This is a genomic window from Desulfuromonadales bacterium (genome assembly GCA_035620395.1).
Lineage (GTDB): Bacteria > Desulfobacterota > Desulfuromonadia > Desulfuromonadales > DASPGW01 > DASPGW01.
Window position 1 is genome coordinate 1 of sequence record DASPGW010000044.1, and the last position, 42,437, is coordinate 42,437.

Below are 42,437 nucleotides of genomic sequence, written 5' to 3' on the forward strand. Positions count from 1 at the left end.
CCGCCCTGGCGAGCGGCTATGAGGCGGGCGGCGACAAGTTTCGCGGCGTTCATCCCGACATCGACTGGGAGACGACTCTCACCCACGCCGAAAAGCTCGGCATGGGGAGTCGCCGGTACGAACTGGTGAGACTGGAGCCGCAGAATCCTAAGGGGTGGTGAGGGGATTACCCAGAGCTAACCATGAGGAGGGAGATATTTTGAAGCCAGGAAAGCTAAAACGGGACCTTGCGCTGTTCTCCGCGGTATCGGCATTTGTCGCCTTCACCTGGACGCCAGGTGTCCATGCGCAAGAGGCCACCTACGCCGATCTCGAACCTGTTTTGCGGGCCCGTTGCGTCATGTGCCATTCCGGGCCCGGAGCTCCGCTGGGTCTGCACCTCGACGGCCTGGAAGGACTGCTCAAGGGGAGCCGGAACGGGCCGGTGGTGAAGGCAGGGGATCCAGCGGGCAGTGAGCTGATTCGGCGCCTGAAGGGCAGCAGTCAACCGCGCATGCCGATGACGGGACCGCCCTTTCTCTCGGATGAGGAGATTGCCCTGTTCGAACGCTGGATCTACGCAGGTCTGCCGCCGGCGCTGGCGGCGGCCGAAGCAAAGACTCCCGAGTCGCCGGCGCCGCCCGAACCGGGGACAGTGGCGACCTATGCCGATGTTGCCACCCTGTTCGCCTTGCGCTGCGTGAAGTGCCATGCGGAAAATGGACTCATGGGACCGGCGCCGGAGGGATATCGGTTGACCTCGTATGAGGCTGCGATTTCGGCCATCGATCGCGCTCGCATCGTGCCCGGCAACCCTGCGGCCAGCGAGATCGTCCGCCGCGTCCGTGGGCAGTCGCTGCCGCGCATGCCCTTCGACGGCCCGCCGTTCCTGAGCGACGAGGAGATCGGAAGGATCACGGAATGGATAAAGCAGGGCGCGCGCAGCGCCGAGGGGACCCAAGCCTCCGTCCCAACCGGTGCCCGTATCCGACTGCAGGGCAGGCTTGCCAGTCAGTGGCAGCTTGACGACCTGCCCCTGGTCATTACGGACTCCACACGGTTTGACAAGTCTCCGCGCACCGGCGATTTCGTAGAAGTGCGTGGTATCCTTGATGGGGCTGGCGCCGTTGTGGCGGAGCGCATCAGACCGCGCCACTGATCCCGTTCCCTCTTGCCGTTCAGGATACATGGTGAAGACGATCGCCGGCGAACTGGCCTACTTCCTGCGCGGCAGGGCGCGTCAGAACCTCAAGGTTCTGGTCCTCTACTGCGCTTTTCTGCTGGCCATGATCCTGCTCTATGCCGTCCTCTTCCAGCACCTGATGCTGCGGCTGGAGGGCCGGGAGTACTCCTTTATCGCCGGAATCTACTGGGTGATCACCGTGATGACCACCCTGGGCTTCGGCGATATCACCTTCCATTCCGACCCCGGCTACATCTTCGCCGGCATCGTCACTCTCTCGGGGGTGTTGTTCCTGCTGATCCTCCTCCCCTTCGGCATGGTCAGCCTGTTCCTGGCTCCCTGGATCGAAAACCGGCTGCGCTACCGGCCGGCCAAGGGCGTTCCCGAAGGGACCAGCGGCCACGTGGTGATCTGCGGTCACGATCCGGTCACCCGCGCCCTGATCCGCAAACTGCAGGCCCACGGCATCCCTTTCGTCATCGCCACCGCCCACTACGAGGAAGCGCTGCGACTGGAGGAGGAGGAAGGGATGCAGGTGGTCTTCGGCGACCCCTCCGAGGCCGAGGTGCTGCAGAAGCTGCGAGTAGAGACGGCACGCTGCGTCATCGCCAACCTGGGCGACACGGAAAACACCAACATCATCCTGACGGTCCGCTCTCTCTGCCGTACGCAAATCGTCACCCTGGTCGACGAGCCCGAGCATGCCCAATTCCTTCGAATGGCAGGGGCGAATCAGGTCATTCCCCTGAAGAAGATCCTCGGCCGCTACCTCGCCACCCGCGCCACCACCCAGGGGGCGCTCGCCCATGTCCTCGATTCCTTCGGCAAGCTGGTGATCGCCGAATTGCCGGTCCACGGCACTCCGTTCGTCGGCATGCGCCTGGCCGAGGCCCGCATCCGGGAGCAGACCGGACTGGCGGTGGTCGGCGTTTGGGGGCGGGGGAGCTTCGCCATCCCGAACCGGGACACCGTTCTTGCCGACGGGACGGTGATGGTCGTGGTCGGGACCCGGGATCATCTGGAGGCACTGGAGAGGTTGACCGGCGAGAAGGCCGAGGAGGACCTGGTGCTGATCCTCGGCCACGGCCGAATCGGCTGCTCGGCAGCAGCCTTCCTTGACAGCCGGCCGGTCCCCTTCATCCTCATCGATCGAACGGCCAATCCGGACTGCACTGAGCACATCGCCGTCCTCGGCGACGCCACCAGCCGCACCATCCTCAAGGAGGCGGCCATCGACCAGGCCAAGGGGCTGATCGTCACCACCAACGACGACGGGGCGAACATCTTCTTGACCCTCGCCTGCCGCCACCTCAACCCGCACATTCGCATCGTCGCCCGCGCCAACCGGGAGGCGAACGTCGACGAGCTCTATGCCGCCGGCGCCGACTTCGTCGTTTCGAACGCCTCGGTCGGGGCGAACATCCTGATGAACATTCTGGAGAACAAGGAGTCGATCTTCCTCTCCGAGGGGATGCAGGTCTTCCGTTACACCGTCCCGGCTTCGCTGGATGGTAAAACCATTGCAACGGCCCGCATCCGCTCCCTCACCGGCAGTACCGTCATCGCCCTGGAGCGGGGCGGACAGGAAGAGCCGACAATTCTCCCTGCTCCGGACGCCGTCCTGAGCCAGGGCATGACTCTGATTCTCATCGGCAGTCCGGAACAGGAAGCCCGCTGCCGGGAGACACTGCACTAGGTGCCTGTTACAGGGATGGGAATTGACCGACTGGAGGCCAGGGCGACTCGCTCATGGCGCACTCGTCGACGAGAGCGGCCAGGAGTGATTCGGCATCTTCGCGGCAACTGGCAGGGTAGGCGACTTCCACCAGCGCCGCGCGGGGATCGAGGGTGCGCAGGAAGACCAGACCATCGTACCCTTCGAGGATGAAGCGAAGGTAGGCGATGTTGGCCCGATCGAGGCGGAAGCAACGCTTGACGAGAGAATCGTTCATGACACTCCGGCGATGGCGTCGGCACTGTCGATCGCGGCAAGAGGGAACGCAACGGCCGGTTCCAGCAGGCGGAAGCTGTTCGCGCTTTTCGCTTGACGCCTCAGCCCGCAGTCGTTATTTTTACTAAACATTTTTTAGCGTAAATGAAAATGATAATTGCCGTCCCCAGAGAAATCAAAACACGGGAATATCGCATCGGGATGACCCCGGCCGGGGCGCGCACCCTCGTCGAGGACGGCCACCGCGTCCTGGTCGAAACCGGCGCCGGCCTCGGCAGCGGCATCGACGACGCGGCGTACTTGACGGCCGGCGCCGAAATGGTCGGCTCGGCAGCCGAAGTCTATGGCAGAGGCGAACTGGTCGTCAAGGTCAAGGAGCCGCTGCCCGACGAATTCGCCCTGCTGCGGCCCGGACAGATCCTCTTCACCTATCTGCACCTCGCCCCGGCCCGGGAACTGACCCGCGCCCTTCTGCAGCGGCAGGTCACCGGCATCGCCTACGAAACGGTGGAACGGGCCGACGGCACCCTCCCCCTGCTCAACCCGATGAGCGAAATCGCCGGACGGATGGCGGTGCAGGTCGGCGCCCACTACCTGCAGAAGGAGAACGGCGGCAAGGGGGTTCTGCTGGCGGGAGCCCCGGGGGTGCGGCCCGGCCGGGTGGTGATCCTCGGGGCGGGAACCGTCGGCAGCAATGCCGTGCGCATTGCCGTCGGCATGGGGGCGGATGTCACGGTACTCGACATCGACCCGGGCCGGCTGACCTTTCTCGACGACCATTACGGCAACCGCGTCCACACGGTCATGTCGAACTCGCAGAACATCGAGGATGAGGCGCGGGACGCCGACCTGCTGATCGGTGCCGTGCTGGTGGCCGGAGCGCGGGCGCCGCTGCTGGTGAGCCGGGAGACGGTGGCCGCCATGACTGCGGGCAGCGTCATCGTCGACGTCGCCGTCGACCAGGGGGGGTGCGTGGCGACGACCCGGCCGACGACCCACGACGACCCGGTCTACGTGGTGGACGGCGTCACCCATTACGGCGTCGCCAACATGCCGGGAGCGGTGAGCCGGACCAGCACCTTCGCCCTGACCAACAGCACCCTCCCCTACGTGCGCAAAATCGCCGGCCTGGGTCTGGAAAAAGCGACGGCGGCCGACGAAGCGCTGCGCCGCGGGGTCAGCACCCACGCCGGCCGGCTGACCAGCGAGCCGGTGGCCAAGGCCCTCGGCATCCCATGGGAGCCGTATCCCCATGAGCCGGAACCTCCAGGGTAAACCAAAGTTTTTTCGCGAATATCTCTTTTGCAGCCATCAAGCCTCCTCCAGAGCCGGCTGATTCCCCGACAAGGAGATATTACCTGCGCGACCCCCGGGCTTCCCCCCCGGGGTTTTTTTTGCGTTTTCAGAACAGGACAGGCTGTCGGTCATCTCAATCCAGAAGGTCGAGCCGCCCCCGGGGGTCTCCTCCACCCAGGCCCGCCCATCATAAAGGCGGCCAATTTTCTGCACCGTTGCCAGACCGACCCCCGTCCCCGAAACATCCCTGCCGGTGGAACCCCGGTAAAAGACATCGAAAATACTCCGGCGCTCCTCTTCGGGAATTCCCGGCCCCCGGTCGCGCACGAAGAACCGTACCTTTTCCCCTTCCCGCTCGCCCCCCACCCCGATGGGGCCACCGTCCCTGCCGGCATAATGGATGGCATTGCCGATCAGGTTGGAAAATACCTGCGTCAACAAGGTTCTCGGCACCCTGGCCGGAGGCAGCGCTTCCCGGGTGACGACAAGTCCGGCGCAGGCAAGCTTGCTCCCCAACTCCCGGAGAACCTCCTGCACCACCGCATCGACATCGACGGGTTCTTTGGGCATGGGCAACGCCCCGACTTGTGCCAGAGCCAGCAAGTCCTCCATCATCGCCGTCATTCTTTCGCCCTGTTTTTCGATCTCAGACAGGGCCAGGCGCGCATTGCCGTCCAGCTGCTCGGCATGATTCCCCTTTAGAAACTCGGCAAAACCGATGATGGCGGCCAAGGGGGAGCGCAGGTCATGGGAAACGGTATAGACGAAGGCATCCAGCTCCCGCAGGGCCTCCTTCATTCTGGCTGCCGCCTGCTTGCGCTCGGTGATGTCGAGAAAGGTCACCACCGCACCGATCGTCTCCGGGCCCCGACGGATCGGGTAAGACCAGTATTCCACCGGGAAGCAGGTTCCGTCCGCCCGCCAGAGCAGCTCATCATCCACATGCAGACCCTCCTTCTGGCGAAAGGCTTGCAGGATGCGGCACTCCTCGGCGGGATAGGGTCCCCCGTCCGGGCGGTTGGGATGAATCAGGGCGTGGAGATTTTTCCCGAGCAGCTCCTTTTCGTCCCGATAGCCGAGAAGCCGCAGGGTCGCCGGATTGCAGAAGGTACATCTCCCCTCCGGATCGACACCGTAAATCGCTTCGGCGGTTGAGTTGAGAAGGAGATCGACCCGCTCCTTTTCCGCGCGCAGGGTCCGCTGGGCTCGGATGCGCAGGAGAACATCGACCAGCAGGAAAGCAACTAGCCCGGTCAGGAGCCCCAGCACGGTCCACAGCTGTCCTCGGCTCAACGCGTAGAAGGGGGGAGGCTCGTTGATGACCAGGCTCCCTTCCGGAAGCCGCTGCATGGAGATGCCGAACCGCTTCAGCTCCTGATAGTCAAACATGAACCTGTTGGCATCGGCGCCGGCCACCGGAATATCGTTGGGGTCTTCTCCCTGAAGGATGCGCAGTGCCTGCCGGGCGGCGAGCCGCCCCTGTTCCCGGCCGCCGATCAGCTTGCCACCGACGATGCCTTTTCCGAGAAAGAAATCCCAGAGGCTGTAGAGCGGGTCCGGGCAGGCATCTCTTATGATCTTGATGGCATCCGAATTGGGCAGGATTTCCCCGACCCGGTCGGAGACGGTGCCGTTGATAAAGACCAGTCGGCCTTCGGTGGAGTCTTCCAGGCGGCTGGTCAGTTCTTCCGCCGGCAGGTCATCCCAGAAGCTGAACCGGAGGCGCTCCTGGAAGGAGTGGACCATGCCGGCCAGCAGATTCCGGTTTTCCAGGTCGATCGCAGTGCGGGTGCCGCCAATGACCACGATTTCTTTGGTACCGGGGTGCAACCGCAGGGCCGCCTCGATCGTCTCCCGGAACGACGGGTGTTCGACAACGCCGGTAATATCCTGGTATCCCGAGACCATCGAAAGACTTTCAGCGTGCACGCCACAAAAGACGATAGGGGTGCCGGCAAAAAGGTCGTCGCGGTGTTTGAGCGCCACCTTCAGGGCGTCGCTGTCAGAAAGCAGGACGAGGTCGAAAGGCCGATTCTCCAGCTTGTAATGCAGGAGGATATCGAGAATATCGGAAAAATAGGCGGGGTTCGGATTACGCTGGGTATCCAGATACTCTACATGCAGATGGATCTGTCCGGATTGCCTGTCCAGGACCTCGCGCATGCCGGCCATGACGTTGTCGGTCCAGGCATCGCCGGGGTGGTAGGAGTGCAGAATGAGGACATGCCGGATGGTTTTCTGCTCGGGCGTCCGGTCATTGCCAAAAAGCAGCAGGGGGTGGGTGGAGGCGAGGAGAAGTGCCAGACAGAGAAGGAAAAAGGCTTTAGGAAAATCTCCGGGGATGAAAGAAAGAATTGGGCGCATGGACTTCCCGGCAATCCATTGAAAGAAGACCGCTCTTATAAAAAGTCGAAATACAACCTGCTGGTTCTTGCCTTCCTGGAGACTTTGATTGCCTCCGTCACCTGTCCGGCAGTGACATCGGTCAAAACGCACAAATCGTTAAAGACAAGCAAAACTACGGTCTGATTATAAGCTATCACCCGGATAGCATCCCTTAAATCATTCGCAGTTTTATAATCTTCAAGGTGATTAAGAATCTCCCGGTTTATCTTCAAAAGCTCTTCACTGTGACCAATGTAAGCCTCTGATCGATCTCTAACCTTACAAAAAACATCTGATTTCAGATTGTTTCTGAAAACATTAAGCGCCTTGTTCGTATTGATTTCAATCAATTTATGCTTGGCCACAAGTTCATCATTCAACTTAAGGCACTTCATCAGAGTTTTCACCAACTGAAGCTGATATGCTATTTCGTTTTCTTCCTCCTGATAGTTTCCATTCTCTGCAGACACAGGAACACCGAGAAGAAAAAGGAACAAAACAACAAAAAAAATCTCTTTCCTGCCGGCGTGCTCCATAGAGGTCATTTCCTGGAATATGCGTTCCGTGCAATCAGTAAAAACCCTCAAGGTCAGCCAGGGCCAGGAGGGATATGATTTTTTATCTCTGCTGGAAAGATTTTCGCCGGAGTGCGCCACAAAGCATGATTTTTTTGGGTGGCTGAAGCCTCTCCGGTGGGGCGATACCTGTGAGCCCCATGCCTTCCTCTCTTTCGGTGCCTGGGGGATTCAATCGGGCTGCAAGGCTCGGCCCCAAGGCGAATGCTGCGTCCCCTAAATACTAGTACCAAACTTTCGAATATCCAGTACCCCGGATGGCTCATCAAGTGAATTTATAAAACATTTTCACAAGAAAACGCAAGAAATCCTTTTACTGTGAAAGGGTATTTTCTGATTCGGAGACATCAAAAGACTCGATTCCCTCTTTAACAATGAATTCCCGGGACCGGGCACCCCGCACAGGCCGCCGCAAAGCGCTTCAACAGGGCAGAAAATTGTCCAGCAAAAACCGCGCGATACTGCGCTTCGGCGGCAGCAGGGGGAGCGCCGTCACCGGAAACCAGCGGGCATCCTCCAGCTCCTTCTCCTCGACCTGCACCTCGCCGCCGGCGTAGTCGGCGAGAAAACCCGCCATCAACTGGCTGGGGAAGGGCCAGCTCTGGCTGCCGATGTAGCGGACATTGTTCACCTGCACCCCCGTCTCTTCAAGCACCTCCCGCACGACCGCCTCCTCCAGGCATTCGCCGAAATCGAGAAAGCCGGCTACCAGGCTGTAGCGCCCAGGCGGCCAGACCGCCTTGCGGGTGAGGAGCACTTCGCCGCCGCGCCGCACCAGGACGATGACGCAGGGATGGATGTGCGGATAATGATCGTAGCCGCAGCTGCGGCACTTCTTGCCCCATTCACTGCCGAGACGCTCCATTCCGCCGCCGCAGCGGGAGCAAAGGCAGCTGCCACGCTCCCAGTGCAGAACCTGCCCCGCCACCCCGCCCAGGGTGAGCAGCTCGATGGAAAGGACCGGCTCCGTCGCCAGCAGGCTCTCCGCCGTGAACCCTGCCGGGAGGGGGTAGTCCTTCGGCAGGGTCAGCACCCGGCAGGGCCTCCCTTCCCAGGTGCCGATGAAAAGCGGGTCGGACAGAGGGCCAGAAAACCCTGCCGGCAGCTCGCCCTCAGGTAGATGCAGGGCCTCCGTTACCACCAACTCAGACCCACGCAGTGGCAGCCAGAATCCTGCCTCACCGGGGTCCCGGTCGGGCGCGGCCAGGGAAAATTTCCCCTGCAGGCAGGCGCCGTTGAAAGGGAGGTACAGGGGGGAGGGAAAAGAATCGGGCAGGGGTGTCATGGGGGGGTTCTTCCTTCGGACAGGGCGTTGACCAATGCCGCCCGCAACGGCGGCAGCGATGAGCTCAGAGGTCCTGGCGTAGTGGCAGACGAAGTCCCTTAGCGCCGGCGGCCGGCGAAGAGCAGCAGCGCCAGCTGGGTCTTGCCGTCGGGAATCCGCCCCTGCCGCACCATCTGCAGCGCCTCGGCCAGCGGCAGGGTGAGCACCTCGATATACTCGTCCGGCTCGGGCGCCATCGCCACCGGCAGCAGCTCCGTCGCCACGTAAAGATGCACAACCTCGTCGCAGAAGCCGACGGCGGTGAGCATCTCGCCCAGTTTTTCCAGCCGTCCGGCGCAGTAGCCAACCTCTTCCTGCAACTCGCGGTGGACGCACGCGTCGGGCGCCTCGCCCGGTTCCAGCCGGCCGGCGGGGATCTCCAGGACCATGTCGCCGGCGGCGGGACGAAACTGGTTGATCAGCACCACGCGGCCATCGGCGAGCACCGGCAGAACCGCCGCCCCGCCGGGATGCCGGACGATCTCGAAGTCGGCGAGGCGGCCATCGGGCAGCCGGTGCGCCTCGACCGCCAGGGAAACGATGCGACCGCTGAATATCTCTCTTTTCTTCTCCTCCATGCTTGCTCCCAATAATCGCAGTACGGCGTGGTGAATACTTCGGAACTCAGGGGTGCCTGACCCCGGCGGGCGGCAGGACCAGCACCAGCTCGCCGGAGAGGGCGCGGAAGGTCATGGGAAGCCGGCCGAGATGATCGCCATCAATCTGCACCGCCACCCCCTCGCCGCGCACGGAGACGCTTCGGGCCTTGAAGGTTTCGGCATCGGGCCTCGCCAAACGGCGGCCGGCGGCGATCTTCGCCGCGCAGCGCAGCAGCGGCAGGCGCCCCTTCTTGAGAAACACACAGACATCCAGCGCCTCTTCCGCCAGTGAGGCATCGGGAGTCACGGAAAAACGCCCGCCGTAAAGACGGCCATTGCCGAGGATCACGTGGTAGCCACGCACGGTCGAACCGTCCTCGCGCACCACTTCGATCGGCGCCGGCGGCGGTCCGGCCAGGCGCCGCAGCCCGCTCGCCAGGTAGGCGAACTTGCCGGTCCAGCGCTTGAGGCGGCCGCTGACACGGTAGACGACATCGGCGTCGAAGCCCGCCCCGGCCATCAGCAGAAAGCGGGTCTCCCCCGCCAGGCCGAGACAGACCGGCTGTGGCGCCCCGTCGAGGGCAATGGCGCAGGCCTGTTCGACGTCGAAGGGGATGCCCGCCTCCAGGGCGAACACGTTGGTGGTGCCGAGGGGCAGAAAGGCCAGAGGGATCGCCGAAGGGACGAGGCCGTTGACCACCTCGTTGAGGGTACCGTCGCCGCCGGCGGCGATGATCCGGTCGAAGCCTTCGTTTTTCGCTTCAGCAGCCGCTTTTCTGGCATCCCCCCGGGCGCCGGTCAGGGCCAAGGCGACGGTGCAGCCCTGGCGCTCCAGGTACTCCTGCGCCCGGCGGATGCTCGCCAGGGCGTTGCCGCCAGCGACCGGATTGGCGATCAGCTTGATTTTCATGGTCTGCACTTTCCAAGCTAGGCTGGGGCGCACGGCATCGGCTGCCTGCGACGAAAAACGATGGTAGCGCATTTGGGCAGATTTGGTGAAAAATTTCGCAACTGCAACCAACCAGGGTTTTCGCCACCGCCCCGAAGCTAGCGATGGACCTGGACCGAAGAGGCGGTAGACTGAAAGAGAAGAGAGCCTCCAACACCCCCTGGTGGACACAAACAGACCATGGCAGCGACGGTACAGACACGGCAAGAAGGCCGCCTGCTGGCGGTAGGCGACATCCACGGCTGCCTCGACCACCTGGAGCGGCTGCTGGCCCGGGTCGAGCCGACCGCCGCCGACCGCGTGGTCTTCCTCGGCGATTACATCGACCGGGGACCGGACGGCAAGGGGGTGATCGACTACCTGATCGGCTTCGGCCGGCGCTTTCCGCGCAGCGTCTTTCTCAAGGGGAACCATGAGGCGATGTTCCTCGATTTTCTGGCCGGCCGTGAGCAGTTGCTCTACCTCTACAACGGCGGCGGCACCACCCTGGAGAGCTACCAGGAAGAGGCGGGCATCCGCATCCCCAAGGCGCATCTCGATTTCCTCGAGGGGCTGCCGGCCTATTTCGCGACGGAGGATTTCATCTTCGTCCACGCCGGCCTGCGCCAGGGACTCCCCCTGGAAGAACAGTCGGAACACGACCTGATCTGGATCCGGAACGAGTTCATCGTGTCCGGTTACGACTGGGGCAAGACCGTGGTCTTCGGCCATACGCCCGTGCGCGAGCCCTTCTTTGCCGCCAACAAGATCGGCATCGACACCGGCGCCGTCTACGGCCGCGTGCTCAGCTGCTGCGACGTGCGGCGGCGGGTCTGCTGGAACTCGGAACCGCTGCTGCCGGCGTAAAAAGCGGTCCCTGGTCCAAGATTCCCGGTCCCGACCTTGGAATTTGGACTCGGGACCCGGGACTCAATCCCCGATTTTCTTCTCCCGCCGCAGCAGATCCCCCGCCTGCGCTCCGTCCGGCAAGGCCATCACCACCCGGGCGTTGGGCTGGACGACGGAGAGTGGGAGGCCCTCTTCGCCCTGCAACTCCCCGACCGGAAAAATCGCCTGGCGCATGGACGGGCCGATCAGCTCCAGAGTCTCTCCCGAAAAGAAGCGGTTGCGCCCGCCGATCAGGCAGCGCCCGTCTCCGTACGTCTCCAGAACCACGCCGACGAAATCGAAGCTGCGCCGATATCGGGAGTCGTCGCGGTGGACCAGGGGGTCACTGCCGCCAAAGAGAAATCCCCGGTCGTAGGGGCGGTGGCTCACCTTCTCCAGCTCTTCCCGCCAGAGCGGGTCGAAGACGTAGCCGTCCGGATCGGCCAGGTAGCGGTCGAGGGCGGCCCGGTAGACCCGGGTCACGGCCGCCACGTAGTAGCGGCTCTTCATCCGCCCCTCGATCTTCAGGCTGCTCACCCCGGCCCTGAGCAGTTCCGGCAGATATTCCACCAGGCAGAGATCGCGGCTGTTCATGATGTAGGTGCCGCGCCCGTCCTCCTCGACGGCAAAGTGCTCTCCGGGGCGGGTCTCCTCGGTCAGGGAGTAGCGCCAGCGGCAGGGATGGGTGCAGGCCCCCTGGTTGGCGCTGCGGCCGGTTAGGGCCGCCGAAAGCAGGCAGCGTCCGGAGTAGGCGACGCACAGTGCACCGTGGACGAAAACCTCCAGGTCGACATCAGTTTCGGCACGGATCGTGCGAATCTCCTCCAGAGTGAGTTCGCGGGCCAGGTTGACGCGGCAAACGCCGCCGGTCTGCCAGAAACGCACAGCCTCGGCGTTGGTGGTATTGGCCTGGGTCGAAAGATGGATGGGCCGCTGCGGATCGAGACGCCGCACCAGGGCGAGGACTCCCGGGTCGGCAACGATGTAGGCGTCCAGCTCGAGGGGCCGCAGCGCCTCCAGATAGGCGGCGAGTTCCGGCATCTCCCGCGGGCGCAGATAGGCGTTGAGGGTCAGGTAGAGCCGCCTGCCGCGAGCGCGTGTCATTTCCCTGGCCTGGCCGAGACCGGCCAGGGTAAAGTTGCCGGCCTGGGCGCGCAGGCCGAACTTTTCGCCGCCGACATAAACGGCATCGGCCCCATAGGCCAGGGCGGTTTCAAGTTTTTCCAGGTCGCCGGCGGGGACCAGCAGTTCCGGTTGCGGCATGTTTCGATACCTCCGAGAATTGTTGCGCGAGGATAGCACAGAACCTGCCCCGCAGCCCAGCACCAAGGCGCCGCCCGGGAGCCTTTCCCGCTTGACAGGGGCCTAAAAACTCTATAATTTTTAGGAAATTTGCGCCCGGGATGGTGGCACAAAAAGTCACCCCGCCCGGGGAAATGACGGCGACCGGCCCGGCGGCAGAAAAATGAAGCCGGCCAGACCGTCCCAACATCCCTGCAAGCCGATTGAGCGCTGCCAACCTGCAAGATGCACAGGGGGATTCAATGACGATCAGACGGACGATTCTGTTTTTTTGCCTGCTGCTGCTGCCGCTCTCCGCGCCGGCGCAGGAGGGTGCGCGGACTTACGTGATCAAGAAAGGGGACACGCTCTGGGGCGTCTCCGAGCGCTTCATCAAGGATCCCGACTACTGGCCCGGCCTCTGGGCGAACAACCCGGACATCCGCAACCCCCACTTCATCTACCCCGGACAGCAGCTGCGCATCTACGACGGACGCATCGAGCTCGTTCCGGTTGCACCGGCGGCTCCAGTCGTCACGGCAACAGAAACGGAAGCAGCGGTCGCCGCCCCCGCCCCCGAGCCTTCCCTCCCCCAACCGTCGCCGGCCATCACCATCAACACCCTGGGCGGGGCAAGAGGCTTTGTCGGGACGGATGCGCTTGCCTACGACGGCATTCTGGTCGATACGGTAGACAACCGCATCCTGATGGCCAGCGGCGACCGGGTTTTCGTCAAATTGCAGGACCCAGCTGCCGTACGCCCTGCCGATCGATTTTCCCTCTTCGAAACCGGCAAGGAAGTCCTGCATCCGGTGACTGGCCAACCGGTCGGCTACCAGGTGACCGAACTGGGAGCACTGCAGATCACCGAAACCGGACCCAATGTCGCCACGGCTGTCATCACCGACTCCTTCCGCGAAATCCAGCGGGGATCCCTGCTGCTCCCCTGGCAGCCACAGGTCAGGGAAATCGCGCTGAAAAAAGCCGCGCAGGAGCTTTCGGGTTACGTAATCGCCGGCGGTGATGGCAAAACCGCTCTCAGTCAGTTCGATGTCATTTTCGTTGATTTCGGCGCCGCCGAAGGACTGGAGGTCGGCAACCTCCTCTACATCTCCCGGCAGCGCATGGCTACGGAACTCGCCTATGGGGCAGAGGAACTGCAGCTGCCCGACGTCCTGCTGGGGAGTGCGGTGGTGCTGGAGACCCGGCCCCACACGGCCGCAGCCCTGGTGCTCAAAGCTGCCGACAGCATGCACCATGGCGACCGGGTGACCATCGTTACGGAATAGCGGAAAGATCGCCGCCGATTAAGTTTCGCCGGAAAAGGGATTGAGCTCGTTCAATCCTTTTTCTTTTTATGCGCGGGGGGGAGCATGACGGAGGAAGAACGGGGCTGGATGCGGCTGCATCTCACCCGCGGGCTGGGACGGACGGGACTGATCCGGCTGATGGAAGCCTTCGGCTCGCTGGAGGCAATTCTCTCCGCTCCTCCCGCCATGTGGTGCGCGCGGGCAGGCCTCCGGGAAGCGGTTGCCGCAGACTTTCCCGCCGCCAATGACCCACGAATGGCGGCGGCGGTCAAGACTCTGGAAAAAACCGGTGCCCGGATAATCGCGCTATGGGACGAAGAGCGCTATCCTGCCCTGCTGCGCGCCATTCACGATCCGCCCGCTCTGCTCTATGTGCGCGGCACTCTGCCGGCGGGCGAGGCACTCGCCGTGGTCGGGGCCCGGCAGGCTTCGTCGGCGGGCCGGCAACTGACCCTGGAAACCTGCCGCGAACTGGCCTCCCGCGGGATCATCATCGTCAGCGGCCTGGCCCGGGGCATCGACACCGCTGCCCACCAGGGCGCCCTCGAAGGTCAGGGCCAGACCGTCGCCGTTCTCGGTTGCGGCATCGACCGGATTTACCCGCCGGAAAACCACCGCCTCTTCCAGCGCATTCTCGAACAGGGGGCCATCCTCTCCGAGTACCCCCCTGCCACTCCGCCCCTGCCCGGACATTTCCCGGGCCGCAATCGCATCATCAGCGGGCTGAGTCGGGGGGTGCTGATCGTCGAAGCCGCCGAGGGAAGCGGTTCGCTGATCACCGCCGACTTCGCCCTGGAGCAGGGGCGCGAGGTTTTCGCCGTTCCCGGGGCGGTCTTTGCCCCCACCAGTCAAGGGGTCAACCGCCTCCTCAAGGACGGTGCCCGCCTGGTGACCGAAGCCCGCGACATCCTCGAAGTCCTCTGGCCGCAATTCCCCTCCCGAGCCGCCCGTCGACGGGAGAATGCCATTGCCGAGGGCCTGTCCGGCGACGCCCTGAACGTATACCGTTTGCTCGGCAACGACCCGTTGCACGTGGATGAACTGGCCCGGACAAGCGGCTTGACACCCATGGAAGTTTCCGCTATTTTACTCAACCTGGAGCTGCAGGGGGGAGCGCAGCAGCTTCCCGGCATGCGTTACGTGCGCAGCCGCAACCCCTGAAGTCATGGAGGTTCATGTCAGCGGATACCCTCAGAGAACGGGTTCTGGCCATCGTCAGTCTCATTGCCCAGTATGTCATGGAGGAACGCGACCTGCTGACCGAGAACGAACTCGTGGCGGAGCTGCTGGCGGTCGGTTTCGAAGAGGAAGAGATCGAAGCAGCCTTCCGCTGGATGGAAACCCTTTCCCTGCAGAGCCGGCAGAAACCGCCGCATCTGCTGGTGTCCGGCACCCACCGGGTTTTCACCGCCGCGGAAAACCGGGCACTCTCCAAGGAGGCCCGCGGTTTCCTGATCCGGCTGCGGGCCCTTGGCATTCTCGACGACGAGCTGGAAGAAGAGGTCATCGAGCGGGCGACACAAGCGGAAGAGGAACTGACCCTGCCGGAAATCAAGACGCTGGTGGTCCTCACCCTCTTCACCCGCTCCCACGACGACTGGCGGCGAGAAGTCGACTGCATCATGGAAGACGACTGGTCGCGTTTGTATCATTGACGCGACAAGCGGGCTGCGGAGGATTCCGCAGCCTTTTTTGATTTAAACCGGGCACCAGGCACCAGGCACGAGGCACGAGAGGAAACCCTCTTGCCGCATGCCGGAAGCCTCCCGCCTGTTTCCGAACGGAACGGACATGGCCAGATCACTGGTGATCGTCGAATCACCCGCAAAAGCAAAAACCATCGAGAAGTTTCTCGGCAAGGGTTACAAGGTCCTCGCCTCCTACGGCCACGTCCGGGCCCTGCCCAGCAAGCAGGGGATGGTGGACGTCGCCAACGACTTCGAACCGAAGTACCAGATCCTGCCGGAGAGCAAAAAACAGATCGATCTGCTCCGGAAGGAAGCCCAGCAGAGCGACGAACTGATCCTTGCCACGGACCTCGACCGCGAGGGGGAGGCGATTGCCTGGCACCTGCTGCAGGCTCTGGGCATTCGCGAAGAGGGGGATTCGCCCCGGGTCAAGCGGGTCACTTTTCACGAGATCACCAAAAAGGCGATCACCAGGGCAATGGAGGAGCCGCGGCAAATCGCCAAGGACCTGGTCGACGCCCAGCAGGCTCGCGCCATCCTCGATTACCTGGTCGGCTTCAATCTCTCCCCTTTCCTCTGGAAGAAGATCCGCTACGGACTCTCCGCCGGCCGCGTCCAGTCGGTGGCCCTGCGCCTGATCTGCGACCGGGAGAAGGAAATCCAGGCCTTCCTCCCCAGGGAATACTGGACCATCGACGCCCTGCTGAAGACCGCCAAAGGCGAGGCCTTCCAGGCGCGCCTCTTCGCCATGGAGGGGAAGAAGCTCGACAAGTTCGCCATCGAGACCGAGGCACAGGCCAGTGCGCTTGTCAGCGCCATCGGCCGGGAGTCCTTCCGCGTCGCCGCCGTCACCCGCAGCGAAAAGAAGCGCAATCCCGCCGCCCCCTTCACCACCAGCACCCTGCAGCAGGAAGCGAGCCGCAAACTCGGCTTCTCGGCGCGCAAGACCATGACCGTGGCGCAGAAGCTCTACGAGGGGATCGACATCGGCGAAGGGATGGTCGGCCTGATCACCTACATGCGTACCGACTCGGTCGCGCTCTCCGAGGAAGCGACCGGCGAGGCGCGCGAGATCATCACCCGGGCCTTCGGCCCCGAGTATGCCCTGGCCCAGCCGCGCATCTACAAGAGCAAGGCGAAAAACGCCCAGGAAGCCCATGAGGCGATCCGTCCCACCGCCATCGCCAACACCCCCGAGAAGATCAAGGCGTACCTTTCTTCCGATCAGTTCCGGCTCTACAGCTTGATCTGGACCCGCACGGTCGCCTCGCAGATGGCCGCCGCCGTCCTCGATGCCACCACGGTCGACCTCGCCGCCGGCGACCGCTTCACCTTCCGCGCCAGCGGCCAGGTGATCCGCTTCCCCGGTTTCATGAAGCTCTACATCGAGGGGACCGACGAGGCCGAGGAGGACAAGGAGGGGACCCTGCCCCTGCTAACAGAGGGTGAGGCGCTGAATCGGGAGAAGCTGCTGCCCGAGCAGCACTTCACCCAGCCGCCGCCCCGCTACACTGAGGCGAGCCTGGTCAAGACCCTCGAAGAGAACGGCATCGGCCGCCCGTCGACCTACGCCTCGATCATGAACACCCTGGTGACCCGCAAGTACGTGCGCCTGGAAAAGCGGACCTTCTTCCCCGAAGACGTCGGCATGGTGGTCAGCGACCTGCTGGTCAACCACTTTCAGAAATACGTCGACTACGACTTCACCGCCACCCTCGAGGAGGAACTCGACGCCATCTCCCGCGGCGAGGAAAAGTGGCGGCCGGTGCTGCGCGCGTTCTGGGAGCCGTTCATCGCCCTGCTCAAGCAGAAGGAGCAGGAGGTCACCAAGGAAGACGTGACCACCGAGAAAACCGGCCGCAGCTGCCCCGAATGCGGCAAGGAACTGGTCATCAAGCTCGGCAAGTCCGGCAAGTTTCTCGCCTGCACGGGCTTTCCCGAGTGCCGCCACACCGAGCCCCTCGCCGCCGAAGAGCGGGAGGAACCGGTCCTCTCCGAGGAGAAATGCGACAAGTGCGGCGCCCCGATGCTGATCAAGGACGGCCGTTACGGCAAATTCCTTGCCTGCTCGGCCTACCCGGCCTGCAAGAACATCCAGCCGCTGGTCAAGCCGAAGTCCCTCGACATCACCTGCCCCGACTGCAAGCAAGGGGTGCTGATGGAGAAGAAGAGCCGCTACGGCAAGATTTTCTATTCCTGCAACCGCTATCCCCAGTGCAAATACGCCCTGTGGGACCAGCCGGTGGACGAAGCCTGCCCCAAGTGCGGCTACCCGGTGATCGTCGAGAAGGTCACCAAGCGTTACGGCACCTACCGCAAATGTCCGACGGAGAGCTGCGACTGGAAGCTGGAGATCGTGCCGCCGGAGAAAAAGGAAACCCCGGCGAAGGCGCCGGCCAAGAAGCCCGCGGCGAAAAAGGCGCCGGCCAGGAGTACCAAGCCGAAAGCCTGAGGGTTGCCCCCCGGCCGACTTGTCTGACCGGTCAGACGGGTCCGACTCGCCCCTGCTCCCTGAATTCTGGAACCTGAATCCTTGGAAAAAATCACCATCATCGGCGGCGGCCTCGCCGGCTGCGAGGCTGCCTGGCAGGCCGCCCGCGCCGGGGCCGCCGTCACCCTCTACGAGATGAAGCCGCAGCGCTTCTCCCCCGCCCACCACTCGCCGAACCTCGGTGAACTGGTCTGCTCCAACAGCCTGCGCGGGGCCGGGATGAACAACGCCGTCGGCTGCCTGAAGGAGGAGTTGCGCCGCTGCGGCTCGCTCTTCATGGCCGCCGCCGATGCCACGGCGGTACCCGCCGGCGGAGCGCTCGCCGTCGACCGGGAGGCATTTGCCGCCTGGCTGACCGGCCGGATCGAGAGCCACCCCCGCATCACCCTGGTGCGCGAGGAGGTCACCACCATTCCCGAAGGGGGGACGGTCATCGTCGCTTCCGGGCCGCTGACCTCGGAGGCACTTTCAAGAGAAATCGCCCGCCGCACGGGCGCCGAGCAGCTCTACTTCTACGACGCCATCGCGCCGATCATCGAAGCCGACTCCATCGATTTCACCAGGGCCTGGCGGGCTTCCCGCTACGGCAAGGGAGGCGACGACTACGTCAACTGCCCCCTCACCCGGGAGGAATATCTCGCCTTCGTCGCCGGACTGCGGCAGGCCGAAAAAGTCCCGGCCCGGGATTTCGAAAAGATGATCCACTTCGAGGGGTGCATGCCGATCGAGGAGATGGCCGCCCGCGGCGAGATGACACTCGCCTTCGGTCCGATGAAACCGGTGGGACTGCCCGATCCGCACACGGGCAAGGAACCGTTCGCTGTGGTGCAGCTGCGCCAGGACAACCGCCATGCCTCCCTGTTCAACATGGTCGGCTTCCAGACCAAACTGACCTACCCCGAGCAGCGCCGGCTGCTGCGCACCATCCCCGGCCTGGAGAACGCCCGCTTCGCCCGGATGGGGAGCGTGCACCGCAACACCTTCGTCAACGCTCCCGCCTGCCTCGAGCGAACCCTGCAGCTGCGCGGCGAACCGCGGCTTTTCTTCGCCGGCCAGATCACCGGCGTCGAGGGGTACGTCGAATCGGCGGCCGCCGGCTTTCTCGCCGGACTCTTTGCCGCCCGCTGGCAGCACAGCGAGGCGATCCCCCTGCCCCCCGCCACCACCGCCTTCGGCGCCCTGCTGGCTCACCTGGCCGAATCGTCCGTCGAAAACTTCCAGCCGATGAACGTCAACTATGGCCTCTTCCCCCCCCTCGACGGACGCCATCGCAAGCGGACTGACCGCCGTCTGGCCATGGCGGAACGCGCCCTGACCGACCTGGAACCCTGGCGGCAGGGACTTGATCCATACGTCCCATAGGTCCCATTGGTCCTATAAGTCCCATTCAGTCAACCGAAAGACCGTCATGAACTCCTCTCCCCCCGACATCGTCCTCGCCTCCGCCTCGCCTCGCCGGAGCGAACTGCTCGCCCGCATCGGCATCCGCTTCACCGTACAACCAAGCCGCGCCAGCGAAGAGGTTCTGGCCGGCGAGACGCCGGAAGAGCACGTGGTGCGCCTGAGCCGGGACAAAGCCCGAGAGGTCGCGCAGAGACCGGATGTGCCGGGGCGCTGGTTTATCGGCAGCGACACCATCGTCCTGCGCGACGACGCCATCCTCGGCAAGCCGAAGGACGCGCAGGAGGCGGCCGCCATGCTGCGCTCCCTCTCCGGCCGCCGCCACCGGGTCCTCTCCGGCTACGCCGTCTTCGACCGTCGAAGCGGCACCGCCGTCAGCGGCGCCGTCGCCACGGCGGTGCGGTTCAAGGAGTTGACAGAGGAGGAGATCGCGGGGTACATTGCCACCGACGAGCCCTTCGACAAGGCGGGCGCCTACGCCATCCAGGGGATTGGCGTCTTCATGGTCCTCGGCATCGAGGGAAGCTACACCAACGTGGTGGGCCTCCCCCTGTGCGAAGTGGTCGAAGTGCTCGAACGGCTGGGGGCGGTCAAATTATTCGAAAATCCGCTGTAGGGGCGGACGCAATGCGCCCCTGCCAACATCACCGTTATTCCAATGTCCATCCAAGATAATCTCGCACATATCCGCAGCCAGATCGCCGCCGCCTGTGCCCGCAGCGGCCGCGATCCCGCCGCCGTGCGCCTGGTGGCGGTCTCCAAGACGCATCCGGCGACGCTGGTCGAAGAGGCGGCGGCCGCCGGCCAGCGGCTCTTCGGCGAGAGCTACGTTCAGGAGTTCGTGGCCAAGGCGGAAGCGGTGCAAGCCCCTGTGGAATGGCATTTCATCGGCGCCCTGCAGAGCAACAAGATCAAGTACCTGCGCGGCCGCGTCGGCCTCATCCACTCGGTCGACCGCTTCTCCCTGGCCGAGGAGATCGACCGCCAGTGGGCCAAAATCAAGCGGACGGCCGATGTGCTGCTGCAGGTCAATCTCGGTGGCGAAGAGAGCAAGTCGGGGGTCAACGAAGCCGGCCTGCAGGAACTGGTGCGCCAGGTGGCCGTGCTCGAACACGTCCGCATTCGCGGGCTGATGACCCTGCCGCCCTACTTCGACGAGGCCGAAGCGGTCCGTCCCTACTTCCGTCGCCTGCGGGAACTGGCCGGGGAAATCCGCGCCCTTGGCCTGCCGGGAGTAGAAATGACCGAACTGTCGATGGGGATGAGCCACGATTTCATGGTAGCCATCGAGGAGGGGGCGACCCTGGTACGGGTCGGCACGGCGATTTTCGGCGAAAGAGAGTATCCGCAATGAGCAGCAACTCCCTGCCGCGCGCCCTTGCATCATGGTCAGGGGGAAAGGAGTTTTTCGACTTGCTCGCCAGGCTGCCCCAGGAACCCTGGTTTTAAGTTTCAGGTTTTGAGTTTTCGGATAAAATGCCTCAACACCTAAACCTTGAAACCCAAAACTGATTGTATAATATGTGCTTCGACACCTTCCTCTTCGATCTCGACGGCACCCTGGTCGACTCGGTCGCCGACCTCGCCACCGCCGTCAACCTGCTGCGTGCCGAGCTCTCCCTGCCGCCCCTCGACATTCCGACCGTGCGCGGCTACGTGGGGGACGGCGCTACCTTTCTGGTGAAGCGCTCGCTCCCCGAGGGGCTCTTCAGCGAGGAGCGGCTGCAGCGGTTTCTCGTCCATTACGGTGAGCACCTGCTGGAGAGCACCGTCCTCTATCCGGGCATCAGGACGTTTCTCGACGAGCGGAAAAACTCCGGGCTGAAGATGGCGGTGGTCACCAACAAGCCGCACCGCCTCACGCGCCTGCTGCTGGAAGGGCTGGCGCTGAGCGGGTATTTTCCGGTCGTCATCGGCGGCGACAGTCTGCCGCAGAAAAAACCCGACCCGCGTCCCGTCTGGCGTGCGCTGGAAGAACTGGCGGCCGCGCCGCAATCCACCATCCTGATCGGCGACCACCACACGGACCTGGCCGCCGGCCGCGCCGCCGGTATCCGCACCTGCTTCTGCGCCTGGGGCATCGGCGAGGATGGGGGCCTGCCGCACGATTTCCGGGCCGCGACACCGTATGATCTCCCGACGCTCTTTCCGGTGCAGGCCGCGTGACCTCCTCCCGGCCGCTGACTCAGAAGGAAATCGCCCTCTTCTTCTTCCCGCTGCTGCTCAACGTGCAGATGATGAGCGTCTCCCACTCGATCATCAACGCCGGGCTGGCCCGCCAGAGCGACTTCGTCGTCGCCCTGGCCGCCTTTTCGGTGGCCATGGTGCTGCACCTCTTTGTCGCCTCTCCCTCCTACCAGAACCACACCGTGACCATCGCCATGGTGCGCGGGCGGCGTTCGCTGCGCGGCACGATCCTCTTCGTGCTGCTGGTGGCAACCTGGGTCTCGGTCATGCTCTCCCTGGTCGCCTTCACCCCGCTGGGGGATTTCATCCTCGGCCGCCTCCTCGGCGTCCACGGCGAAATCGCCGCGCAGGCCCGGGCGGTTCTCGGCATCCTGGTCTTCCTGCCGTTTCTGACCGGCTTTCGCGGCCTGTTTCAGGGGCTCGTCATGCAGGCCCGCCACACCGGCCTGGTCTCCCTCGCCACCATCGTGCGGGTCGTCGCCCTGCTCGGCTTTCTCGCCCTGGGGGTGCGCTGGTTCAGCGGCGCGGTTCTCGGCGCCTTCGCCCTGCTCGCCTGCATCGCCGTCGAAACCGCGCTGATGGGTTTCTTCGCCTGGCGCTGCCGCATCCATCACGAAGGCGGCGACGGCGAACGGGGCGCCCTGGAGATTTTCCGTTTCGCCTTTCCGCTGGCCTACTCCTCGTGCCTGCAGCAGGTCGTGCCGCTGCTCATCAACGCCATCATCAGCCGCCTCCCCGACGGAGCCCTGGCGCTCGCCTCCTTCGGCGTCATCCGCGGCTTCATCTTCCTGCTCGGCGGTCCGATGCGCAACCTGCAGCAGGCTTACCAGACCCTGGTCAAGGACCACGCCGACTATCGGGTGCTGGTGCGCTTCTTCCGTCGGGTCGGCAGCGCCCTGGCGATTCTCACCGTGGTCATCGCCTACCCCCTCAGTGCTCCGGTGCTCGGCACCCTGATGGGCCTGGACGCCGCCACCCGCGCCTACATCGCCCTCCCCCTGGCCGGCTGCGCCCTCTACTGCTACCTCTACGGCGCCGTCAGCCTGCTGCGCGGCTGGTTCACCGGCGAAGACCGCACTACCGAGCTCGGCCGCTCGGTCATCTACAAAATCCTCTTCCTGCTCGCCTGCTGGGGCCTGCTCATGGTCGTCCCCCGGCCTGTCCCCGTCCCCGGCGTCGCCATCGCCGTCTTTCTCCTCATGGCCGCCGAGCTTTGCGAAACCTGGTACCTGCACCACCGCCGCCACCGCCTGCTCGCCGCCTGACTTCTGCTTGCCGGGCGCCACAGCGAGGCGTAGACTTTAAGCATGGAAACCGCCCCCGCCCAAAAGCACCCCTGTCCCGACTGCCGCCAGTGCCAATGGTGCTCGGATGACCGCTGCCGGCTCTGTCTGCGCTCCGGCGCCGGCTGCCGCAAGAAGCTGTCGATGGCCGAGCAGATTGCCCTGTACGAGAAGATCAACAGCGGTTCTTGCAAGACCGGGGAGTGAGCCGGCAGATAAAGGGTATCGACCTGGGCCATCGTACAGGGACCCCAAGTCCAGAACTTTCCAGAAAAATCATTGTTGCTCCCGGCCATTTCATCCGATACAATCTAGACAGTCTAGCTAGAGCAGAAGGAGGATGGCATGGCAACGCGAAAAAAATCTGCGGATCGTTCGGGCGAGTGGCAGCTACAGGAGGCCAAAAACCGCTTGAGCCGAGTGGTCGATGAGGCACGGCGCGGCAGGCCGCAGACGATCACTCTCCGCGGGACTCCCGCTGCCGTCATCGTCTCCTTTGAACAGTATCAGGAGCTGACGCGGTCCCGCACGCCTCTGTCGGAGTTTTTCCAAACTTCGCCACTCCACGACATCGAACTCGACCTTGAGCGGAGCCGGGATGTGGGGCGGGAGGTGGACCTGTGACATTCCTTCTCGACACCTGCGTCATCTCTGAACTGGTCAAGCCGCGACCAAATGAAAACGTTGTCCGGTGGGTCGATTCGGTCGACGAGCGAAAGCTCTTCCTGAGCGTACTGACGGTGGGAGAGCTGGAAAAGGGGATCACGAAACTACAGGAATCGCAGCGGAAGGCCGATTTGCAAGAATGGTTGGAGCACGATCTGGCAGAGAGATTTGCAGGGCGAATCCTGCCCGTGGATGCCGCTGTCGCAGTCGCCTGGGGAAGAATCCAGGGTGAGGCGGAACGCGTGGGGGCGAAGCTGCCAGTGATCGATTCGCTACTGACGGCTACCGCTGAAATCCATCGCCTCACACTCGCCACCAGAAACGTTGCCGATTTCGACCGTTGCGGAGCCACCGTCTTCAACCCCTGGGGCACATAATCCGGTACGCCCGTTGGGACTATTGTCCGGTGCCAGTTGTTTTACCGAGGAAAATCGTGACCCGTTCCCAAAACTCACATGAGAGAGATAAGTTCATGAAAAATAAGGATCTGGTAGTCGGGGTGGCCTGCGGGCTGGTGGTTGGGGCAGTGGCGGGGGCGGTGGCAGCGCTGCTGCTGGCGCCGGCAAGCGGCACTGAAACGCGCCGGAAGCTGCGCTTTGAACGAGACAACGCCGTAGAGGCAACTCGGAGCAAAGCTCGTCGGGCCATGGCACGGCTGCGCAGGGAGAGGCCTGAAGAAGAGGAAGAGGGGCTGGAAGCATTTGAGGAGGAAGTAGAGGAAGAGGTGGCCTTCAGCGGTGCCTGATGGGAGGCATGAAGGGCTGCGGCTCAGCCGCGACATGTCGGCAGGCTGCGAAAATAGCTGTCTGTTATTTGTTCAATGGAGAGGAGTCGGGACCTGTCCCCACAACCCGCCCCTGCTTCTGGTTACTGCGGCCGCGCTCCAGATAGGTCCGGCCGCAAAGCGCCAAGAGATCCTTTCCGTCAGCAATAGACTCATCGATCAACCTGGTTTTCCGAGTTGAAACAATTCCAGGAACGACTCTGATTCAGGCAGGCTTTTTGAACTTGCCGATGATCACCCTGGCCAGACTGACGATGGCTAGCACCACGCCGCCGGCTACCACTCCGGCCAGCGCATTCAGGGCCATGGGGGTAATCGCCGCCAGCACGCCGCCGATCCCCGGAATACCGTGGATGGCTTCTTCCGCGTGATGCAGCACCTCGTGCGCATTGGGGATGCCATGCACCAGGATGCCGCCGCCCACCATGAACATGGCCAGCGTCCCGACAACGGCCAGCGTCTTCATCAGGTACGGCGCCACGCGCAGGAAACCCTTTCCCAGGGCCCGCTGGCAGCCGCCCCAGGCATTGTTCGCGCTGGTTTTTACCAGATACAGGCCGGCGTCGTCCAGCTTCACGATGCCGGCTACCAGGCCATAGACGCCGATCGTCATGATGGCGGCAATGCCAGCGACAACGGCCACCTGGGTGCCGAAGGCGGCGCCCTTCACCGTGCCCAGCGCAATTACGATGATTTCTGCCGAGAGGATGAAGTCCGTGCGAATGGCGCCCTTGATTTTTTCCTTCTCGAAAGCCACCAGATCCACCTCGGGGTCGATCAGGGCCTTGACGATTTCGGCATGTTCGGCCTGTTCCTCGGCCTTGCTGTGCAGGAACCGGTGCGCCAGTTTTTCAAAGCCCTCATAACACAGATACGCACCGCCCAGCATCAGCAGCGGGATGACCCCCCACGGCGCCAGAGCGCTGATGGCCAGAGCCGCCGGCACCAGAATCAGCTTGTTCCTGACCGACCCCTTGGCCACCGCCCACACTACCGGCAGTTCACGCTCGGCCCGTACGCCGGCCACCTGCTCCGCATTCAGCGCCAGGTCATCGCCCAACACGCCGGCGGTTTTTTTTGCGGCCACTTTGGTCATCACCGCGATATCGTCGAGCACGGTGGCTATGTCATCTAACAGAGCGAAAAGGCTGGAACCTGCCACGTTGCGACTCCATAAGTTTAAAAAAACTGTTATTGAGGAATTTCCCGGTTTATTTCCCGCGATTCATTCGACGGGAGGGATGGGCTGTCATAAGCGGTCCACGAATTTCGTCCGGCAGTGTGCCACAAGGCTGCAGCCGGGGCAAATTCTTTTGAGGAGGAGGGGGCTTGGACAGAACCTGGGAGACGGACGAAGAAGTATACTAATAGCAAAAGGAGGCCGAATATGCGCGAGACGACTCTGACATTGCCCGTTCTTTCACTGATCGCCGGCACCCGGGCCATGCTCGGAGCGGGGGTGGCCCTGCTGCTGGGGGGGCGCCTGCCGGCGAGGGAGAAGAAAGCCGTCGGCTGGACCCTGCTTCTGATCGGGGCGTTGACGACGATCCCCCTCGCCGCCCAGGCCTTGAGCAGGAGCCGGAGGGTTGAGGGTGGGAGCCGCGAATAGCCCCACCCGGGGAAAGTCAGCCGTTCGCGTTCTATTCGTCCCCAAGACACCGAGCCACTGCCGGGTCGCATCGGTTGGGACTGGCGCCTTCTTCAGCCGGCCGAAGCCGGCCGGGCCTTCGCCAATCGGTGCAACGTGCGGAAATGCCTGAGCAGATTAAAAAAGCAAATAACCCCAACCACGGCGATCAGGCCAGCAGAAAGGGTTATGCTTTGGTCGGAAGCGAGGGAAAAGAAACCGTATTCAAGGAGCATCACCAAGGATCCCAGCACCCCCGCCGACATAGTGATGATGCGAATAATGGTGATCTGTTTGATCGGCAAACCTTCCGGCATGCTGGCCTCATCTGTTCAGAGGTGGATTGAAGCTTCGGGGAGATTCTATCTGTTGACTAACTCACCCTTCCCGCGAAGGGATTCCTGATTTCGACACCGCAGATTTTCTGCCCATCCGAAAGATCCTCCGTCAGAAGAACTGCGGCTCCTCCGGTGATGGCGGCGGCGATGACCATCGAATCCCAGAACGAAAACCCGTGTTTCTCCTGGACATCGATGGCCTTGAGGATCGCATCGCCGTCGTTGACGACGACATCCCACGTAAGGAAATCGGTAATGATCTCGCGAGCGGTAGCGAGGTCGAGGGGCTTGGGAATTTTGCGGGTGACGGTGACGTGGAATTCCTGAAGGACCTGCGTGCTCACCATGCCAAGCCCCGATTCCCACAAGCCGGTCAGCAGGTCACGCGCCTTCTGGTGCTTGTCGCCGGCCGAGGTGTCATAGGCATAGATGAGGATGTTGGTGTCGAGAAAGGTATTAACGCCTTTCATGGAGTTCCTCGCGATCGATGCCGCGGCCCTTCGTCCCGAGGTCGAGCCCGGCTTCCAGGAGCCTAAGCTGCCTCGCCCGCGCCCGGCTGTAGCCGGAGGCTTCTCTCACCTTTTCCTCCACCGATTCGCGCAGCAGTTCGCTGAGGGAAATCTCCTTCCGGGCGGCGAGGGATTTTGCCTTTTTCAGCAGGGGCTTGGGAAGAGAAAGGGTAACGTTCTGCTTCTCCATTATTTTCTCCACGCTGTGGGTTCACGAGAAAAGTGTAGCACGTTTTTTCGTGAAGAGACAGCTGTTCGACCACATTACTTCCGTACCAGCAGCACCACCCCCACCACTGAGCAGACCGCACCGCCGATGTACTTCCACATCACCCGGTCCGAGTGCGTCCCTGCGATAGCGCGAGATAGCTGGTTGGCCAGAGACTGGGACTCGCTGTGGCCCCACCAGAAGAGAAACCCGCCGGCCACCAGCAGAGCGAGGCCGAGGGCAAGCTTGATCGTGTTGCTATCGTTGGCCATTGAAAAACTCCCCACAAGGGTTGATTTACTTCTTCGCGCCCAGCTCCCGCGAGCGCCGCGCCGCGCTGCCGACCGCTTCCATCAGGGCGGCACGCAGCCCCTTCTCCTCCAGGCTCTTCAGCCCGGCGATGGTGGTGCCGCCGGGAGAGCAGACCTTGTCGCGCAGCACCGCCGGGTGCTCGCCGCTCTCCTGCACCAGGCGCGCCGCCCCGAGTACCGTCTGCACCGCCAGGGAGAGGGCGGCATCGCGCGGCAGCCCCTCCTGCACGCCGCCGTCGGCCAGCGCCTCGATGATGGTGAAGACGTAGGCCGGGCCGGAGCCGGAGAGCCCGGTGACGGCGTCCATCTGCGCCTCGCCGACTACCTGTACGCTTCCCACCGCCTCGAAAAGATGGCGGGCCGTCAGCAGGTCGTCGACGGTGGCGAAGCGGCCGGGACACAGTGCCGTCGCCCCGGCGCCGACCAGGGCCGGCGTGTTGGGCATCGCCCGCACCACCCGCGGCGAGCCGTCGAAAAAGTCCTCAATCGTCGCCGTCGAAACCCCGGCGAGAATGGAGATCAGCAGTCTGTCGCCGGCAAAGGCGGCGCCGATCCCCGAGAGGACCTCGGCGGCGACCTGCGGCTTGACCGCCAGCACCACCAGGCTGCAGCTTCTGGCAACCTCGAGATTGTCAGCCGCCAGGGTTATGCCGAACTGCTCCTGCAGCAGGCGCCGGCGCTCCGCGCCCGGTTCCGAGACGACGACACCGGCGGCCGGGAAGGCGCCGCGCAACAGCCCCCGGATGATGGCCTCCGCCATGTTGCCACCGCCGATGAAGCCAATCTTGCCGACTGATTTCATACCGCAGCCGTCCTTTCCTTATTGAGTGAAGTCAGGCCCCTAGTAAATAGAAAAGCGCCCCCCCTGTCAAGGACTCGCCGCCGGTCTCGAAAAAAAGTGAAAAAAGATGTTGACAGCCGCCCCGAATGAGCGTATAAAACCGCCCCTGTGAGCACGAGTTGCTAAACATTAAGTTTAGAAATGGTAAACAGGGCACCTGACAAAATGTTTACCGGTGCTAAACCGGGGGAGCACCCGTGAAAATCGGCGAAAAGCTGCGCAAACTGCGGATGTCCAACTCTCTCACCCAGGAGGAGTTGGCGAGCCGCGCCGACCTGACCAAAGGGTACATATCGCAGCTCGAAAACGATGCCACCTCCCCTTCGATCAGCACTCTCAAGGATCTGCTCGACGTCCTCGGCGTCTCGATGTCCGAGTTCTTTGCCGAGAAACTGCCGCTGCAGGTGGTCTTCGGCGCCGACTCCCGGGTGGTCGCCAGCGACGAGCATGGACTGCGCGTCGAACTGCTCGTCCCCGGGGCGCAGAACCGCACCATGGATCCGGCCCTGGTCACCCTGCAGCCGGGAGAGGCGATGGCCGAGCAGCCCTTCCACGAGGGGGAGGAGTTCGGCTTCGTCCTGGCCGGCCGGGTGGAGCTGTCGCTCGACGACCGGGTCTACACGGTGCGCAAGGACGAATGCTTCTACTTCCCCTCGGACCACCGGCACCGGGTCAGCAATCCGGGCAAGAGCGTGGCGAAGATCCTATGGGTCGTCTCGCCGCCGACGTTTTTTTGTTAGCTACCCGGCCCAAGGACCGGATTTCACCGTCGAAAGGAACCAGCCATGAAATCTCTGGGTCAGCAGATCGTCGCCGAATTCTACGAGTGTGACGCCGAAGTCCTGAACGACCCCAAGCGGGTCGAGGAGATCATGTGCGAAGCGGCCCTGGCCGCCGGCGCCACCATCGTTACCAAAACCTTCCACACCTTCAGCCCGCACGGCGTCTCCGGGGCGGTCATCATCGCCGAGAGCCACCTGGCCATCCACACCTGGCCCGAGTACGGCTACGCCGCCGTCGACCTCTTCACCTGCGGCGACACGGTGGTACCGGAAGAAGCCTACCGCCACCTCAAGGCCGGCCTGCGCTCCCGCCGCGCCTCGACCATGGAGATGAAGCGCGGCCAGCTCGAGGTGGTCGGAGAGCTGACCCACAAACCGGTCGAACTGAAACAGGCAGTGTAGAGGACTAAAATGGAACTCTGGTACACCGAAAAACACTCGGAAAACGTCGGCATCACCCTGAAGGCGACGAAAACCCTCTTCTCCGGCAAGAGCGAGTTCCAGCAGCTCGACATCATCGAGACCGTCGAATACGGGCGGATGATGCTCCTCGACGGGCTGGTGATGTGCACCGAGCGCGACGAGTTCGTCTACCACGACATGATTACCCACCCGGCCCTCTTCACCCACCCGAACCCGAAGCAGGTGCTGGTGATCGGCGGCGGCGACGGGGGCACCATCCGCGAAATCATGAAGCACAAGAACGTCGAACTGGCGACCCTGTGCGAGATCGACGGCCTGGTCATCGACAAGTCGGTCGAACTGCTCCCCTCCATGGCCTGCGAGATCGACGGGAAAAACCCCCGGGTCAAGCTGCACGTCGATGACGGCCTGGCCTACATCCGCGACCACCAGAACGAGTTCGACGTGATCATGGTCGACTCCACCGACCCGATCGGGCCGGCGGTGGGACTGTTCGAGGAGGACTTCTACCGCCTCGTTTTCGGCGCCCTGAAGGCGGACGGCATCATGGTGGCGCAGAGCGAGTCCCCCTTCTACCATGCCGAGATCCAGAAGAACATGTACCGGAACCTGCGCTCCGTCTTCCCGATCGTGGAGATGTACCAGGCCTTCATCCCGACCTACCCTTCCGGCTTCTGGAGCTTCGCCTTCGCCAGCAAGAAGCACCATCCGGTCAAGGATTTCGACCGCGAGCGGGCGAAAAATCGCGGCTTCTACACCAAGTACTACAACGAGGAGCTGCACCTCGGCGCCTTCATGCTGCCCACCTTCGCCCGGGAGAACATCGCTCCGTAGGGGCAGCAAGGCATGCCTCGCCCTGGGCGGCGCCTGCGTCGCCCTAACGCCGACATTCTGTTACCCTTGTAGGGGCGGGCTTGAAACCCGCCCCTATCGCCATTCTGGAGAGGCGCCGCGATGAAGACCCAACCCGAACAGGCCTGGACCCCGGAAGACTCCGCCGCCCTTTACGGCATCCGCGACTGGGGGGCCGGCTATTTCGACCTGGCAGACAATGGCGACGTCACGGTCAAGGTACGGTTTCCCGAGGGCGAGGTCGCCGTTTCGCTGATGGACATCGTCGCCGGCATCGAGCAGCGCGGCCATGCGATGCCGGTGCTGCTGCGCATCGAAAACCTGCTCGATGCCCGGATCACCCTGCTCAACGAATCGTTCCGCGCCGCCATCGCCCGCGCCGGCTACGGCGGGGAATACCGGGGGGTGTTTCCGGTCAAGGTGAACCAGCAGTGCCAGGTCATCGAGGAGATCACCCGTTTCGGCGCCCGCTACTGCCACGGCCTGGAGGCCGGCAGCAAGGCCGAACTGGTTCTCGCCCTCGCTTCCCTGCAGGACGGCGGGCTGCTGATCTGCAACGGCTACAAGGACCGGGAGTTCATCGACCTGGGGCTCTGGGCGCAGAAGCTGGGAATCCGCTGCTTCTTCGTCATCGAATCGCCGACGGAGCTCCCCATCCTGCTCGAGCGCAGCCGGGCCCTCGGCGTGCGGCCGCTGATCGGGGCGCGGGTGAAGGTCTCGGCCAAGGTCGGCGGCCTCTGGACCGAGACCAGCGGCGACCGCAGCAGCTTCGGGCTGAGCACGACCCAGCTGATCGCCGTGGTCGACACCCTCAAGGCGCAGGGGATGCTCGACTGCCTGCAGTTGCTGCACTGCCATCTCGGCTCCCAGATCCCCGACATCCAGGACATCCGCGCCGGCGTGCTGGAGGCCTGCCGCTACTATATCGACCTGATCCGGGAAGGGGCGCCGCTGGGCTACCTCGACCTGGGCGGGGGCCTCGCCGTCGACTACATGGGGGGGCGCGCCAACCACGTCCATTCCCGCAACTACACCCTTGACGAGTACTGCGGCGACATCGTCGAGATGGTCATGGCCACCCTCGATCCGCAGGGGGTGTCCCATCCCCACATCGTCACGGAATCGGGTCGGGCCACCGTCGCCTACGCCTCGATGCTCCTCTTCAACATCCTCGACGTCATGCACTTCGAGCCCGCCGCCCTGCCGGAGACGCTTCCCGCCGACGCCCACGAACTGCTCCGCAGCCTGTTCGGCGTCCACGCCTCCCTCGGCGCCGCCGACCTGCTGGAGAGCTACCATGACGCCCTTTACGCCCGCGACGAGATCCGCGAGCTGTACAAACGCGGCCAGGTCAACCTGCGGGAGCGGTCGCTGGCCGAAAACCTCTTCCTGGCCATCGCCCAGGGAATCGCCGCCCGGCTCGGCAGCCTCGAGCGGGTGCCGCCCGAGCTCGCCGGCCTGCAGGAGAGCCTGGCCGACATCTACTACGGCAACTTCAGCGTCTTCCAGTCGCTGCCCGACACCTGGGCCATCGGCCAGGTCTTTCCGGTGCTGCCGATCCACCGGCACCGGGAAAGGCCCGCTCGCGAAGGGATCATCTCCGACCTCACCTGCGACTGCGACGGCAAGCTCGACGCCTTCTTCGACGCCCGCGGCGAGCGCAGCACCCTGCCGCTGCATCCGCTCAGGGACGGCGAAGAATACCTGCTCGGCGTCTTCCTGATGGGGGCCTACCAGGAGACCCTGGGGGATCTGCACAACCTCTTCGGCGACACCCACGTGGTCAGCGTGCGGATCAACGCCGACGGCAGCTTCGACGTGCTGAAGGAGATCTGCGGCGACAGCATCGCCGATGTGCTCAGCTACGTCGAATACCATCCCCAGACCCTCTTCGAGGGTTTTCGCAACACCGCCGAAGAGGCGGTGCGCAAGGGAAAGATCACGGTGGCCGAGCGCCAGCGGATCGTCGAGGATTTTTCCGCCAGCCTGCGCGGGTATACCTACTACGAGAGGTAGACCGCCTGGCGAAACAGACAGCAGAGAGGACTGACATGACCCGTGAGGAACTGGCCGGATACGACGGCCGCGAAGGGCGACCTGCCTACGTGGCGGTGCACGGCAAGATCTACGACTTCACCGGCAGCAAGCTGTGGGCCGCGGGCAGCCATCTGCAGCAGCACCAGGCGGGACAGGATCTGACCGAGGCGCTGCTGAAGGCCCCCCATGTCCGCGCCGTAATCGAACGCTTCCCGGTCATCGGCCAGCTCGAGGAACCGGCGCCGCAGCCCGCTCCCGCCCTGGGCAGGTGGCTGCTCGGCGCGGCGGCGCTGGCCGTCGCCGTCTTCGTCTTCATGCTGCTGCGCTGAGCCGAATCCCGCCGCATTCCGGAAATGGGGGGGCCTCCCACACGGGAGGCCCCCTTTTCTGTTGGCCCGCCGGCTGGCGGGCGGGGCTGCTCAGCAAACCGAGGTGCCGGAAGGGCTGTTGTAGACGCGGCAAAAAAAGCTATGCTGGAGAGACCATGAATTCAGGATCCTCCATCCGCAGCACACCGTCCCTGCCCTGACCGGCAGGCCTCGCGAAGGACGGATTGCCGATGTGGCTCAGGTGGTTTCCGTGGAAACAGCTGGTGAGCCGGCTGGCCCGCTCCCACGGCCTGCTCGACCCGGTGAAGCTCCTCTCCCGGCTGGAGAGCTTCGGCCAGCCCCTCGCGGTGAAGGAGCCGCTGGAGCTGCTGCGCGCCGGCCTGATCTTCCATGCCCGCGGCCTGCTCAACACCGGCGCCATCCAGCACAACCTCGACTGGATCTGGCCCTTCTGGGTCGAGCGCCAGTACAACCCGCACGACGACGCCTTCATCCCCCGCGCCTTCTCCATCACCCACGTCAACCTCACCCACCGCAACTGGACGGCCGTCGGCCTGCCCGACCTCGACGCCTTTCCCATCGTCGATCCCCGCGGCCTGCTCACCCCCTTCTGGGACGGCTGGTCCCTCGACGGCTGGCTGGTGACCGAGGGGGGACGCTGGCTCGTCCCCTCGCAGCTCGACTCCGTTGCGCAGCACCTCGACCTCGAGGACGGCCCGGCCGTCGTCACCCGCGGCGTTCGCGACGGGCTGCAGCTCATCACCCGCAGCGAGGTGATTGATATAAAGGGCGCAGCCGTCTGCCGGCTGACCCTCACCGCCCGCAGCGACCGCGACGCCTGGCTGGTGGCGGCCCTGCGCCCGTACAACCCGGAAGGGGTCAGCTTCGTGCACGACATCCGTCCGGAGCCGGACGGTTCGGGCTGGCGGCTCGACCGGCACCGACTGGTGCGCTTCGCGAGCCGGCCCGACCGCTGCCTCTTCTCCGACTACCGGCAGGGGGACGTTCACACCCGCCTCTTCGCCGGCGGCGAGCAGACGGCAGCCCGCTGCGCGGTCGGCATGGCCACCGCCGCGGCCCTCTTTGCGGTACCCGCCGGCGGACCGAGGCAGGTCCGCCTCGAAATCCCCCTGGAGAGCCGGAACCGGCCGGCAAAGCCCCTGCCGCCCCGGCCAGGCTGGGCCGAAGCGATGGCCGGGGCGGCGGCCGTCCGCCTGCCGGACGCTCGCTTCCAGTCCCTCTACGACGCCGCGCTGCGCACCCTGGTCCTGCACTCCCCCGGCGAGGTCTACCCCGGCCCCTACACCTACAAGCGGTTCTGGTTCCGCGACGCCGCCTTCATCCTCCATGCCCTGCTCTGCACCGGCCTGACCGACCGGGTGGAGCGGGTTCTCGACACCTTCCCCTCCCGGCAGAAGGCGAGCGGTTTCTTCCTCTCGCAGGAGGGGGAGTGGGACTCCAACGGCGAGGCCCTGTGGATCATGCACCGCTTCTGCCAACTCGCCGGCCGCCCGCCGAAATCCGCCTGGCGACCGGCCATCCGCCGCGGCTGCCGCTGGATCCGCCGGCAGCGCCTGGCGGCAGCGGTCGACCTGCCGCACGCCGGCCTCTTCCCCGCCGGCTTCAGCGCCGAGCACCTGGGGCCGAACGACTTCTACTACTGGGACGACTTCTGGGGAGTGGCCGGACTGCGTGCCGGCGCCGCCCTGCTCGACGCGCTGGGCGACCGGGAGGAGGCAAAAGAGTTCCGGCTGGAAGCGGGCCGCTTCCTCACCGCCATCGAGCGGAGCCTTGCCGGGGCGGCCGAACGGCTGGGACGGCCGGCCATGCCCGCCTCCCCCTACCGGCGCCTCGATTCGGGGGCCGTCGGCTCCCTGGCCGCCGGCTACCCGCTGGCGCTCTTCCCGGCCGACGACCCCCGCCTGCTCGACTCGGCCAAATTCCTTCTCGAGCGCTGCCTGGTCGGCGGCGGCTTCTACCAGGACATCATCCACTCGGGGATCAATCCGTACCTGACCCTGCACCTGGCCCAGGTGCTGCTGCGGGCCGGCGACCGGCGCTGCTTCGACCTGCTTCGCTCCGTGGCCGCGCTCGCCTCGCCGACCGGGCAGTGGCCGGAGGCGATCCATCCCCGCACCCGCGGCGGCTGCATGGGCGACGGCCACCACGTCTGGGCGGCGGCCGAATGGGTCCTGATGCTGCGCAACTGCTTCCTGCAGGAGGCGGGGGATCGCCTCGTCCTGGCCGCGGGCATCTGCCCCGAGTGGCTGGAGCAGGAGGGGGAGATTTCCTTCGGCCCGGCGCCGACCCCGTTCGGCACGGCGACGGTCGCCATCCTGCCCCGGGGCGAGGAGGCGGAGGTCCGCTGGAGCGGCACCTGGCGAACCACCCCGCCCCCCATCGAAGTGGCCCTCCCCGGCTGCGCGCCGCTCCGGGCAGAAGGCAACAAGGGTTCGGTTCTCGTCGACCGCCGGAGATGCGCATGAACATCCTGATGGTCACCAACACCTTCACCCCGCACGTGGGGGGGGTCGCCCGCAGCGTCCAGGGGTTCAGCAACGAGTTCCGCCGGCGCGGGCACCGCGTCCTGGTGGTGGCCCCCTTCTTCGAGGGGACGCCGGAGCAGGAGACGGACGTCGTCCGCTTTCCCGCCCTGCAGCACTTCAGCGGCAGCGACTTCTCGGTGCCGGTGCCGGTCCCCGGCCGGGTGGCGGCGGCCCTGCGCGCTTTTTCTCCGCATATCGTCCACAGCCACCACCCTTTCCTGCTGGGGGATACGGCCCTGCGGGTCGCCGCCCGACACGGCATACCGGTCGTCTTCACCCACCACACCCTGTACGAGAACTACACCCACTACGTACCGGTGGATTCTCCCCGCCTGCGGCGCTTCGTGCTCGACCTGACGACCGGTTACTGCAACCTGTGCCACGCCGTCATCGCCCCCAGCGAAACGGTGGCCGAACTGCTGGCGGAACGGGGGGTGAAGGTGCCGATCGAGGTCATCCCCACCGGCGTCGACATCCCGCTATACGCGAGCGGCGAAGGAGCCTCCTTCCGGGCGAGGATGGGGATCCCCGGAGATGCTCTCCTCCTCGGTCACGTGGGACGCCTGGCCCATGAAAAAAATCTCCGGTTCCTGGCCGCGGCCGTTGCCCTCTTTCTGCGGCGTCACGCGGAAGCCCGTTTCCTGGTGGCAGGGGAAGGACCGGCACTGGCGGAGATCCGCCAGGCCTTCGACCGCGAGGGGCTCTCCGGCCGCCTGCACTGCGCGGGGGTCCTCGGCCGGCGCGAACTGGCCGACGCCTATCATGCCATGGACATCTTCGCCTTCGCTTCGCTGACCGAAACCCAGGGGATGGTTCTGACCGAGGCGATGGCGGCAGGGGTGCCGGTGGTGGCGGTGGACGCCTCCGGCGTGCGGGAGGTGGTGCAGGAGGGCGTCAACGGCCGTCTCATTCCCCGCGCCGAAGCGGAGGAGTTCGCCGCCGCCCTGGCCTGGATCGCCGACCTCTCCCCGGAGGGCCGCCGGCGGCTGCGGGAGGGCGCCCGGCAGACGGCCGGGGACTTTTCCATGGCCCATACCGCCGGGCGCGCCCTGGCACTCTACCAGACCCTGATCGGCGCCGGGCCGGCCCCGAAACAGCGCGACCCAAGTCCCTGGCGCCTGGCGCGCAGGAGCATCGCCGAAGAGTGGAAGATTCTCCGCAACATCTCGCACGCCGTCGGCGACGCCGTCCTGTCGCCCTTCGATGGAGAAGAGACCAGCCCCTAAAGGAGGAAGAAGGGTGAGCGGAAAGAGTCCGGCAGGAGAGTTTCCTGCGAGCGGAGCCGGCCTCCCGCCGCTGCCGCGGCCGAGGCTTGCGGCGCGGCTGACGGGCCGATTTTTCGCCCTTCTGTTGCGCCTGCTGGGCGCCACCTGGCGACGTGAGACCAAAGAGCTCGAGGCCCTGGACGGGATGCTGGCCCGAGGGGAGAGGGTTCTGGCGGTCTTCTGGCACGGCGGCTATCTGCCGCTATTTTTCCTCTTCGCCGGGCGGTCGGCCCGCATCCTGAGCAGCCGCTCTTTCCGCGGCGAGGTCATCGCCGAGATCTGCCGCCGCTTCGGCTACGACGGCGGCTCGATTCCCAAGCCGGCGGGGGGAACAAAACGCGACGCCGTACGCCGCGCCCTGGACGGCTGCCGCCTCGCCGCCCTTGCCGTTGACGGCCCTCTCGGGCCGTTCCACGTCGTCAGGCCCGGCACCGTCCGCCTCGCCGCCGATCTCGCCCTGTCCGTGCTGCCGGTGGCGGCGGCCGCCGACCGAGCCTGGGTCCTGGCCGGGCGCTGGGACCGGATGGAGGTCCCCCGCCCCTTCGCCCGACTCAGCCTGGTCTGCGGCGAGCCAGTACATATCCCGGCGGGCTTGGCAGAGGAGGAACTCGCGGGGTGGTGTGCGCACCTGCGGGAGAGCCTGGAGAAGGCGGAGCGGCAGGCGAGAGCAATGACGGGCGATGCGGGATTTTATTGCGGGAGAACCTCAGAACGAGCCGGGCGAAAGGCGGGACGTTGGTAACTTATGTAACTTGGCTGAAGTCCTGGAAGCTCTGGGGACACGTCCCTTCTCACCGGGAGTCGAGGAACTCCTCAATCAGCCGCGCAGTTAGCGCGGGATAGCGAGTCTCCTTCTCCGTCATTACGGCTTCGCCGAGATAGTCCCCGTGCCCACCGGGCAGGATCAGCAAGCGCGCGTTCGGAATCAGGCGAGTCAGCTCAATGGCATGCTCAGGTTTCACGATGTCCTGATCACCAAGAACGATCAGCGTCGGCGCCCGGACCGACCGAAGCGCGTCGTCCGGAACGTCTTTGAAGCTCTGCATCCGCGCGGCGTCCTTGTCGTGCATGGTCTTGAGCTGCTGCACGTCCGGGTTCACCCGCAGGAACGCATCCTTGAGGGGCTGCGGCATGTTCGAAAAGTCCGCTTCCTTCATGAACTCCCAGAGTTGTGGCTGAGCACCGTCTCTTTTGGTTATCGATGAAGCAAAGACCAGCTTTCGCACGAGCTGTGGATGCCGTATGGCAACCTGAAGAGCGACACTGGCGCCGTTGCTGAAGCCGAAGATATCGGCCTTGTCCACCTTCAGGTAGCGAAGGAGAGCCGCGACATCGTCCGCGGAAGACTCGAAGGTGACAGGGGCATCGCGATCGGTTGTACGGCCGTGCCCCTGCTCCTCCACCGCGATGACCTTGCGGCTGCCGGCGAAGACCGGGAGCACTCTGGCGAACGTGACCTCAATGGTGGATCCGCCGCCGTGAAGCAGGACGAGAGGAACGCCGTCTCTGCGACCATGCACTTCGTAGTACATGTTGATGCCGTTGACGGGGGCGTAGCCGCTCTCGAGTGGCTTCGATTGAAGGGATAACATAGTCTCCCCTGGGCCCATGGCGCCACCAGGTGCGCAGCCGCAGGTCATCAGCAGCATCGAAATCACGAGCTCAAGACTACGCTTCATATTGCTCCATCCGAAAAGGGATGCGGGACGGGGACGTTGGTAACTTATGTAACTTGTTTCTGGATCGCCTTGATTACCGCGACGTGAGTGCGGCCGGTCATTCTACCGAGAGCAGAAAAGGTCGCCCCGGCTTCTTGCTGCGCCTGGCGAAAAAATGCCCCTCGTGCAGAGCTGGCCTGCCTGCCTCTGCCTGGGCCAAGAATTTCAGCCGCCGACACCCCCGTCCTCTCCGACACCCCCGTCCTCTCCGACACCTCCGTCAGGACTTCCTCGATTGTTCTTCGGCTGACCTTTTCAACAGCCTTCACACCAACAACGGTCTCCGCGAATTCATTGCAGCCAAGAATTCTTCCGCCCCAATGCTCAGTGCTATTCTCCACGGCGCCCCTTGCCAAACCTCCGGTGCCCAATCCCTGGCGGCGCCCCTGAGCGAAGCCATCGGAAACAAACTTGCGGTAGGCGGAGTCGGCACTGCTTCGTCGCGCAGAAAACCTGGACAGCACCGAATCGACATCCTGCCCCTCCTGCAGGCGTTTTCCAAGGACAACGGCATGCCCCGTGTACGGATAGCTCTCCAACTCATCCATGCTCGTGACTGCGCCAACCCTCACCGGGTTCAGATGAATATACCGGACCAGCTCGAGAAAATACGCTTCATCTTCCACCACAATGCTCTTGTAGCGGTTTTGAAAAAGATGGCCTGTGCGCTGGTGCCGAATGTTGAATCTCACCGCATGCCCCGTCAAGAGGCGGCGCAGCATAGCGGATAAAGGCAGATCGGTCGGTTGCACAAGCAGGTGGAAATGATTGGTCATGAGTGCCCACGCATACAGGCGCGGTGCGCCGGGTCGCGCCAGGATATCACCGAGCCGGTCGAGGAAGTTTTCACGATCCGCTTCATCGCGGAAAATCTCCCGCCCCTCGATGCCACGGGCCATCACATGATGAAAAAAACCGGGAACATTGAGTCTCGCTTGCCTTGGCATAAATCCCCCCCCTGATTCAGCCGCACTCGAATAAAGTTACATAAGTTACCTACGTCCCCCTATGTCCGTGGTCATCTCTTCAGCTCTCGGAACGCCGCCTCTCCCTTTTATCCCTTATCCCCTCCGCCGTCAACAAGGGGCGCTCATTCGGGCGCCGCCCGGCGGGACCCGCAGCATCGGCGGAAAGAAAGGGGGCACGAAGTGCCAGCGTGCCGAAAAAAGCAACGCCCGCACGAAGCGGGCGTTGCCGGTGGGAAAAGAGTGGTCCTGCCTTGGGACTAAAGGTTCGTGGCGTCGTGGCAGGCGCCGCAGGCGTTGGTGTACGGGATCGGCATCGCCTTGCCCGGCTCGACCCCCTTGACGGCCGGGTTGTCCTTGCGCGGCACGTCGAAGAGGTGGGAGGTGATGTCGTTCTGCCAGTAGTTCTTGCCGTCCTTGCCGACCAGTCCCTTGCCGAGGCCGGCGCCGGTCTGCATGGTCTTGGTCATGTGGCAGTCGATGCAGCGGATCTTCTCATGCTCCATGCCGACGGCCTTGGCCGTGTGGGCCTTGATGGCGACGTCCTTGTGGCAGCTCATGCAGAGCGTATTCTTGTCGTCGCGCGCTTCCTGCTTGAGTTGGTGCTTGACCGCGCTCTTGCCGTGCGGGTCGTGGCAGTCGACGCAGGTCATCAGGTAGCTGCCGTTCATGTACTTCTTCGAGCGGACCAGGTCGGTCCCCTGCTGGTGGTGCGACTTGGAGTGGACGCCGTCGCCCCAGAAGTCCTTCTGCGCCGCATCCTCACGGGTCGTGTGGTTGACCAGATACTCGTTGCGGCTCATCCCCGGGGTGAGCATCTTGTTATCCTTGCTCACCGGCTGGTCGTTCTTCAGATTCCCCTGGGGCCGGCTGTGGCACTGGTTGCAGATGACCGTGGCCCGCTCGGCGGCGAGCTTGCCCGGGTTGACGATGGTGGAAGCCTTCTTCGCCTTGGCCGATTTCACGTGCTCGGAGCCGGCACCGTGGCAGACCTCGCAGCCGATGTTCAGCTCGTTGGGGACGCCGTCGCCGTCGATGTCCAGCTCGCCGTTCGGATCGTTGACCGCGCCGGCGACGAAGTCGCCCGCCACCGTCGGGGTGAGGGTGTAGCCGTTGAAATGGCAGGAGGCGCATTCGATCTCGAACGCCTTCTTCTTCGGCGGGTCGGCCAGCTTCCCGGTCTCCTCGTTGAAGAGCCAGTCGGCGTGGTAGTCGCGCCAGGGCTTGCGCGAGCGGTCGGCGTAGCTCTCATCGCCTTCCGGATTGTACTGGACGAAGGGGAAGTGGACGTCGCCGACCTTGTACAGGTAGCGCTGCTTGTAGAGGCCGCCGCCATAGGTCATCTCGACCGGGTAGGTGCGCGGCGGATCGGCCGGGTCCTTGGCGTTTTCGGTTTTGAACTTGAGCTTGCCGTCGGCATCCTTGAAGAAGGTGGCGGTGAAGCTCAGCGTCGCCGGATCGGCGGGCGCCTTTTCCGAGATCTGGTACTTGTCGAAGCCCCGGCTCTTGTCGAAGCCGGTGAAGTAGAACTTCGTGCCGGCCATCAACTTGTCCAGCCCCTTGTTGAACTCGGGGAAACGGGAGAAGTCCTGCAGCTTGCCCGGCTTGCCGACCACGGCGATGCCGAGCTTGTGCAGGGTCATCTTCAGGGCGGCGTAATCCTTGTGGCAGGCGAGACACTTGGAGCTGCCGACGAAGCTGGCGTTGCCCGGAACCTTGCCGGAGACCTGGATGGCCAGCGGCTTCGCCGTGAGTTCGGCCGCGGTCATCGCCTTGTCGGCGAGGTCGCCGCCGGGGAGGTGCTCCGCATCGGCGGGCTCGACGTAGACAAAGTACTTGCCGTCGGCCGCCTTGCCGATGTTGAAGGCGCCCTTCGCGTCGGTCTTGCCCTGCTGGTATTTGTCGCGGCCCGTAGCGAGAGTGTCCTCCATCGGCTCGTCATTGTCGACGTTCGCCCGGATTTCGGTGGTCGGCGCCTTGGCGAGCTTCGCCACGTCGGCGGCCGGCACCAGATAGACCGTCGCCCCGGCCACCGCCTGTTTCGATCCGTCCTGCACCGTTCCCTTGACCGCTCCGTCCTTCTGCGCCTCCGCAAACGGTGCAAAAGCAAGGACGGCTGTCGCCACAACGACTGCCAACCTGGTGAATCCCATCCCGTTCATTGCGCTCCTCCTCTGTTTGGACATAGTGTCGAACGCCATCGCGGGCAACCCGCGCCTGGCTTCACCCCCTTCCGGGAGTGCAACCCCGATTATCGATACGTCTTCCGATTACTCGGCAAGTATACCCGGGAATCGGATGTGTCAAGCCGTGGACACCGCCGCTCGCCTGCCGCTAGGGTAAAAAGGCGTGAAGCGGAGGGTCGGCAAATTACTATGGGTGAAGAAGCAGAGGGGATTCCAGATAAGAATCCTTCACGTCGCCCGCCCGGGCGGTGAAGAAAAGTTCACGGATGAGGGGGATATTTTCCTTGAATCAGCTACTTAGATTATTGACCACGACCTGCATGCAATCGACGACCTTGCGGCCTTCCTTGCTCAGAACGTAGAACTTGCGGGCGTCCTGCTCGATGAATCGGGCATCGCGGAGCACCTTGAGGTGGAAGTTCACCTTGGTGTGGTCCTCGACTGCGAGCTTCCGGGTAATGTCCATGAACCGCAACCGCCCCTCGCGGGCGAGCAGGTAGAGGATCTCCCGGCGCATCACATTGGCCAGACAATTGAAGGTGTCCTCAACATCGATCACCGAATGGCACTTCTGCAACCGGGCCTCTTCCAGACAGCGGCGGACCGCCGTCAGCAGTTCGTCGACCTTGAACGGCTTGGTGAGATAGTCGTCGGCGCCCTTGCGCATCGCCGAGACCGCATTCTCGATGGTGGCGAAGGCGGTAATCATGATCACTTTGACCGACGGCGACTGCCGCTTGATCAGCGGGAGGACCTCCTTGCCGTCCATCCCGGGCATGATCAGGTCGAGCAGAACCACGCTGAAGGTCTGCCCCTCCAGACAGTCGAGAGCCGCCTCACCACTGGCCGCCATCGTCACCGAAAACCCGGCCTCAACCAGAATCTCGCGGATGTTTTCCCGCAACTCCAGATCGTCGTCAATCACGAGAATATTTTGCGTCATTCTTTACTCCTGCTGTGCACTTCAGTTGGACCGACTGCAGACGGCGGACGTTCAGGATTCTCTTGCCTCATGCCACTGGCCTTCCGCCTGCTCATCTATCGGGAAAAACAGGGCCAGGGTAGTGCCAACCCCCGGCTTGCTTCTCGCCTCGACCCGACCCCCATGCCACTCCATGATGCCGAAACAGATGGAAAGGCCAAGCCCGGTCCCCTTGCCAACTTCCTTGGTGGTGAAAAAAGGATCGAAAATCGAGCGCAGTTTTTCGGCAGGGATGCCGACACCGCTGTCGGTGATTTCGACTACGGCCATCTTCTTCTCGGCACGGGTGACAATAGCGATTTCGCCCCCTGGCGCGGTC

General features: G+C 64.0%; 44 protein-coding genes. 26 read left to right on the forward strand and 18 right to left on the reverse strand.

What is annotated here, in order from left to right:
• Nucleotides 1–199: 199 nt before the first annotated feature.
• Nucleotides 200–1,138 carry a c-type cytochrome domain-containing protein gene (locus VD811_02725; GenBank protein HXV19890.1) on the forward strand — a complete coding sequence of 313 codons (939 nt, stop codon included), beginning with the start codon at nucleotides 200–202 and terminating at the stop codon, nucleotides 1,136–1,138.
• A gap of 28 nt (nucleotides 1,139–1,166) precedes the next feature.
• Nucleotides 1,167–2,858, forward strand: a complete 1,692-nt coding sequence (locus tag VD811_02730; GenBank protein HXV19891.1) for an NAD-binding protein — start codon at nucleotides 1,167–1,169, stop codon at nucleotides 2,856–2,858.
• Nucleotides 2,859–2,865: 7 nt separating this feature from the next.
• On the opposite strand, the gene VD811_02735 is transcribed toward VD811_02730, so the two are convergent.
• Nucleotides 2,866–3,114, reverse strand: coding sequence for a DUF4911 domain-containing protein (locus VD811_02735; GenBank protein HXV19892.1), 249 nt, complete (start codon nucleotides 3,112–3,114; stop codon nucleotides 2,866–2,868).
• 143 nt (nucleotides 3,115–3,257) lie between these two features.
• Here VD811_02735 and ald point away from each other — a divergent pair, with 143 nt between their 5' ends.
• On the forward strand, nucleotides 3,258–4,388 hold the full coding sequence (gene ald / locus VD811_02740; GenBank protein HXV19893.1) for an alanine dehydrogenase: 1,131 nt from the start codon (nucleotides 3,258–3,260) through the stop codon (nucleotides 4,386–4,388).
• Nucleotides 4,389–4,424: 36 nt separating this feature from the next.
• Here ald and VD811_02745 read toward each other — a convergent pair whose 3' ends face one another.
• The 5 genes from VD811_02745 to VD811_02765 all read right to left on the reverse strand — a co-directional run bounded on the left by VD811_02745 (nucleotide 4,425) and on the right by VD811_02765 (nucleotide 10,202).
• Nucleotides 4,425–6,773 carry an ATP-binding protein gene (locus VD811_02745; protein HXV19894.1) on the reverse strand — a complete coding sequence of 783 codons (2,349 nt, stop codon included), beginning with the start codon at nucleotides 6,771–6,773 and terminating at the stop codon, nucleotides 4,425–4,427.
• 35 nt (nucleotides 6,774–6,808) lie between these two features.
• Nucleotides 6,809–7,330: a hypothetical protein gene (locus tag VD811_02750; GenBank protein HXV19895.1), complete on the reverse strand. Its 522-nt coding sequence runs from the start codon at nucleotides 7,328–7,330 to the stop codon at nucleotides 6,809–6,811.
• A gap of 460 nt (nucleotides 7,331–7,790) precedes the next feature.
• Entirely contained in the window at nucleotides 7,791–8,654 is an 864-nt protein-coding gene (gene nudC, locus VD811_02755) for an NAD(+) diphosphatase (GenBank protein HXV19896.1), read from the reverse strand.
• A 98-nt stretch (nucleotides 8,655–8,752) separates the two neighbouring features.
• Nucleotides 8,753–9,271 carry an NUDIX hydrolase gene (locus VD811_02760; GenBank protein HXV19897.1) on the reverse strand — a complete coding sequence of 173 codons (519 nt, stop codon included), beginning with the start codon at nucleotides 9,269–9,271 and terminating at the stop codon, nucleotides 8,753–8,755.
• A gap of 46 nt (nucleotides 9,272–9,317) precedes the next feature.
• Nucleotides 9,318–10,202, reverse strand: coding sequence for a diacylglycerol kinase family protein (locus VD811_02765; protein ID HXV19898.1), 885 nt, complete (start codon nucleotides 10,200–10,202; stop codon nucleotides 9,318–9,320).
• Nucleotides 10,203–10,421: 219 nt separating this feature from the next.
• Here VD811_02765 and VD811_02770 point away from each other — a divergent pair, with 219 nt between their 5' ends.
• Nucleotides 10,422–11,087 (forward strand): metallophosphoesterase family protein, encoded by a 666-nt coding sequence (locus VD811_02770; GenBank protein ID HXV19899.1) that lies wholly within the window; start codon nucleotides 10,422–10,424, stop codon nucleotides 11,085–11,087.
• A 63-nt stretch (nucleotides 11,088–11,150) separates the two neighbouring features.
• Here VD811_02770 and VD811_02775 read toward each other — a convergent pair whose 3' ends face one another.
• On the reverse strand, nucleotides 11,151–12,371 hold the full coding sequence (locus tag VD811_02775; GenBank protein HXV19900.1) for a U32 family peptidase C-terminal domain-containing protein: 1,221 nt from the start codon (nucleotides 12,369–12,371) through the stop codon (nucleotides 11,151–11,153).
• 281 nt (nucleotides 12,372–12,652) lie between these two features.
• Here VD811_02775 and VD811_02780 point away from each other — a divergent pair, with 281 nt between their 5' ends.
• The 13 genes from VD811_02780 to VD811_02840 all read left to right on the forward strand — a co-directional run bounded on the left by VD811_02780 (nucleotide 12,653) and on the right by VD811_02840 (nucleotide 24,160).
• Nucleotides 12,653–13,678 carry a LysM peptidoglycan-binding domain-containing protein gene (locus VD811_02780; protein HXV19901.1) on the forward strand — a complete coding sequence of 342 codons (1,026 nt, stop codon included), beginning with the start codon at nucleotides 12,653–12,655 and terminating at the stop codon, nucleotides 13,676–13,678.
• 84 nt (nucleotides 13,679–13,762) lie between these two features.
• Nucleotides 13,763–14,860, forward strand: a complete 1,098-nt coding sequence (gene dprA, locus VD811_02785; protein ID HXV19902.1) for a DNA-processing protein DprA — start codon at nucleotides 13,763–13,765, stop codon at nucleotides 14,858–14,860.
• A gap of 14 nt (nucleotides 14,861–14,874) precedes the next feature.
• Entirely contained in the window at nucleotides 14,875–15,354 is a 480-nt protein-coding gene (locus VD811_02790; protein ID HXV19903.1) for a DUF494 family protein, read from the forward strand.
• Between the two features lie 136 nt (nucleotides 15,355–15,490).
• Nucleotides 15,491–17,839, forward strand: a complete 2,349-nt coding sequence (gene topA / locus VD811_02795; GenBank protein HXV19904.1) for a type I DNA topoisomerase — start codon at nucleotides 15,491–15,493, stop codon at nucleotides 17,837–17,839.
• Between the two features lie 81 nt (nucleotides 17,840–17,920).
• Nucleotides 17,921–19,240 carry a methylenetetrahydrofolate--tRNA-(uracil(54)-C(5))-methyltransferase (FADH(2)-oxidizing) TrmFO gene (trmFO, locus tag VD811_02800; protein ID HXV19905.1) on the forward strand — a complete coding sequence of 440 codons (1,320 nt, stop codon included), beginning with the start codon at nucleotides 17,921–17,923 and terminating at the stop codon, nucleotides 19,238–19,240.
• 46 nt (nucleotides 19,241–19,286) lie between these two features.
• Nucleotides 19,287–19,895, forward strand: coding sequence for a Maf family nucleotide pyrophosphatase (locus VD811_02805; protein ID HXV19906.1), 609 nt, complete (start codon nucleotides 19,287–19,289; stop codon nucleotides 19,893–19,895).
• A 42-nt stretch (nucleotides 19,896–19,937) separates the two neighbouring features.
• Nucleotides 19,938–20,633: a YggS family pyridoxal phosphate-dependent enzyme gene (locus VD811_02810; GenBank protein HXV19907.1), complete on the forward strand. Its 696-nt coding sequence runs from the start codon at nucleotides 19,938–19,940 to the stop codon at nucleotides 20,631–20,633.
• A gap of 167 nt (nucleotides 20,634–20,800) precedes the next feature.
• A complete protein-coding gene (locus VD811_02815) occupies nucleotides 20,801–21,445 on the forward strand; it encodes an HAD-IA family hydrolase (protein HXV19908.1) in 645 nt (214 codons plus the stop codon).
• Nucleotides 21,442–22,731, forward strand: a complete 1,290-nt coding sequence (locus tag VD811_02820; GenBank protein HXV19909.1) for a hypothetical protein — start codon at nucleotides 21,442–21,444, stop codon at nucleotides 22,729–22,731. The genes VD811_02815 and VD811_02820 overlap by 4 nt, the downstream gene beginning before the upstream one ends.
• 42 nt (nucleotides 22,732–22,773) lie before the next feature.
• Nucleotides 22,774–22,956 (forward strand): hypothetical protein, encoded by a 183-nt coding sequence (locus VD811_02825; GenBank protein HXV19910.1) that lies wholly within the window; start codon nucleotides 22,774–22,776, stop codon nucleotides 22,954–22,956.
• A gap of 138 nt (nucleotides 22,957–23,094) precedes the next feature.
• Nucleotides 23,095–23,373 carry a type II toxin-antitoxin system Phd/YefM family antitoxin gene (locus VD811_02830; protein ID HXV19911.1) on the forward strand — a complete coding sequence of 93 codons (279 nt, stop codon included), beginning with the start codon at nucleotides 23,095–23,097 and terminating at the stop codon, nucleotides 23,371–23,373.
• A complete protein-coding gene (locus VD811_02835) occupies nucleotides 23,370–23,792 on the forward strand; it encodes a type II toxin-antitoxin system VapC family toxin (GenBank protein HXV19912.1) in 423 nt (140 codons plus the stop codon). Before VD811_02830 ends, VD811_02835 begins: the two co-directional genes overlap by 4 nt.
• Before the next feature lie 95 nt (nucleotides 23,793–23,887).
• Entirely contained in the window at nucleotides 23,888–24,160 is a 273-nt protein-coding gene (locus VD811_02840) for a YtxH domain-containing protein (GenBank protein ID HXV19913.1), read from the forward strand.
• Nucleotides 24,161–24,404: 244 nt separating this feature from the next.
• Here VD811_02840 and VD811_02845 read toward each other — a convergent pair whose 3' ends face one another.
• Nucleotides 24,405–25,361, reverse strand: coding sequence for a DUF808 domain-containing protein (locus VD811_02845; protein ID HXV19914.1), 957 nt, complete (start codon nucleotides 25,359–25,361; stop codon nucleotides 24,405–24,407).
• Between the two features lie 225 nt (nucleotides 25,362–25,586).
• On the opposite strand from VD811_02845, the gene VD811_02850 reads away from it, so the two are divergent.
• Nucleotides 25,587–25,808 carry a hypothetical protein gene (locus VD811_02850; protein ID HXV19915.1) on the forward strand — a complete coding sequence of 74 codons (222 nt, stop codon included), beginning with the start codon at nucleotides 25,587–25,589 and terminating at the stop codon, nucleotides 25,806–25,808.
• 92 nt (nucleotides 25,809–25,900) lie between these two features.
• Here VD811_02850 and VD811_02855 read toward each other — a convergent pair whose 3' ends face one another.
• From VD811_02855 to proC, 5 genes are all read right to left on the reverse strand, one after another.
• On the reverse strand, nucleotides 25,901–26,143 hold the full coding sequence (locus VD811_02855; GenBank protein HXV19916.1) for a hypothetical protein: 243 nt from the start codon (nucleotides 26,141–26,143) through the stop codon (nucleotides 25,901–25,903).
• 56 nt (nucleotides 26,144–26,199) lie between these two features.
• Nucleotides 26,200–26,634, reverse strand: coding sequence for a PIN domain-containing protein (locus VD811_02860; GenBank protein HXV19917.1), 435 nt, complete (start codon nucleotides 26,632–26,634; stop codon nucleotides 26,200–26,202).
• Complete coding sequence (locus VD811_02865) at nucleotides 26,621–26,863, reverse strand: ribbon-helix-helix protein, CopG family (protein HXV19918.1); 243 nt, start codon at nucleotides 26,861–26,863, stop codon at nucleotides 26,621–26,623. Before VD811_02865 ends, VD811_02860 begins: the two co-directional genes overlap by 14 nt.
• A gap of 74 nt (nucleotides 26,864–26,937) precedes the next feature.
• Nucleotides 26,938–27,153, reverse strand: coding sequence for a DUF3185 family protein (locus VD811_02870; protein HXV19919.1), 216 nt, complete (start codon nucleotides 27,151–27,153; stop codon nucleotides 26,938–26,940).
• A gap of 25 nt (nucleotides 27,154–27,178) precedes the next feature.
• Nucleotides 27,179–27,994: a pyrroline-5-carboxylate reductase gene (gene proC, locus VD811_02875; protein HXV19920.1), complete on the reverse strand. Its 816-nt coding sequence runs from the start codon at nucleotides 27,992–27,994 to the stop codon at nucleotides 27,179–27,181.
• A gap of 236 nt (nucleotides 27,995–28,230) precedes the next feature.
• Here proC and VD811_02880 point away from each other — a divergent pair, with 236 nt between their 5' ends.
• The 8 genes from VD811_02880 (at nucleotide 28,231) to VD811_02915 (ending at nucleotide 37,009) form a co-directional block, all read left to right on the forward strand.
• Complete coding sequence (locus VD811_02880; protein HXV19921.1) at nucleotides 28,231–28,773, forward strand: XRE family transcriptional regulator; 543 nt, start codon at nucleotides 28,231–28,233, stop codon at nucleotides 28,771–28,773.
• A 45-nt stretch (nucleotides 28,774–28,818) separates the two neighbouring features.
• Entirely contained in the window at nucleotides 28,819–29,217 is a 399-nt protein-coding gene (gene speD / locus VD811_02885) for an adenosylmethionine decarboxylase (protein HXV19922.1), read from the forward strand.
• A 9-nt stretch (nucleotides 29,218–29,226) separates the two neighbouring features.
• A complete protein-coding gene (gene speE / locus VD811_02890) occupies nucleotides 29,227–30,072 on the forward strand; it encodes a polyamine aminopropyltransferase (protein HXV19923.1) in 846 nt (281 codons plus the stop codon).
• Nucleotides 30,073–30,192: 120 nt separating this feature from the next.
• Entirely contained in the window at nucleotides 30,193–32,106 is a 1,914-nt protein-coding gene (gene speA / locus VD811_02895; protein HXV19924.1) for a biosynthetic arginine decarboxylase, read from the forward strand.
• A 35-nt stretch (nucleotides 32,107–32,141) separates the two neighbouring features.
• Nucleotides 32,142–32,456, forward strand: a complete 315-nt coding sequence (locus VD811_02900) for a cytochrome b5 domain-containing protein (GenBank protein HXV19925.1) — start codon at nucleotides 32,142–32,144, stop codon at nucleotides 32,454–32,456.
• 263 nt (nucleotides 32,457–32,719) lie between these two features.
• Nucleotides 32,720–34,942, forward strand: coding sequence for a hypothetical protein (locus VD811_02905; protein ID HXV19926.1), 2,223 nt, complete (start codon nucleotides 32,720–32,722; stop codon nucleotides 34,940–34,942).
• Nucleotides 34,939–36,228, forward strand: a complete 1,290-nt coding sequence (locus tag VD811_02910; protein ID HXV19927.1) for a glycosyltransferase — start codon at nucleotides 34,939–34,941, stop codon at nucleotides 36,226–36,228. The genes VD811_02905 and VD811_02910 overlap by 4 nt, the downstream gene beginning before the upstream one ends.
• Nucleotides 36,229–36,241: 13 nt before the next feature.
• Nucleotides 36,242–37,009: a hypothetical protein gene (locus tag VD811_02915; protein ID HXV19928.1), complete on the forward strand. Its 768-nt coding sequence runs from the start codon at nucleotides 36,242–36,244 to the stop codon at nucleotides 37,007–37,009.
• A 49-nt stretch (nucleotides 37,010–37,058) separates the two neighbouring features.
• Here VD811_02915 and VD811_02920 read toward each other — a convergent pair whose 3' ends face one another.
• From VD811_02920 to VD811_02940, 5 genes are all read right to left on the reverse strand, one after another.
• A complete protein-coding gene (locus tag VD811_02920; GenBank protein HXV19929.1) occupies nucleotides 37,059–37,946 on the reverse strand; it encodes an alpha/beta hydrolase in 888 nt (295 codons plus the stop codon).
• Nucleotides 37,947–37,990: 44 nt separating this feature from the next.
• Nucleotides 37,991–38,932 carry a transposase gene (locus tag VD811_02925; GenBank protein ID HXV19930.1) on the reverse strand — a complete coding sequence of 314 codons (942 nt, stop codon included), beginning with the start codon at nucleotides 38,930–38,932 and terminating at the stop codon, nucleotides 37,991–37,993.
• A gap of 278 nt (nucleotides 38,933–39,210) precedes the next feature.
• Nucleotides 39,211–41,112 (reverse strand): cytochrome c3 family protein, encoded by a 1,902-nt coding sequence (locus VD811_02930; protein ID HXV19931.1) that lies wholly within the window; start codon nucleotides 41,110–41,112, stop codon nucleotides 39,211–39,213.
• A 313-nt stretch (nucleotides 41,113–41,425) separates the two neighbouring features.
• A complete protein-coding gene (locus VD811_02935; GenBank protein HXV19932.1) occupies nucleotides 41,426–42,079 on the reverse strand; it encodes a response regulator in 654 nt (217 codons plus the stop codon).
• A 51-nt stretch (nucleotides 42,080–42,130) separates the two neighbouring features.
• Nucleotides 42,131–42,437: HAMP domain-containing sensor histidine kinase (locus VD811_02940; protein HXV19933.1), on the reverse strand; the 307-nt coding region annotated here is incomplete at its 5' end.

Coding starts and splice junctions, on each gene's coding strand:
- VD811_02730 (HXV19891.1), top strand. CDS start 1,167: ATGGTGAAGACGATCGCCGGCGAACTGGCCTACTTCCTGCGCGGCAGG.
- VD811_02735 (HXV19892.1), bottom strand. CDS start 3,114: ATGAACGATTCTCTCGTCAAGCGTTGCTTCCGCCTCGATCGGGCCAAC.
- ald (HXV19893.1), top strand. CDS start 3,258: ATGAAAATGATAATTGCCGTCCCCAGAGAAATCAAAACACGGGAATAT.
- VD811_02745 (HXV19894.1), bottom strand. CDS start 6,773: ATGCGCCCAATTCTTTCTTTCATCCCCGGAGATTTTCCTAAAGCCTTT.
- VD811_02750 (HXV19895.1), bottom strand. CDS start 7,330: ATGGAGCACGCCGGCAGGAAAGAGATTTTTTTTGTTGTTTTGTTCCTT.
- nudC (HXV19896.1), bottom strand. CDS start 8,654: ATGACACCCCTGCCCGATTCTTTTCCCTCCCCCCTGTACCTCCCTTTC.
- VD811_02760 (HXV19897.1), bottom strand. CDS start 9,271: ATGGAGGAGAAGAAAAGAGAGATATTCAGCGGTCGCATCGTTTCCCTG.
- VD811_02765 (HXV19898.1), bottom strand. CDS start 10,202: ATGAAAATCAAGCTGATCGCCAATCCGGTCGCTGGCGGCAACGCCCTG.
- VD811_02770 (HXV19899.1), top strand. CDS start 10,422: ATGGCAGCGACGGTACAGACACGGCAAGAAGGCCGCCTGCTGGCGGTA.
- VD811_02775 (HXV19900.1), bottom strand. CDS start 12,371: ATGCCGCAACCGGAACTGCTGGTCCCCGCCGGCGACCTGGAAAAACTT.
- VD811_02780 (HXV19901.1), top strand. CDS start 12,653: ATGACGATCAGACGGACGATTCTGTTTTTTTGCCTGCTGCTGCTGCCG.
- dprA (HXV19902.1), top strand. CDS start 13,763: ATGACGGAGGAAGAACGGGGCTGGATGCGGCTGCATCTCACCCGCGGG.
- VD811_02790 (HXV19903.1), top strand. CDS start 14,875: ATGTCAGCGGATACCCTCAGAGAACGGGTTCTGGCCATCGTCAGTCTC.
- topA (HXV19904.1), top strand. CDS start 15,491: ATGGCCAGATCACTGGTGATCGTCGAATCACCCGCAAAAGCAAAAACC.
- VD811_02805 (HXV19906.1), top strand. CDS start 19,287: ATGAACTCCTCTCCCCCCGACATCGTCCTCGCCTCCGCCTCGCCTCGC.
- VD811_02810 (HXV19907.1), top strand. CDS start 19,938: ATGTCCATCCAAGATAATCTCGCACATATCCGCAGCCAGATCGCCGCC.
- VD811_02815 (HXV19908.1), top strand. CDS start 20,801: ATGTGCTTCGACACCTTCCTCTTCGATCTCGACGGCACCCTGGTCGAC.
- VD811_02825 (HXV19910.1), top strand. CDS start 22,774: ATGGAAACCGCCCCCGCCCAAAAGCACCCCTGTCCCGACTGCCGCCAG.
- VD811_02830 (HXV19911.1), top strand. CDS start 23,095: ATGGCAACGCGAAAAAAATCTGCGGATCGTTCGGGCGAGTGGCAGCTA.
- VD811_02840 (HXV19913.1), top strand. CDS start 23,888: ATGAAAAATAAGGATCTGGTAGTCGGGGTGGCCTGCGGGCTGGTGGTT.
- VD811_02850 (HXV19915.1), top strand. CDS start 25,587: ATGCGCGAGACGACTCTGACATTGCCCGTTCTTTCACTGATCGCCGGC.
- VD811_02855 (HXV19916.1), bottom strand. CDS start 26,143: ATGCCGGAAGGTTTGCCGATCAAACAGATCACCATTATTCGCATCATC.
- VD811_02860 (HXV19917.1), bottom strand. CDS start 26,634: ATGAAAGGCGTTAATACCTTTCTCGACACCAACATCCTCATCTATGCC.
- VD811_02865 (HXV19918.1), bottom strand. CDS start 26,863: ATGGAGAAGCAGAACGTTACCCTTTCTCTTCCCAAGCCCCTGCTGAAA.
- VD811_02870 (HXV19919.1), bottom strand. CDS start 27,153: ATGGCCAACGATAGCAACACGATCAAGCTTGCCCTCGGCCTCGCTCTG.
- proC (HXV19920.1), bottom strand. CDS start 27,994: ATGAAATCAGTCGGCAAGATTGGCTTCATCGGCGGTGGCAACATGGCG.
- speD (HXV19922.1), top strand. CDS start 28,819: ATGAAATCTCTGGGTCAGCAGATCGTCGCCGAATTCTACGAGTGTGAC.
- speE (HXV19923.1), top strand. CDS start 29,227: ATGGAACTCTGGTACACCGAAAAACACTCGGAAAACGTCGGCATCACC.
- speA (HXV19924.1), top strand. CDS start 30,193: ATGAAGACCCAACCCGAACAGGCCTGGACCCCGGAAGACTCCGCCGCC.
- VD811_02900 (HXV19925.1), top strand. CDS start 32,142: ATGACCCGTGAGGAACTGGCCGGATACGACGGCCGCGAAGGGCGACCT.
- VD811_02910 (HXV19927.1), top strand. CDS start 34,939: ATGAACATCCTGATGGTCACCAACACCTTCACCCCGCACGTGGGGGGG.
- VD811_02920 (HXV19929.1), bottom strand. CDS start 37,946: ATGAAGCGTAGTCTTGAGCTCGTGATTTCGATGCTGCTGATGACCTGC.
- VD811_02925 (HXV19930.1), bottom strand. CDS start 38,932: ATGCCAAGGCAAGCGAGACTCAATGTTCCCGGTTTTTTTCATCATGTG.
- VD811_02930 (HXV19931.1), bottom strand. CDS start 41,112: ATGAACGGGATGGGATTCACCAGGTTGGCAGTCGTTGTGGCGACAGCC.
- VD811_02935 (HXV19932.1), bottom strand. CDS start 42,079: ATGACGCAAAATATTCTCGTGATTGACGACGATCTGGAGTTGCGGGAA.